At 46.7% G+C, this 57,671-nt stretch carries 54 protein-coding genes, 1 rRNA gene, 1 other RNA gene and 1 riboswitch (1 of these 57 running past the window's edge); of the genes, 21 read left to right on the forward strand and 35 right to left on the reverse strand.

The window, feature by feature from the left end; all coding sequences use genetic code 11:
• The 15 genes from AC3WU2_RS27730 to rpoE all read right to left on the reverse strand — a co-directional run.
• Positions 1 to 59, reverse strand: a 16S ribosomal RNA gene (locus tag AC3WU2_RS27730); the annotation flags it as partial.
• A 300-nt stretch (positions 60 to 359) separates the two neighbouring features.
• Complete coding sequence (locus AC3WU2_RS27735) at positions 360 to 629, reverse strand: pro-sigmaK processing inhibitor BofA family protein (RefSeq protein WP_492458158.1); 270 nt, start codon at positions 627 to 629, stop codon at positions 360 to 362.
• A gap of 6 nt (positions 630 to 635) precedes the next feature.
• Positions 636 to 893: a DUF2508 family protein gene (locus AC3WU2_RS27740; RefSeq protein WP_492458159.1), complete on the reverse strand. Its 258-nt coding sequence runs from the start codon at positions 891 to 893 to the stop codon at positions 636 to 638.
• 171 nt (positions 894 to 1,064) lie between these two features.
• Positions 1,065 to 1,664, reverse strand: coding sequence for a recombination mediator RecR (gene recR / locus AC3WU2_RS27745; protein ID WP_018759372.1), 600 nt, complete (start codon positions 1,662 to 1,664; stop codon positions 1,065 to 1,067).
• A gap of 112 nt (positions 1,665 to 1,776) precedes the next feature.
• Entirely contained in the window at positions 1,777 to 2,088 is a 312-nt protein-coding gene (locus AC3WU2_RS27750; RefSeq protein WP_492458160.1) for a YbaB/EbfC family nucleoid-associated protein, read from the reverse strand.
• A 44-nt stretch (positions 2,089 to 2,132) separates the two neighbouring features.
• A complete protein-coding gene (dnaX, locus tag AC3WU2_RS27755) occupies positions 2,133 to 3,911 on the reverse strand; it encodes a DNA polymerase III subunit gamma/tau (RefSeq protein ID WP_492458161.1) in 1,779 nt (592 codons plus the stop codon).
• A 179-nt stretch (positions 3,912 to 4,090) separates the two neighbouring features.
• Complete coding sequence (locus AC3WU2_RS27760) at positions 4,091 to 5,539, reverse strand: ATP-binding protein (RefSeq protein WP_492458162.1); 1,449 nt, start codon at positions 5,537 to 5,539, stop codon at positions 4,091 to 4,093.
• 150 nt (positions 5,540 to 5,689) lie between these two features.
• Positions 5,690 to 5,957, reverse strand: an RNA gene (ffs, locus tag AC3WU2_RS27765) — signal recognition particle sRNA large type.
• A gap of 132 nt (positions 5,958 to 6,089) precedes the next feature.
• The gene (gene rpmE / locus AC3WU2_RS27770) at positions 6,090 to 6,287 is read right to left on the reverse strand and encodes a 50S ribosomal protein L31 (protein WP_018759368.1); all 198 of its coding nucleotides are present in this window, start codon (positions 6,285 to 6,287) and stop codon (positions 6,090 to 6,092) included.
• Positions 6,288 to 6,417: 130 nt separating this feature from the next.
• Positions 6,418 to 7,686 (reverse strand): radical SAM family protein, encoded by a 1,269-nt coding sequence (locus AC3WU2_RS27775; RefSeq protein ID WP_379351544.1) that lies wholly within the window; start codon positions 7,684 to 7,686, stop codon positions 6,418 to 6,420.
• A gap of 31 nt (positions 7,687 to 7,717) precedes the next feature.
• Positions 7,718 to 9,067 carry a transcription termination factor Rho gene (gene rho, locus AC3WU2_RS27780; protein WP_379351543.1) on the reverse strand — a complete coding sequence of 450 codons (1,350 nt, stop codon included), beginning with the start codon at positions 9,065 to 9,067 and terminating at the stop codon, positions 7,718 to 7,720.
• A gap of 191 nt (positions 9,068 to 9,258) precedes the next feature.
• Positions 9,259 to 10,524, reverse strand: coding sequence for a UDP-N-acetylglucosamine 1-carboxyvinyltransferase (gene murA, locus AC3WU2_RS27785; protein WP_379351542.1), 1,266 nt, complete (start codon positions 10,522 to 10,524; stop codon positions 9,259 to 9,261).
• Between the two features lie 296 nt (positions 10,525 to 10,820).
• Positions 10,821 to 11,198 carry a response regulator gene (locus AC3WU2_RS27790; RefSeq protein ID WP_026264159.1) on the reverse strand — a complete coding sequence of 126 codons (378 nt, stop codon included), beginning with the start codon at positions 11,196 to 11,198 and terminating at the stop codon, positions 10,821 to 10,823.
• 130 nt (positions 11,199 to 11,328) lie between these two features.
• Positions 11,329 to 12,930, reverse strand: a complete 1,602-nt coding sequence (gene pyrG, locus AC3WU2_RS27795) for a CTP synthase (protein ID WP_492458163.1) — start codon at positions 12,928 to 12,930, stop codon at positions 11,329 to 11,331.
• A gap of 402 nt (positions 12,931 to 13,332) precedes the next feature.
• Complete coding sequence (gene rpoE / locus AC3WU2_RS27800; protein WP_379351540.1) at positions 13,333 to 13,896, reverse strand: DNA-directed RNA polymerase subunit delta; 564 nt, start codon at positions 13,894 to 13,896, stop codon at positions 13,333 to 13,335.
• 1,034 nt (positions 13,897 to 14,930) lie between these two features.
• Here rpoE and AC3WU2_RS27805 point away from each other — a divergent pair.
• Entirely contained in the window at positions 14,931 to 16,070 is a 1,140-nt protein-coding gene (locus tag AC3WU2_RS27805) for a S8 family peptidase (protein ID WP_492458164.1), read from the forward strand.
• Positions 16,071 to 16,178: 108 nt separating this feature from the next.
• Here the strand turns inward: AC3WU2_RS27805 and argS are convergent, their stop codons facing one another.
• The 5 genes from argS to speE form a co-directional block, all read right to left on the reverse strand.
• Positions 16,179 to 17,864, reverse strand: a complete 1,686-nt coding sequence (gene argS, locus AC3WU2_RS27810; RefSeq protein ID WP_492458165.1) for an arginine--tRNA ligase — start codon at positions 17,862 to 17,864, stop codon at positions 16,179 to 16,181.
• Positions 17,851 to 18,297 (reverse strand): YwiB family protein, encoded by a 447-nt coding sequence (locus AC3WU2_RS27815; RefSeq protein ID WP_492458166.1) that lies wholly within the window; start codon positions 18,295 to 18,297, stop codon positions 17,851 to 17,853. Before AC3WU2_RS27815 ends, argS begins: the two co-directional genes overlap by 14 nt.
• A gap of 132 nt (positions 18,298 to 18,429) precedes the next feature.
• On the reverse strand, positions 18,430 to 19,656 hold the full coding sequence (locus AC3WU2_RS27820; protein WP_492458167.1) for a GGDEF domain-containing protein: 1,227 nt from the start codon (positions 19,654 to 19,656) through the stop codon (positions 18,430 to 18,432).
• A 103-nt stretch (positions 19,657 to 19,759) separates the two neighbouring features.
• Positions 19,760 to 20,629: an agmatinase gene (gene speB / locus AC3WU2_RS27825; RefSeq protein ID WP_492458168.1), complete on the reverse strand. Its 870-nt coding sequence runs from the start codon at positions 20,627 to 20,629 to the stop codon at positions 19,760 to 19,762.
• Positions 20,630 to 20,645: 16 nt separating this feature from the next.
• Entirely contained in the window at positions 20,646 to 21,473 is an 828-nt protein-coding gene (speE, locus tag AC3WU2_RS27830) for a polyamine aminopropyltransferase (RefSeq protein ID WP_492458169.1), read from the reverse strand.
• 317 nt (positions 21,474 to 21,790) lie between these two features.
• Between speE and AC3WU2_RS27835 the strand changes: the two genes are divergently transcribed.
• Positions 21,791 to 23,881 (forward strand): transglycosylase domain-containing protein, encoded by a 2,091-nt coding sequence (locus AC3WU2_RS27835; protein ID WP_492458208.1) that lies wholly within the window; start codon positions 21,791 to 21,793, stop codon positions 23,879 to 23,881.
• Between the two features lie 107 nt (positions 23,882 to 23,988).
• Here AC3WU2_RS27835 and AC3WU2_RS27840 read toward each other — a convergent pair whose 3' ends face one another.
• Positions 23,989 to 24,489, reverse strand: coding sequence for a YwhD family protein (locus tag AC3WU2_RS27840; RefSeq protein ID WP_492458170.1), 501 nt, complete (start codon positions 24,487 to 24,489; stop codon positions 23,989 to 23,991).
• Positions 24,490 to 24,591: 102 nt separating this feature from the next.
• On the opposite strand from AC3WU2_RS27840, the gene AC3WU2_RS27845 reads away from it, so the two are divergent.
• The 5 genes from AC3WU2_RS27845 (at position 24,592) to gdhA (ending at position 31,123) form a co-directional block, all read left to right on the forward strand.
• Positions 24,592 to 26,580 (forward strand): M1 family metallopeptidase, encoded by a 1,989-nt coding sequence (locus AC3WU2_RS27845; RefSeq protein ID WP_492458171.1) that lies wholly within the window; start codon positions 24,592 to 24,594, stop codon positions 26,578 to 26,580.
• Positions 26,581 to 26,592: 12 nt separating this feature from the next.
• Positions 26,593 to 27,396 carry a carbamoyl transferase gene (locus tag AC3WU2_RS27850; protein WP_379351532.1) on the forward strand — a complete coding sequence of 268 codons (804 nt, stop codon included), beginning with the start codon at positions 26,593 to 26,595 and terminating at the stop codon, positions 27,394 to 27,396.
• A gap of 332 nt (positions 27,397 to 27,728) precedes the next feature.
• A riboswitch (cyclic di-AMP (ydaO/yuaA leader) is annotated at positions 27,729 to 27,865 on the forward strand.
• A gap of 5 nt (positions 27,866 to 27,870) precedes the next feature.
• A complete protein-coding gene (locus tag AC3WU2_RS27855; protein WP_018759351.1) occupies positions 27,871 to 28,371 on the forward strand; it encodes a C40 family peptidase in 501 nt (166 codons plus the stop codon).
• A gap of 147 nt (positions 28,372 to 28,518) precedes the next feature.
• On the forward strand, positions 28,519 to 29,496 hold the full coding sequence (locus tag AC3WU2_RS27860) for a diaminopimelate dehydrogenase (protein WP_018759350.1): 978 nt from the start codon (positions 28,519 to 28,521) through the stop codon (positions 29,494 to 29,496).
• A gap of 253 nt (positions 29,497 to 29,749) precedes the next feature.
• Positions 29,750 to 31,123 carry an NADP-specific glutamate dehydrogenase gene (gene gdhA, locus AC3WU2_RS27865; protein WP_492458209.1) on the forward strand — a complete coding sequence of 458 codons (1,374 nt, stop codon included), beginning with the start codon at positions 29,750 to 29,752 and terminating at the stop codon, positions 31,121 to 31,123.
• A gap of 75 nt (positions 31,124 to 31,198) precedes the next feature.
• On the opposite strand, the gene AC3WU2_RS27870 is transcribed toward gdhA, so the two are convergent.
• Positions 31,199 to 32,893, reverse strand: a complete 1,695-nt coding sequence (locus AC3WU2_RS27870; protein ID WP_492458172.1) for a PucR family transcriptional regulator — start codon at positions 32,891 to 32,893, stop codon at positions 31,199 to 31,201.
• Between the two features lie 155 nt (positions 32,894 to 33,048).
• Between AC3WU2_RS27870 and AC3WU2_RS27875 the strand changes: the two genes are divergently transcribed.
• The 6 genes from AC3WU2_RS27875 to arcC all read left to right on the forward strand — a co-directional run bounded on the left by AC3WU2_RS27875 (position 33,049) and on the right by arcC (position 40,114).
• Complete coding sequence (locus tag AC3WU2_RS27875) at positions 33,049 to 33,657, forward strand: ankyrin repeat domain-containing protein (RefSeq protein WP_492458173.1); 609 nt, start codon at positions 33,049 to 33,051, stop codon at positions 33,655 to 33,657.
• Positions 33,658 to 33,738: 81 nt separating this feature from the next.
• Positions 33,739 to 34,680, forward strand: a complete 942-nt coding sequence (locus AC3WU2_RS27880; protein WP_492458174.1) for an oxamate carbamoyltransferase subunit AllH family protein — start codon at positions 33,739 to 33,741, stop codon at positions 34,678 to 34,680.
• Positions 34,626 to 36,170: an acyl-CoA synthetase FdrA gene (gene fdrA / locus AC3WU2_RS27885; protein ID WP_492458175.1), complete on the forward strand. Its 1,545-nt coding sequence runs from the start codon at positions 34,626 to 34,628 to the stop codon at positions 36,168 to 36,170. Before AC3WU2_RS27880 ends, fdrA begins: the two co-directional genes overlap by 55 nt.
• A 6-nt stretch (positions 36,171 to 36,176) precedes the next feature.
• Entirely contained in the window at positions 36,177 to 37,601 is a 1,425-nt protein-coding gene (locus AC3WU2_RS27890; protein ID WP_492458176.1) for a YlbE family protein, read from the forward strand.
• Between the two features lie 64 nt (positions 37,602 to 37,665).
• The gene (locus tag AC3WU2_RS27895; RefSeq protein WP_492458177.1) at positions 37,666 to 39,144 is read left to right on the forward strand and encodes a cytosine permease; all 1,479 of its coding nucleotides are present in this window, start codon (positions 37,666 to 37,668) and stop codon (positions 39,142 to 39,144) included.
• Positions 39,145 to 39,163: 19 nt separating this feature from the next.
• On the forward strand, positions 39,164 to 40,114 hold the full coding sequence (gene arcC, locus AC3WU2_RS27900) for a carbamate kinase (protein WP_492458178.1): 951 nt from the start codon (positions 39,164 to 39,166) through the stop codon (positions 40,112 to 40,114).
• 71 nt (positions 40,115 to 40,185) lie between these two features.
• Here the strand turns inward: arcC and murI are convergent, their stop codons facing one another.
• Entirely contained in the window at positions 40,186 to 40,980 is a 795-nt protein-coding gene (murI, locus tag AC3WU2_RS27905; RefSeq protein ID WP_492458179.1) for a glutamate racemase, read from the reverse strand.
• A gap of 170 nt (positions 40,981 to 41,150) precedes the next feature.
• Between murI and AC3WU2_RS27910 the strand changes: the two genes are divergently transcribed.
• From AC3WU2_RS27910 to AC3WU2_RS27920, 3 genes are all read left to right on the forward strand, one after another.
• The gene (locus AC3WU2_RS27910) at positions 41,151 to 41,915 is read left to right on the forward strand and encodes an exodeoxyribonuclease III (RefSeq protein ID WP_492458210.1); all 765 of its coding nucleotides are present in this window, start codon (positions 41,151 to 41,153) and stop codon (positions 41,913 to 41,915) included.
• Between the two features lie 13 nt (positions 41,916 to 41,928).
• A complete protein-coding gene (locus AC3WU2_RS27915) occupies positions 41,929 to 42,567 on the forward strand; it encodes a DUF2306 domain-containing protein (protein ID WP_492458180.1) in 639 nt (212 codons plus the stop codon).
• A 237-nt stretch (positions 42,568 to 42,804) separates the two neighbouring features.
• Positions 42,805 to 44,328: a flavocytochrome c gene (locus tag AC3WU2_RS27920; RefSeq protein WP_492458181.1), complete on the forward strand. Its 1,524-nt coding sequence runs from the start codon at positions 42,805 to 42,807 to the stop codon at positions 44,326 to 44,328.
• Positions 44,329 to 44,383: 55 nt separating this feature from the next.
• Here AC3WU2_RS27920 and AC3WU2_RS27925 read toward each other — a convergent pair whose 3' ends face one another.
• Positions 44,384 to 44,977 carry a sugar O-acetyltransferase gene (locus AC3WU2_RS27925; RefSeq protein WP_492458182.1) on the reverse strand — a complete coding sequence of 198 codons (594 nt, stop codon included), beginning with the start codon at positions 44,975 to 44,977 and terminating at the stop codon, positions 44,384 to 44,386.
• Positions 44,978 to 45,278: 301 nt separating this feature from the next.
• Here AC3WU2_RS27925 and AC3WU2_RS27930 point away from each other — a divergent pair, with 301 nt between their 5' ends.
• A complete protein-coding gene (locus AC3WU2_RS27930) occupies positions 45,279 to 46,448 on the forward strand; it encodes a GNAT family N-acetyltransferase (protein WP_492458183.1) in 1,170 nt (389 codons plus the stop codon).
• A gap of 125 nt (positions 46,449 to 46,573) precedes the next feature.
• Here the strand turns inward: AC3WU2_RS27930 and AC3WU2_RS27935 are convergent, their stop codons facing one another.
• The 10 genes from AC3WU2_RS27935 to AC3WU2_RS27980 all read right to left on the reverse strand — a co-directional run bounded on the left by AC3WU2_RS27935 (position 46,574) and on the right by AC3WU2_RS27980 (position 54,511).
• A complete protein-coding gene (locus AC3WU2_RS27935) occupies positions 46,574 to 47,338 on the reverse strand; it encodes an HAD-IIB family hydrolase (protein WP_492458184.1) in 765 nt (254 codons plus the stop codon).
• A gap of 112 nt (positions 47,339 to 47,450) precedes the next feature.
• Positions 47,451 to 47,888 (reverse strand): VOC family protein, encoded by a 438-nt coding sequence (locus AC3WU2_RS27940; protein ID WP_492458185.1) that lies wholly within the window; start codon positions 47,886 to 47,888, stop codon positions 47,451 to 47,453.
• A gap of 192 nt (positions 47,889 to 48,080) precedes the next feature.
• Positions 48,081 to 49,049: an iron-hydroxamate ABC transporter substrate-binding protein gene (locus tag AC3WU2_RS27945; RefSeq protein ID WP_492458186.1), complete on the reverse strand. Its 969-nt coding sequence runs from the start codon at positions 49,047 to 49,049 to the stop codon at positions 48,081 to 48,083.
• Between the two features lie 276 nt (positions 49,050 to 49,325).
• Positions 49,326 to 49,757 (reverse strand): hypothetical protein, encoded by a 432-nt coding sequence (locus tag AC3WU2_RS27950; protein ID WP_492458187.1) that lies wholly within the window; start codon positions 49,755 to 49,757, stop codon positions 49,326 to 49,328.
• 28 nt (positions 49,758 to 49,785) lie between these two features.
• Positions 49,786 to 50,259, reverse strand: coding sequence for a DinB family protein (locus AC3WU2_RS27955; protein ID WP_492458188.1), 474 nt, complete (start codon positions 50,257 to 50,259; stop codon positions 49,786 to 49,788).
• 188 nt (positions 50,260 to 50,447) lie between these two features.
• Positions 50,448 to 51,839: a hypothetical protein gene (locus AC3WU2_RS27960; RefSeq protein WP_492458189.1), complete on the reverse strand. Its 1,392-nt coding sequence runs from the start codon at positions 51,837 to 51,839 to the stop codon at positions 50,448 to 50,450.
• Positions 51,840 to 52,084: 245 nt separating this feature from the next.
• Entirely contained in the window at positions 52,085 to 52,669 is a 585-nt protein-coding gene (locus AC3WU2_RS27965) for a histidine phosphatase family protein (protein ID WP_492458190.1), read from the reverse strand.
• A 39-nt stretch (positions 52,670 to 52,708) separates the two neighbouring features.
• Positions 52,709 to 53,092, reverse strand: a complete 384-nt coding sequence (locus AC3WU2_RS27970) for a nuclear transport factor 2 family protein (RefSeq protein ID WP_492458191.1) — start codon at positions 53,090 to 53,092, stop codon at positions 52,709 to 52,711.
• Positions 53,093 to 53,155: 63 nt separating this feature from the next.
• Positions 53,156 to 53,611: a GNAT family N-acetyltransferase gene (locus AC3WU2_RS27975; protein ID WP_492458192.1), complete on the reverse strand. Its 456-nt coding sequence runs from the start codon at positions 53,609 to 53,611 to the stop codon at positions 53,156 to 53,158.
• Between the two features lie 21 nt (positions 53,612 to 53,632).
• Positions 53,633 to 54,511, reverse strand: a complete 879-nt coding sequence (locus AC3WU2_RS27980; protein WP_492458193.1) for a sulfurtransferase — start codon at positions 54,509 to 54,511, stop codon at positions 53,633 to 53,635.
• A 61-nt stretch (positions 54,512 to 54,572) separates the two neighbouring features.
• Here AC3WU2_RS27980 and AC3WU2_RS27985 point away from each other — a divergent pair, with 61 nt between their 5' ends.
• Both AC3WU2_RS27985 and AC3WU2_RS27990 read left to right on the forward strand, forming a co-directional pair.
• Entirely contained in the window at positions 54,573 to 55,079 is a 507-nt protein-coding gene (locus tag AC3WU2_RS27985; protein WP_492458194.1) for a GNAT family N-acetyltransferase, read from the forward strand.
• A gap of 115 nt (positions 55,080 to 55,194) precedes the next feature.
• Complete coding sequence (locus tag AC3WU2_RS27990; protein WP_018759319.1) at positions 55,195 to 55,557, forward strand: c-type cytochrome; 363 nt, start codon at positions 55,195 to 55,197, stop codon at positions 55,555 to 55,557.
• Between the two features lie 81 nt (positions 55,558 to 55,638).
• On the opposite strand, the gene AC3WU2_RS27995 is transcribed toward AC3WU2_RS27990, so the two are convergent.
• Positions 55,639 to 55,932, reverse strand: coding sequence for a hypothetical protein (locus AC3WU2_RS27995; protein WP_314590759.1), 294 nt, complete (start codon positions 55,930 to 55,932; stop codon positions 55,639 to 55,641).
• Between the two features lie 181 nt (positions 55,933 to 56,113).
• Between AC3WU2_RS27995 and motA the strand changes: the two genes are divergently transcribed.
• Both motA and motB read left to right on the forward strand, forming a co-directional pair.
• The gene (gene motA, locus AC3WU2_RS28000) at positions 56,114 to 56,914 is read left to right on the forward strand and encodes a flagellar motor stator protein MotA (protein ID WP_492458195.1); all 801 of its coding nucleotides are present in this window, start codon (positions 56,114 to 56,116) and stop codon (positions 56,912 to 56,914) included.
• Positions 56,898 to 57,671, forward strand: the 5' portion of a protein-coding gene (motB, locus tag AC3WU2_RS28005; protein ID WP_492458196.1) for a flagellar motor protein MotB. 36 nt of this gene lie beyond the right edge of the window; the window shows 774 of its 810 coding nt (coding positions 1–774); the start codon lies at positions 56,898 to 56,900; its stop codon lies beyond the right edge, outside the window. The genes motA and motB overlap by 17 nt, the downstream gene beginning before the upstream one ends.

A 57,671-nucleotide genomic window follows, 5' to 3' on the forward strand; every position in this document is an offset into this window, starting at 1 on the left:
TGCATGTATTAGGCACGCCGCCAGCGTTCGTCCTGAGCCAGGATCAAACTCTCCAATAAAGTGTTTGACTTGCTCATAAACTTGCTAGCGAGATCATTACTGATCTCATTTATCGCTTTAATTCACTCGTTGTTCAGTTTTCAAAGATCAATCATTTCCGAAAGTTCTCTATCGAAAACTCTCATTTCTTGTCGCCCGTTGTCTCAGCGGCGACTTTTATAATATATCACATCGCCGTTCTTTTAGTCAAGCACTTTTTTTGAAGTTTTTTGTCGCACTCTTCAGCGCTTCTTCAATTTTGTGCTCCGTTCGGAGCGGCGAGATTTAATTTATCATAGAATGCTTAGGGAAGTCAATAACTATATCACTGTTAATTTTATACAAACCAATAAAAGTACGCCTGGGATACCCAACAGCACTGCTGTAGCCATCGTTGTAGGATTAAGCGGAATATGAAGACCTGAGATGAGTCCACTATAGTTGACAGTATAAATCGCTACCGCCGCAATGATAATCTGGCCAGCAAATATACTAAGCCAGCGCCACGTTAGGCGATACTTCAATAAGGTGTATGCAAGAAGCAACAAAGAAACTCCGAGTAGGATTGCCAATATGACCTTCATCATCATCCCTCCCTAAGCGTTCAACATCAATACACTCAATTGAATACGTTTGGCCTTCTTGATCAGCATGTCATATCGCTTCTCTGTCGCTTCTAGCAAGTAAATCGCATAATCAATTTCATCGACTTCTGTCGCCTCTTGGAACAATGCATGAGCGTTCTCCCACTCACGTTTAGCGATACAGATCTCTCTGTACAATAGCATTTTCTCAGACACCGTCTGTTCCAATAACACTCTTGCATCCCGATTCCACCATTTCCACCAAGCCATACCAAGCCCCTCCTTGTCCATTTTACGAATAACAACCAGCACGATAATGGTGTCTACAGCACCTTTACCGTTTGCCGCTATCCCATTCATATCAACGGAAGGACAAACTTAGAACCTAAAAAAACAAAAAAAGCCCTATGAAATAGAGCTCAACATTTCAAATCATATGAATTAATTAATCTCTCTGCGCCCTTCAAGCGCTTTGGACAAGGTGACTTCATCTGCATATTCCAAATCCCCGCCCACCGGCAGACCGTGAGCAATACGCGTTACGCGGATACCGAATGGCTTAACCAATCTCGATAAGTACATCGCCGTGGCTTCCCCTTCGATATTCGGATTCGTCGCGAGGATCAACTCCTGCACGCGTTCATCACTTAATCGTCTTAATAGCTCCGCAACTCGGATTTCATCCGGGCCGATTCCTTCCATTGGCGATATGGCGCCATGGAGAACGTGATAGTACCCTTGAAATTCCTTCGTCCGTTCCATTGCAACGAGATCTCTCGATTCCTGGACTACACAAATCGCAGAGTTATCCCGGCTCTTATCCTGACAAATTCGACACGGGTCTACATCTGTTATGTTGCAGCATACCGAACAATAATGCAGATTGCGCTTCACATTAACCAGCGCCTTCGCAAAGTCGATCACATCATCTTCCTTCATTCGCAGCACGTGAAAAGCAAGTCTTGCTGCCGTCTTCGGTCCAATACCCGGCAAGTGGGTAAAAGCATCGATTAATTTAGCTATCGGTTCAGGATAATACACTGGCCGTGTCCCCTTCTAAACTCCTCAAAAACAGAAACAGCTGCATCATCCTTCAAGGAGAGCAGCGTTCCTGCGAGAATTATTATGATCGATTTATCTATTCACGAGATAATTAGAACAAGCCAGGAATTTTCATACCGCCTGTAAATTTACCCATATCATCATTCGCCATATCTTCCGCTTTCGTCAAAGCATCATTCACCGCTGTCATTACAAGATCTTGAAGCATTTCGATATCTTCTGGATCTACCACTTCCGGTTTGATCGCGATGGACAAAATTTTCTTATGACCATTCACTTCGACAGTAACTGCGCCGCCGCCAGAAGTACCTTGAATCATTTTGCCGCCCAATTCTTCTTGAGCCTTCAACATTTGTTCCTGCATTTTCTTCACTTGCTTCATCATTTGGTTCATATTGTTCATCGTTCTCAATCCCCTTTAGCTTATAGTGGTATTTCCATAATTATTTACTCTTCCTTAATCACAACAAGATCTTCACCAAACATCTCGATCGCCTGGTCTACCCATGGTTCTGAAGAATTCTTCTCAACTGCAGTCGGTGCACCTGCTCCATCTTCATGAACGAGCTGCAATTCACCTGCAGTCTCTGCTTGATCGGTGACAACCGAATTCCAGTCCTTAAGCATCATCGTAATCAGCTTATATGATGCACCAAGCACTTCCTTCATCACACGTTCAATGACTTCCCGGTTCGCCTGTCTTTCCGTCGTCTCCCGATGAATCGTATTCTTAAAACCTACGAGTACAGCATCTTCGGTTGCCGAGATAGGTTCTCCATCCATGAACCATGCATGAATCGTGACTTTCTCTTCCTTGACACGTTGCAGCACGCGACCCCATTGAGACCGAATCTGGACGAATGAAGTCGTGTCCTTCCCCGCAATGTAGAGATCCATCTTCGGTGGAATCTTAGCGACGATCGATGTCCGATTTGCCGCAGCTGCTCCACGTCCCGAGTTAGCTCGCCCTGAGGAAGAACCTTCTGTATTCGCCGGTGCGGACCCTGCGCCTGATTGCATCAGCTGCTCTACTCGTTTCTCTAGTGTCGCAACTTGCTGCTCTAGTTGTTTGATTAACGCTACATCCGCCGTACTCATGGACGTAACAGTCGAGGATTTCACACCACCCGCAGGTGCTCCATCATGCATTGTGCAGATTTTAAGCATTGCCACTTCGAATAACGTCTGCGGATTCGTGGCATATTTCATTTCCACTTGATATTGATTCAAGATCTCGATGGTTCGGAATAACTGTTCCGCTTCAAAAGCTTCCGCAGTTATTCGAATCCGCTCTGAGTCCATCAAGCGTTCGGTCATACCATCAGCATGAGGGACCATCTTGACCATCAATAAATCGCGGAAATAGTAAATGAGATTCTCTACACATTTGTCAGCGCTCTTCCCATCTTGCATAAACCCCTCAATCGCCGTCAAGATATACGAGATATCATGTCGTTGAATAGCTTCTGCCAGATCAGCAAATTGTTCCGAAGGAATACCACCTGTAATATCCATCACTTGTTTGTAGGTGATCTGTCCATCCGTAAAAGATGCGGCTTGGTCGAGCAAACTTAGCGCGTCTCGCATCCCACCATCAGATAGTCTTGCAATGTAGGATAGAGCATCTTCCTCTGCAGAGACTCCTTCACGCTCACATATCTTCTGCAAATGTTCGACTTGTTCCTGCAAAGATACACGACGGAAATCAAATCGTTGGCAACGTGAAAGAATCGTCGCCGGCAGTCGATGCGGCTCTGTCGTCGCAAGAATAAACATGACATGCGCTGGAGGTTCTTCAAGTGTCTTGAGCAACGCGTTAAACGCTTCTGTTGTTAGCATATGGACTTCGTCGATAATATAAACCTTGCACCTTACTTCGGTCGGGGCATACTTGACCTTCTCTCGCAGGTCTCGAATTTCATCCACCCCGCGATTCGATGCAGCATCGATCTCAACCACGTCCATGACAGAACCTGCCGTAATCCGGATACAGGCATCACAAGTATTACAAGGCTCCACACTGGGTCCATGTTCACAGTTTATCGCCTTCGCCAAAATTTTGGCCGTGCTCGTCTTGCCTGTTCCGCGAGGGCCACTGAACAAATAGGCATGGGAATACCGCTGTTCGCGCAGCGCGTTCTGAAGTGTCTGAATAATATGTTTCTGTCCCACCATGTCTTGGAACGACTGCGGTCGCCAAGCACGATATAACGCTATATGAGCCATCGCAGTTACCTCTTTCAACATGTCGCTGTACATAAGCTATATTACCACAACATTATGGATGTTTTCGAATACTTCGTCCTCAAGAAGAGGGTTGATCACATTATACTACATCAACTTCCGCAAAAAAATAGCCCTTCTACTTGGAAAGGGCACCTTTTCATACTAAGCTTCTAATTTTCTCATACTGTCTCACCATGATAAGGAATGGAGACCGTAAAAGTCGTTCCAAATCCTTTCGAGGATACACGAATTACGCCACCTATATCATGGATGATCCGTTGACAAATGGATAGCCCGAGCCCGGTGCCTTCTTGCTTCGTCGTAAAAAACGGATCAAAAATTTTGTCGATCATAAATACCGGAATACCTGGACCTGTATCATGAATCTCGATACAAATACGTTGTGCCGAATCCGTCCGAACGGAAATCGATAATATTCCGCCATCCACCATTGCTTCAATACCATTCTTACATATATTGAGAAACACTTGCTTCAATAGCTCACGGTCGGCAACAATCTTCGGAACCGGACCTGTATCATCGAATACGACAGCAACATCGTACAGAATCGCTTCATTACTTACGATTGGCAGCATTTCATTAATGATGGTATATACATCCACAATATCATACGATACATGCTTGGGTTTGCTAAGCAATAAGAATTCACTAACCAAATCATTGATTCGGTTCAATTCATTTAGCATGATCTCTGTGTAACCGTGCTCCTTCTCTAATCCCTTATCCTGCATCGTTTTCTTGAACATCTGCAGAAATCCCTTAATCGAAGTAAGCGGATTCCGAATCTCATGCGCCGTTCCCGCAGCAATCTGTCCGATCATCGCGAGGCGATCGCTCCGATTCACTTGCTCTTCCAAGGATCTAAGATTCGATACGTCTTTGAAAATAACATAGGCTCCAACAATGTCGCCTTCCTCATCCCTCAGCACGTTCGAGTCCATGAGCAGTTCATACCGGTCCTGGTTATTCATCCAAGACATCGCGTGATTGCGTACGATAACCCCGTCTAAGATGGCACGTTGAACCAGCTGATGTTCCAATGGCATACCATAAAAAATATCCTGCATCGGTCTATTCATGACATCTTCACTCTGAATCCCAAGAATTCGGCAAGCCATGTCACTAATTTCTACTAAATTGAAATTACGGTCCATAATGATGACACCCAGGTTCACATCACGTATAAATGCACCTGAGAACTGTTGCAATAGGCTTAATTCACGCATATTCCGTGTATGGCTCATGATAATCGAATACATTGGTTCTCCGTCCAAGTGGATGGATAAAATCGTCGTATCTGCCTTGATCACATCGCCATTCTTCGCTTCGGCATGGATCCTGAAATACGATTGATTCTTATGCATCTGTTCATGAAAGCGAGTCATAAGCTCCCCGAGTGAATAGGATTCAACAAAAAATGTCTGCACCGACTGACCCAACACATCTTCAAGGTCATAGCCCAGCACCTTGGCAAAAAGCGCATTACAGCACCTTACCACACCGCCCTGATCCACGAGAAGAGCTAACATATGAGGGAGTCTGTCCACGTAATACTTATAGGTTTCCCTAGTAAAGTCTAACCCCGGCGCAATGAACTCTGACATCATACATTCACCCCGATACCTCAACATGACATATTAACCCTATGTTTGTTATATTCGGTTCGAATCACACTTTTCCTTCTTTTGTCAAAAATAAGCATAAAAAAACACCATTCGTAACTTCCGTTACGCTGGTGTTCTATTCGTAAGGTTGTACCGTGCACCTGTCTCTGATCGTTGCGATCCGAGTGGCACCCTTACATAACAACTCGGGTCAGGCCACCCTCCGGCACATAGAACTTCCTACTTATGGCTGCTTCCTTCCGGACCTGACCAGGTTCATAGACATCCATTGCGGAGGACCCGACCGTCAACATCGCATGTAAAGACCAAACCTCACATCGACAAGACCTCGGACAGGAATTCAACCTCGCTATAGCGGATTGCGAGTTACAGGGCACCGCTGCCTCCCCATCTAGCACGGTAAAACCAAGTATAGCTTATATCTGTACAAAGCGCAACCTTTGCGAATATTTAACAAATGTTGACGCGTCAATGACGACAAAAAAACTCCCTGCACTCATGAAAGAGCCAGGGAGATTCTTGATAAGACAAATTAGATGCCGTATTTCTTTTTGAATTTATCGACACGACCACCAGCATCCACAAATTTCTGCTTGCCAGTGAAGTGCGGGTGACAGTTGGAACAAATCTCAACGCGAAGGTTTGGCTTCACGGATCCTGTTTCAAATACATTGCCGCATGCGCAAGTAACTGTGGTGATGTGATACGTCGGCTGAATCGCTTGTTTCATCGAATTCACCTCTTTCCGCCCTGGGCTCTTTGCGACCCCAGAGTATATTGACACAATAGATGCATTATAGCATGTTGTCACATGGACTGCAATACAAAAAGAACCGGCTTCATCGTCCTTATATTGGGGCTTAGTTCATGACCTGTTTGCGTCGATATTGCACAGGAGGAACATGCGTATAAGAGCCAATGACAACGTCCGGAAGCTCCGCTTGATAGATCTCAAGCATCTGCTTCATTCCGAGAATTTCACCTTGCGCCGGCGGAATTAATTCCAAATAACTCTCTGGGTCGATGTTCAAATTTCGCATCTGAATGAGACGCAAATTCGTACGACGAGCGAATTCGATCATCGCTTCGACTTCTTCTTCCCGATCCGTCACGCCTGGGAATATCAAATAGTTAATCGATGTATATACCCCTTGGTCCGAGGCGTACTTCAAGGATTTCTCGACATTCTTCAATGTATAGCCGCGCGGTTTGTAATAAGCATTATAATGATCATCAAGCGCACTAATCGTACTCACGCGCATGAGATCTAGACCCGCATCGACAATGGCACGAATATGGTCCGTTAATCCGGCATTCGTATTGATATTAATATAGCCCATCTGCGTCTTCTCTCTAACTTCCCGAATGGCTTCGACAATAATTTTGGCTTGTGTCGAAGGTTCACCTTCGCATCCTTGCCCAAAGCTAATGATGGATTCAGGCGTTGTGAGATGTGTCAGCATCACTTGCGATACTTCTTCTACGGTCGGTTTGAAGTTCATCCGTGTCTGCGGTGCTGGGAATCCACTGTCATCAGGCTGTTCAGAGATACAACCATAACATCCTGCATTACAGGAGAAGGATACAGGCACGCCACCTTCCCACCGATTCAAGAACGTATTCGAAGAGGTTAGGCACTCATAGCCTAACGCACAATTGGATAAATGCTGATACAACCGATTCTCAGGAAACTGCTTCGTTAAACGGTCAACCTGAATTTTCAGCTCATCGCGGTCACAGTTCATCGGGTTCCATTGCTCGGGATCATCCGACTTGTGCGCCGTAACGTAGAATGCACCATCTTTCCAGACGACCGCGGAGTAACCGAATAGCGGAAGCTTCTCGTCTTTGTTCGTCTTCACGTAGCTTGGAATACATAGGCGTGTAAATCCTTGTGGCAATAGCGCGCCCACGGCATTCACATTATCCTGCATTGCGACCATCTCACCCGTATCCGGATCAAGACCGATCGGACGTGTGAAAGGTAAGCTAACAAGCGTCGCACCATCTGGCAGCGGAATTAATTCATCCTCTAATATCTCAACGATCATATCCGCACTACGCGCCAATGCGTGTAATTCCGGGTGATCATATACATTGCCTTGCTCATCTGCGTACACCAAATACATCGTGCTGCACTCCTATCTCATTCAAACGAAATTACATCGATCTCCCACTACCACTACCTACCGAAGATGATGCAGTCGATGCGGTCCGTGCAGTTCGACGAGGTGCCGATGAACTGGACGAGCTGCTGCTCGAGGTTGCATTCAAATCCAAGGTAGCGAAGAATTCTTCATTGGTCTTCGTTTTACCGATTTTTCTCAAGAAATTATCTACAAATTCCATCGATTCGTTCATATTCTTACGGATGGCCCATACTTTGTCGAGCGCATCCTTCGTCATGAGCATTTCCTCACGGCGCGTGCCTGAACGGCGAATATCAATCGCAGGGAAAATACGTCTCTCCGCCAATTTACGATCTAGATGGAGCTCCATATTGCCTGTACTCTTAAATTCTTCATAAATGATATCATCCATACGTGAACCTGTCTCCACGAGTGCTGTAGCAATAATGGTCAAGCTTCCGCCTTCTTCCACATTTCGAGCAGATCCGAAGAAGCGCTTCGGCTTGTGGAACGCAGCCGGATCAATACCACCGCTGAGCGTACGGCCTGATGGCGGCACGACAAGGTTATACGCACGTGCAAGACGTGTGATGCTATCCATGAGAATGACGACATTCTTCTTATGCTCAACAAGTCGCAATGCGCGCTCTAATACAAGTTCCGACACTTTAATATGATTCTCAGGCAATTCATCGAATGTCGAAGCGACCACTTCACCTTTTACCGAACGCTGCATATCCGTAACTTCCTCTGGACGCTCATCAATCAATAGAACAAACAGTTCGATCTCGGGATAATTGGTAGAAATACTGTTGGCGATTTCTTTGAGGAGAAGAGTTTTACCTACTTTGGGAGGAGCTACGATCAAGCCACGTTGTCCAAGTCCTACAGGTGCCAAAATATCCATAATTCGAGTCGAGAGATGCGCTGGGGATGATTCAAGAACAACCTTCTCTTGCGGATAAAGTGGGGTTAACGCTGGGAAATGAAGCCTTTCTGCTGCCGTATCTGGACTCTCACCATTGACCGCATTGACTTGAAGAAGACCGAAATAACGTTCATTCTCCTTCGGAGGTCTACATTTACCGGAGACTAAATCGCCTGTCCTTAAGTCAAACTTGCGGATTTGCGAGGCAGAGATATATATGTCCTCCGCACTTGGCAAATAGTTAATCGGACGAAGGAAACCGAACCCTTCCGGCAAGATTTCCAATACGCCCTGCATAAACATCAGTCCGCTCTTCTCTGCCTGCGCTCTTAAAATTGCAAAAATAAGTTCTTTCTTCTTCATTTGCCCGTAATAAGGAATCTGGTACTGCTTCGCTAACTTATATAACTCCGTTAGCTTCATTTCTTCCAAATCAGAAATTTGAAGATCCATTCAATTAACCACCTATTCCATTAATAAGTCCGATATTAAAGTAGACAAGAAGAAACGACTTCGTCGTCCGTATAGGACGGCAAGCGTATCTTCGGAAATATAAGAACAATTTATCCGTGAAACTTATAAATTCTTATATTTCTAGCAAAAACAAAAATCTATCTTAGTAGTATTCCCGAGAAAATACCTGCTTATTCAGCAGGAACGAGTGTCTCACGCCATACCTCAGCGCCTAGATCACGAAGATTCTCTACGAGATTGTCATAACCCCGATCGATGTATTCCACGCCTGTAATCTCCGTAACACCTTCTTCTACGGTTAACGCAGCGATCACGAGGGATGCGCCGGCACGTAGATCGGTTGCTGTTACTTTGGCAGCATTCAACTTGCTTCCCTCAGTAATAGCTGAACGTCCCTCGACACGAATTTTCGCGCCCATACGAAGCAATTCCGGAACATTCTTAAATCGATTGCTATATACGTAATCGGTCAACATGCTAACGCCATTCGCCTGTGTAAGCAAGCTCATCATCGGAGACTGCAGATCAGTCGCAAGCCCCGGATACACGAGTGCCTTCACGTCAATATTGGTGTAATTTGGTCCGCCAATGACGCGAATGGACTCATCCATCTCCTCAATGCCAACACCCATCTCTTGCAGCTTGGCTGTGAGAGCTTCCATATGCTTCGGAATTACATTATCAATTAGCACATTGCCGCGTGTTGCTGCTGCTGCGATCATATATGTCCCTGCTTGAATGCGATCAGGAATAATCGAATGTCTGCATCCATGCATCGTTGCGACGCCTTCAATTCGAATCGTCTCCGTACCCGCACCTTTGATCTTCGCACCCATTGCATTGAGCAATGTCGCTACATCTATAATTTCAGGCTCTTTGGCCGCATTTTCAATCACGGTTGTACCTTTGGCCCGAGAAGCTGCCAGCATAATATTAATGGTTGCTCCTACACTCACCACGTCCAGATAAATCTTCGCGCCGCGCAGTTCTTTGGCATACACATGAATGGAGCCATAATCATTCGTCACGGTAGCGCCTAGCGCCTCAAAACCTTTAATATGCTGATCAATCGGACGCGGCTCAAAATTACATCCACCTGGCATGCCGATCGTTGCTTCACCAAACCGCCCTAACATCGCACCCATTAGATAATAGGAAGCGCGTAATTTCTTAACTGGACCATTCGGCATAGGGATAGATTTCAATTCCGATGGGTCAATAGCCATTTGATTGCCTGAAAGTCTAACCTCCGCACCAAGCCCTTCTAGAATTTCCGCATACGTTGCTACATCGCTGATCAGTGGCAAATTATCTAGAACAACTTCAGTCTCACCTAAAATTGCAGCAGGAATAAGCGCGACTGCACTATTCTTAGCCCCGCTAATTTGTACTGTACCGTGCAGCGGACGTCCGCCGCAAATCATTAACTTCTCCATAGAGTCAGAAATCCTCCTATGTATGTTCCAATTCATAGAAATGAGAGAAAAAAAGCTATAAACAAGAAGAAACGACTTCATCGTCCAAACAGGAGGATTAGCGTTTCTGCGAAATTTATAAGGAAGTGCACCGAAAAGCGATGTTTTTTCCACACGTATCTATTTCAGAGCATATTTCATAAATGGTTGTTATCACAATAATAATTGATATTCTATACCCGAGTATTATACCACAAACAGGAACGAAATAGTAAACATGCTTCCTCTCCAAATAAAAACAGGACCAAGAGGTCCTGTTAAGCATGTATTCCGTCACGAAGCTGCATATTTACTGCGATACGGATCTCATCAATATCGAACGGTTTGGTGAAATGCATCAGTGCTCCGAGATCTGTCGCCTCTTTAACCATGTCTAATTCACCATAAGCAGTCATCATGATCACTTTAAGAAACGGTTTGATCTGCTTAATATGTTTCAAGATTTCAAGGCCGTCCATCCCCGGAATCTTCATATCAAGTAATACCATATCCGGCTCTTCTTTGCTAACAATTTCTAGTGCGAGTTTCCCGTTCGCCGCCTGAAAGGTCTGATATCCTTCGCTACCGAATACCTCCATGAGCAATACGCGGATCCCATTCTGATCATCAACAATTAATACCTTCTTCTTCTCCAAACGATTCCCTCCCAAGAGCAACCAGGCGAATATATGGATCATGGATACAGTCCTCTGAACTTGATACCCGTAAATATATTCGCGGAATTTACTCGAATTCCTTCCTGCTCTTGGAAAAAACGTAAAAATATTAGCGTTGTACTTTTAGCGCTGCCTTCACGAACTCACGGAACAACGGCTGAGGACGGTTCGGACGCGAGATAAACTCCGGATGGAATTGTACGGCAAGGAACCATGGGTGTCCAGGCAATTCAACGATTTCAACCAGACGTCCATCCGGTGAAGTACCTGAAATAACAAGACCTGTACGCTCAATGATTTCACGGTATTCATTGTTGAACTCATACCGGTGACGGTGTCTCTCATAGACAAGCTCATCATTATAACACTGCTGTGCAAGTGTGTTATCTTGCAATTTACATGGGTATAATCCAAGACGCATTGTGCCGCCCATTTCTTCAATATCTTTCTGTTCTGGAAGCAAGTCAATGACCGGATAATCCGTAGTTGGATTGATCTCTGAGCTATTCGCTCCTTGCAATCCTGCCAAGTTACGAGCAACTTCAATGACAGCTACCTGCATACCGAGGCAAATACCGAAGAACGGAATTTGTTGTTCGCGTGCATAACGGATCGCTGAGATTTTACCCTCGATTCCACGATCGCCAAATCCGCCTGGTACCAAAATCCCTTGAACGCCGCTCAGGTATTCATCCACATTGCTCTCTGTCAATTCTTCTGCATTCACCCAACGGATTTTCACGTCGGAGTTCGCATCAAAACCAGCATGAGACAAGGATTCTACAATACTGAGGTACGCATCATGAAGTGCAACATATTTACCTACAATAGCAATTTCAACGTTATGCTGAAGCTGCTTCACACGCTCAACCAACTTCTCCCAATCGGTCATATCCGGAGGCGTTGTTGTTAATTTCAAATGATTCACAACGATATCGTCCAGACCTTCATTACGGAGGTTAAGAGGTACTTCATACAATGTCGAAGCATCTCGGCACTCTACAACTGCATTCGCATCGATATCGCAGAACAATGCAATTTTACGTTTCGTATCTTCGGAAAGTTCATACTCCGTACGGCATACGATCACGTTCGGTTGAATCCCGATACTGCGTAGTTCTTTGACGCTATGTTGTGTTGGCTTGGTTTTAATTTCACCAGCAGCCTTAATATATGGAATCAACGTACAATGGATATACATCACGTTATCGCGGCCAATGTCGCTCTTGATTTGACGAATCGCTTCAAGGAACGGCAAGCTCTCGATATCCCCTACTGTACCGCCGATTTCTGTAATAACCACGTCAGATCCAGCTTCACGTCCAGCACGGAATACGCGGTCCTTAATTTCATTCGTAATGTGTGGAATCACTTGAACCGTTCCGCCTAAGTATTCACCACGACGCTCTTTGGAAATAACGGAAGAGTACACTTTACCTGTCGTTACATTGCTGTTCTTCGACAAGTTAATATCGATAAAACGTTCATAGTGCCCAAGGTCAAGATCCGTCTCTGCGCCGTCATCGGTTACGAACACTTCACCATGTTGATAAGGGCTCATCGTCCCTGGGTCCACGTTGATGTACGGATCAAATTTCTGAATTGTTACTTTTAACCCTCTGTTCTTAAGCAATCTGCCAAGAGATGCTGCGGTAATCCCTTTTCCTAAAGAAGATACAACCCCGCCCGTCACGAAAATATATTTTGTCACAATCCATACCCTCCTAAACATTTAAAACAGAGCCTAAGCTCTGTCCGACACTGCTACAAAAAAAAAGAAAAATCCACTGCGAATCGTTAGTATTAGACTAACCTAATTCACCAAAAAACTTGATAAAAAAAACAAAAAAGTGACTCCCGTAGCCACGGGGCACTTTTCATTCAAAGGTATATAAATTGCAAAATAAATCTTAAGCCCGAAAAATAGTTTACTCTGTCCCAAGTCCCATGTCAAGTGACGTCACAGACTTTCTAAGATGTGGATCTCTTGTCCAAAATCCCCCGTACTAGGTCGTCAAATGCGGAGCAATTCGGATGGGTGACAAAAGAAGAGGCCCGCTGTAACGCGAGCCCGCCCTTCTAACGAGACAAAACAATTTTTACGGCTAGTCCGTTATTTATCTTCTTCTTCTTCGAAGTCGTCAAATTCATCTTCTTCTTCACTGTCTTCCTCGGACTCGTCTTCACCAACAAGTTCCTCGTCATCCATGACAGCTTCATCATCAACTTCGGCTTCTTCTTCTTCATCACCGTACATTTCATCTTGCTCTTCATCAATGTTGTCGAAGTCCTCTTCGTCCGCAGTGTATGAATCTTCTTCATCTGCAAACAATTCTTCGTCATCCATCATGTCATCGTCATCATCATTGATGATACGCGGACGTTTGGAATTCGTCACTGGATCTTCTGAACGCTCAACTGGGTACCAACGCTTCAAGCCCCATAAGTTCGTTCCTACGCATGCGAACCGACCGTCGATGTTAATCTCCGTATACAGTTGTGCGACTACATCTTTGATCTCGTCTTCCGATAGACCTCTTAATTTGGCAACTTCATTCATCAGATCCCGGTAATAAAATGGGTTGTTCGCAGCTTTTAAGATTTCAAAAGCAAGATCCACCATCGGAATCTCGTGCACTTTCTCAGGATCAATTTTTAATTGAAACGGGGTGCTCATTGAAGGACACTTCCTCTCTCACAATGTTCACAACATATAAACATTCTTCTATAACATATCCATATCAAACATAAGTAAAACCTATTTAGGGTAAAAATGCAAGCTTGGCGAGAAAAGCGAAAGATTAAAAGATATGGAAGAAGAGAAACCGAGGAGAAAGAGAGAAAGATCTCTTATGATGAACGAGGGCTGCTGGACTGGGGGTATCGGCTTTCGTCGCTGTTGTAATCAGAAAACCTAGATTGGATAGGAGGGGATGTTTTCTGATTACAAAGGCGAACGCTTCGCTCTCGATCCGATACCCCTCATTCCATTCGCTACGTTCATCAGAGGGAAGCGCCCCCTCGCCTTCGCTTGTGGGGGAGCGCAGGGAGATGCTCATGCACTCCTTATGCATGAGCACGGTGGGCTCTGGATGAACTGTCGCCATCCAGGTTCCGGGGGAGAAGCTTGCAAGAAGCGGTGCAATACAAGAAGGTCCTCCCTTTTAGATGGGGGGACCTTCTTGCGGTAAAGATATGTATTTGTTGGAGTTGTAGTACTGTCGAGTATGGATCGGCCAGATCCATCGCGCAGTTTTGTTTTTAGGGGTTAAGGTTGTAAAAGTTAAATCAAAGGTAAAAAAATGAGCTTTCAGCACCGAGAAGGTTGGGCGAAGGCGAAAAACAAGGAGCGGAGTGTAGGCGAAACCTACATGAGCACAGAAGTTTTGAGCGTGAGCACAAGATTCGACGTCGAATAAGCATCCTGTGAAGCATCGTGATCAAAGTTCAATTTTTTACTCTCCTCTAGTGAGGAATGCGAAGGGGGGGTGCCCTTCGCAGTGACTGTATCCGCCTGAAGAAAACCAGGTTTCTTCACAGGCCTTGTATCTCATAAAGAACCCTGTTAGGCTCTCCCTTCATACTATGTCCTCGGGACCGCTTTGACACGAAAGATGGCCTATTTCTTATAAAAAAGGCATGTTACCCAGTCCCTCTTTTCTAGCCAATCATACAATACTGCAACATGGTTAGTCAGGAGGGGACTCCAAATTGGACTACTCAACATTTCTACAATTGCTGCATGACGAAATTGCTCGGGGGGGCGGCTCCCAGAAGAAACAAATCATCCGCTTTGTCCATACCCGCGACTTCAGAAGATGCCTGACACTTCTCAAGAAAATGAAATCCTCTCTTGCCATGCTGAGCGCGGTTCAACCGTCAAGAATTATTCATGCGATGATCTGTCCAGCTATTTCAGAATCGAAGCTGAGTATGTTCAAAAACGACATCTTCATCGAAAAAGATGCGCGAGTCATGAAGGTCCACGCGACCGCACACAAAAGCGTGCAATGGGATCATGGAATCCCTTGGGGAGTCCAGCAGATCCGTGCCCCGCAGACATGGTCTACCTCAACGGGGCACCGCATCAGAATCGGTGTCATTGATACCGGCGTCGATTATCGGCACCCGGATCTTCGTCATTCTCTCATGCGCGGCATTAACCTGCTCAACCGCAACATGCTGCCGTACGATGATAATGGGCATGGTACCCATATTGCTGGGACGATCGCTGCCGCTAACCAATTGAAAGGGATCATTGGGGTGGCGCCTCGGGCATTAATTCATCCCGTAAAAGCCTTCGATCACAACGGCTCAGCCTATGTATCCGATATTATCCTCGGGATTGATTGGTGTGTTCGAAATCGCATGCATGTCATCAACATGAGCTTCGGCATGAAGTCCAGCAGTAAAGCGCTGCTGAATGCGGTCGTCAATGCCTATAATGCAGGCGTCGTCATCGTCGCCTCTTCTGGCAATGACTCCAAGCGCAAATCGGTCGATTACCCTGCCCGGTATCCGCAGACGATCGCCGTTGGCGCCACGAATCGACTGCACCGAGTCGCCAAATTCAGCAATCGCGGACCATATATTGATATTTATGCGCCTGGCGACAAGATCATCTCTTCGTGGCTTCGCGGCAATTACAACGAGATGAGCGGCACCTCGATGGCGACCTCGCATGTCAGCGGCGCGATTGCGCTCTTACTCGCGCAAAAGCCAGGCCTCTCGCCGAGCGAGATCAAGGCGCTGCTGCGCCGCTCGGCGACGACCATCCGCGGGCTCCGTTCGCCAAAACCCGCGCCCGGCGAAGTCGACGCGCTGCGCCTGCTACGCGAGGCGGAGCGCTAGACGCCAAGCAGCCCCACCGCATGCGAAAGCTCGCGGTGGGGCTGCTCGTGCTGCTACGCACACGCGGCCACAGGCCGTGCGCGTTAGCCGCGCCTTGAGCGCATGTGCCTACATGCGCTCTGGCGCAGATACGCCAACGAGGCGCAGCGCGTTGGCGATAACCGTGCGCACCGCGCCCAGCAATGCGAGGCGCACTTGCGTAACCGACGCGTCTTCAATGATGACGCGTTCAGCTTTGTAATAACTGTGGAACAGCGAAGCTAGTTCATACACGTAACGAATAATCCGGTGCGGCGCATAACCTTGCGCTGCCACCGCGATTTCTTCCGGAAGCTCGCCCATTTTACGCAGCAAATCATATTCATGCTCTGCAGTAAGCTTCGTGAGGTCTACTTCGGATAAAGGCAGAATGACAACACCTTGCTCTTCCGCTTGACGGAAAATGCTGCAAACACGTGCATAAGCGTATTGTACGTAGAATACCGGGTTCTCGTTCGAGGTCGAAATGGCGAGATCCATATCGAAATCAAGATGGGAGTCCATCGAACGCATCGTGAAGAAGTAACGGATCGCATCTACGCCGACTTCATCCATCAAATCTTCCATCGTAACAGCTTTACCTGTACGCTTAGACATCTTCACCTTCTCGCCGTTCTGGAACAAACTCACCATCTGAGCAATCAATACAGTCAGCTTCGCGGGATCGTTGCCGAGTGCTTCCATCGCTGCTTTAACACGCGGAATATAACCGTGGTGATCAGCACCCCAGATATTGATCATTTGATCGTAGCCACGCGCATACTTATTCCGGTGATACGCGATATCCGGTGTCAAATACGTATACGTGCCGTCGTTCTTCACCAAGACGCGGTCCTTATCATCGCCGTAAGGCGTTGTACGAAGCCATGTCGCGCCCTCTTCTTCGAACACTTGGCCTTTTTCTTTCAATTCATCCAGAGACTCAATTACAGCGCCCGTCTCATAGAGCGATGTCTCACTAAACCATTCGTCAAAGTGAACTTTGAAACGGCCTAGATCGCGTTTAATCTTATTCAATTCTTTCTCAAGTCCATAAGTGCGGAAAAATTTCGTACGCTCTTCATCCGTTAATGACAGCAAGCTGTCGCCTTTCTCCGCAACCAATTCCTTGGCAAATCCTTTAATGTCTTCGCCGTAGTAGCCGTCTTCAGGCATCTCAGCGTCAACACCAAGCTCCTGCTTGTAACGAACTTCAATCGATTTACAGAGATTTACCACTTGGTTCCCTGCATCATTAATATAGTACTCGCGCGTGACATTATAGCCAGCAAAATCAAGCACATTACATAATGCATCACCCACGGCTGCGCCGCGCGCATGACCTAGGTGCAAGCTGCCTGTTGGGTTCGCACTCACGAACTCGATTTGGACCTTCTTACCCGCTCCTGCGTTGACACGACCAAAGCCGTCACCTTTTGCCGCAACTTCAGCAATAACCGGATACAAATAACTTTTGTTCAGACGGAAGTTAATAAATCCTGGTCCTGCAATCTCAGCACTCTCGATAGATGCTGTGCTCTTATCCAGGTTCGCGATAATCGCTTCAGCGATTTGACGCGGGTTCTTCTTCGCAATTTTCGTTAATTGCATCGCTGCATTCGTCGCAAGATCCCCATGGGACTTGTCCTTCGGAACTTCGATCACGAAAGCTGGCAGCTCTTCTCTAGTCACAAGACCCGCTGCAATAACTGCTTCACCGACCGCATTCTTCACGGCATTATTTAATTGCTCCAATACACTTTCATTCTGACTCATGATCCAGATCCTCCTGTATCGTTAAACTCACTTTGAATTGTCCTGTACTCTCTTCATGCGCGAACAGCTCATAATCCCACTCCACCGTTCCTGCAACGTCCTGCATGTCGATCTGCAGCCGTGAGGTCCATTGCGATAATTGCAATTGAACGAATGGCGAGCGATAGAACCCAGGCAATCTGCATCCCATCTGAAAAGATTGCTCCGACTGCACGGCGCCATGACGAATCAGCTTAATCGTATCGCTACCAAGCTTCAGGGTTGTCATCGTCTTCGCAGCCTCTCCTGTAAGCGGCGTATCCGTCAAGTTCTCCTCGTAGCGAATATAGATATGGCTATCCTTATCAATCCGCTCACCTCGGAACTCTTGAATGGTCTGCCCTTGCTCTTGATCGCTCACGATGCGTATTCGCACCCGATGTTTCTTCGGCATTACCACGCTCTCCTGTCACCATTAATTCTATCTCACTACTATACCCAGTTCGTCCTATGAATTCAAACAGTTCCTTGCTTCACAGACAAAAAACCGCCGAAAGGCTCAGTGCCTACCAGCGGCTCAAATGATTCAATTCCATCCCAAACGCCGAGAGTGTCCTGCCGAATCCCCCGCTTGATACACCGATACCCGATTTCGTCCAGCCGTCTTCGCAGCATAGAGCGCCTGATCCGCTTCATCCATCACTTCATGCATATCATTCACGGTATGCACACGATCTCGATTGCAGCCAGCGAGTCCGAAGGACACGGTAATGAATGCACTCTGCTGCGTTAGCAGAGAGAAGAGATGACCAGCCACGGCTTCCCGGATTTGATTCGCGAGCTTTTCCGACTCCTCAATGCCGCTCGATAGAATCAGGCAGAATTCCTCGCCTCCCATACGCGCGAGAATATCTTTTTTGGGACAATACTCTGACAGCAGCTTCGAGAATTGCCTCAGCACCTCGTCACCTGCCGCATGACCATAAGTATCATTGATGGATTTGAAATAGTCGATATCTGCAATCATGACGGTGTAGTCTCGATTCGTATCCTGCATGCGCTTCACAAGTCGCGTGATTTTCAGATGCAGCGATCGTAAGTTGTCTAATTTGGTCAGAAAATCTTGCATCGCATTACGTTGAAAGTACACGTACATCTCTAGAGATTGAATCACATAATACATAATGAAGTACACCACAACGGCAACAACGAGCATCGATCCAATATACAGGATCAAATCTCCCAGATCCATGCCTTTCAAGATAAAGTATCCGGATTGCAAGAGAATAGTGGTCGTACTAATCAACGCCCATCTCCAATGACGCTCCAAATCCAGTCGCAATCCAATCCACGTGATTGCAAATGCGAGCAGATCAATGCAGCTGAGCTCCTCAGCCGTTTGAACGCTCGGATCCACAAGCCATCGCATCGCCGTGATACACGTTAGCGTAATGATCCCCGATACGACGCCTCCTCCATAGAGAGAGATAAAAATAAAGTACGTCCGAAGTCCAATCGTCAAGGCATCGATAAAATGAAAATCGTCGATATTCGTAATCGTAAGAACACTTAGGAGCACCGTGATACTGGCCAGAATCCCACCAATCAAACCAAATAACACACGATATCGTTTGGGTGAACGTGCGATATAAACCAGCGATAATTTTTTGAAGAACAGACTATATGTCAGAATAAATGCTGCGAGCAGCGAAATAAAATTAAGCACAATACTTGCTGAGTTCACAAGAATGAATTTCCTAACTGGATCAATATCCACGATTGGAAAATCGAATACGTACACTACACTTTTCACTCTCCTCTAAGATGTGATCCTAGTATACCGTATGGAGAATGATGGTGTAACAAAAGAAAGCCAGGAAATAGTTGTAAATTCACTATCCCTGGCTTATTCTTCTTTATTTCACGAAACCAAGCAGCATCTCACGGATAACTTTGGCTGCTACGATCTGTGTCTGTTCTGTTGGATCGTAAGCCGGTGCTACTTCCACCAAATCACAACCTACCACATTCACGTTCGAGCGCGCGATCGTATGAACCGCATCCAGCAACTCTTTGGATGTGATCCCGCCTGCTTCCGCTGTACCTGTTCCTGGCGCAGCTGAAGGATCAAGCACATCGATATCAATCGTTACGTATACCGGACGTCCTGCAAGCTCTGGCAGCACTTTTTTGAGCGGCTCAAGCACTTCGAACGGGTGGAAATTGATGTTCTCACGTGCATATTGGAACTCCTCACGGGAACCGGAACGAATACCAAATTGGTAGATATTCTTGCCGCCCATCAGACCTGCTGCTTTGCGAAGCGGCGTCGAGTGCGACAATGGCTCTCCTTCATACGATTCCCGAAGGTCAGCATGTGCATCAAAGTGAATGATCGCAAGATCCGGATACTTCTTGTAGACCTCTTGAAAAATCGGCCAAGAAACTAAGTGCTCTCCGCCTAAGCCGATCGGGAATTTATCATCAGCCAGCAGCTTGCCAACAAATTCGCCGATAATATCTAAGCTACGCGCTGCATTGCCGAAAGGTAAGAGCAGGTCGCCAGCATCAAAATACGTCATATCTGTAATGCTCTTATCGAGATAAGGGCTATATTCTTCTAATCCAATCGATACTTCACGAATACGAGGCGGGCCAAAGCGCGAACCAGGACGGAAACTTACTGTGAAGTCCATTGGCATGCCATAGATGACCGCCTTGGAGTTCTCATAATCGTCCGAGCTGCAAATAAAGACATTACCGGAGTAAGCTTGATCTAAACGCATCGTTCTTGTCTCCTCCTTATTTGCACAGGTCTTCTACAAATTTCGGCAATGCAAATGCCGCTTTGTGTAAGCGAGGGCTGTAGTATTTCGTGTCGATTTCTGGAATTTGTGTCTCGTCCACTTCAAGCGGATCGTATTTCTTACTGCCCATTGTAAACGTCCAAAGACCGCTTGGGTATGTTGGAACGTTCGCAGCAAATACGCGAACAATTGGGAAAATTTCTTTGACATCTTTGTTGACCTTCTGGATCAAATCAGCCTTGAACCAAGGGTTGTCCGTCTGTGCAACGAAGATTCCGTCTTCTCTAAGCGCTTCGAAGATCCCTTGATAGAACCCACGCTCGAACAATGGTGCTGCAGGGCCAACAGGCTCCGTGGAGTCAACCATTACTACATCATATCTATCCTTCGCTTCATGGATATGCATGAAACCGTCGCCTACGATAACTTCTACGCGAGGATTGTCCAGTTCTCCGGCGATCTCCGGCAAATATTTCTTCGAGTACTCAATTACTTTACCGTCGATCTCAACCAAAACAGCTTTCTCCACTTGCGGGTGCTTCAATACTTCACGAATAACGCCACCATCTCCGCCGCCAACAACTAGCACATGCTTCGGATTCGGGTGCGTGTACAACGCCGGATGAGCGACCATCTCATGATAGACAAACTCGTCTTTAATCGTTGTCATGACCATGCCGTCCAAGACAAGCATACGTCCGAATTCTTCCGTATCGATCATCGCGAGGTCTTGAAAATCCGTTTTTTCTGTTACAAACGTTTCTTTCACTTTAGCTGTAATCCCGAAGGATTCCGTTTGTTTCTCCGTGTACCACAATTCCATCGTAGTTAGCCTTCTTTCTTCTCGTAGATTAATCGTTTAGGGACGATTACGTATCACGCTCTTTCCCATGTTTTTTTGAAATATAAGAAATTGGTCTTATATTTCTCGAAGAAACGCTGATCATCCGCTTAAGATGTCGAGGTCACTTCTTCTAGGACAAGATGTATTATAATAAAACTTTCCAAAAAAGCAACAGTATAAGTTGTCAGAATCTAAAATTTAATATTTCGGACACGAATGAATATGACTTTCTAACTTTTTCCATACTAAGGGATAGGTGGAATTCACCCAGATTGGAACAAGAAAGGATGGAAGGGATGTCGCGTCATCAGGCGAGAAAATCAGAGTCCCATGCGGCCCATGCCAAATCAAAACCTTCGCGAAGGGTGCGTCTATTGAAGCGTCTCGGAGCGGCAGCGTTATTCCTGTTCCTACTCCTCCTCATCGGTACAGGTGGCTTACTTATCTATCTGCGCGCCGATTCCCTGCCTGTCTCCTCGATGGGAATAGCCTCCAAGTTCGTGGATCGCGAAGGGCAAATCATTGGTTATTTTCAACCGCAATCCGGTATTTCGAGACGTCCTGTAGGACTCACTAATATTGCACCTGACCTGATCCATGCCACGTTATCTGTCGAAGATCGTCACTTCTACAATCATATTGGATTCGACATCAAAGGGATGGCTCGTGCAGCGCTTGTCAATATAGAGCATTTGGAGACGAAACAAGGCGCTAGCACGCTAACCCAGCAATTAGCTCGCAATCTGTACTTGAGTCATGAACGCACATGGACACGCAAAGCGAAGGAAGCCATGTATACCATTCAGCTGGAAATGAACTTAAGTAAAAATGAGATCTTGAACCAATATTTGAACAATATCTATTATGGACACGGCGCCTACGGGATTGAACCCGCCGCAGAACTATACTACGATAAGCCGGCCAAATCACTGACGCTCGCGGAGAGCGCGATGCTCGCGGGTATACCGAAGGGACCTAAGTATTATTCCCCATTTCGCGATATGAAAAATGCCAAAGATCGGCAGCGAACAGTCCTCCTCGCGATGGTCGAATGTGGATACATTACGAAGCAGCAAGCGGACACTGCTTATCATGAAATCTTGAAATTCAAGCCGCTCGAGACGCCGCAAGAAGGAGAGATCGCTCCTTACTTCCGAGACTATATTCGCAATGTTGTGACGGATAGGCTCGGGTTCGACGAGTCTCTGCTAGCCGAAGGCGGCATTACCGTCTATACGACACTCGATTTGCAAGCGCAGCAGGCAGCTGAACAAGCCATCGCGAAACAAATCCCCGAAGGTTCGGATTTACAAGCAGCGCTCGTCTCCATTGATCCGCGCAGCGGCTATGTCAAAGCGATGGTCGGCGGGACACACTATAAAACCAATCAGTTTAACCGTGTATTCGCGAAGACGAGACAGCCCGGATCTGCCTTCAAGCCCATTATGTATCTAGCTGCGCTTGAGAGTAACCAAATGACCAGCATGTCCCGGTTCAAGAGCGAACCGACCTTGTTCCATTATGATGAAAACCGGAAAACGTACGAGCCCAGTAACTATGGAGGCAAATATTTCGGTGAGATTGATATGCGCCGAGCTATTGCCGTTTCAGATAATATCTATGCCGTGAATACGATTATGAAGATTGATCCGCTCAATGTGGTCGAAATGGCCCGGAAGATGGGCATTGACAGCCTACTAAAGCCCCTACCGTCACTTGCACTAGGCACATTCCCGATCAGTCCATTCGAGATGGCCTCCGCCTATGCTGTCATTAGCAATCAAGGCGAGCGGGTTGAGCCCATTGCCGTCTTACGGATTGCCGATGCCAAAGGGAACTCAATCTATGAAGCCCCGACCCCGCAGCATACGCAGGTGACGGATGCCGCGCATACCTATGTCTTAACTAACCTGCTCGAGAGCGTCTTCGATACCGGCGGAACCGGCAACCGGGTCTCATCGCTCATGAAGCGTCCTGTCGCCGGTAAGACAGGAACGACCGATAACGACGCTTGGCTGGTCGGCTATACACCGGAGCTCTCGACCGCTGTCTGGGTCGGTTATGATCGAGGGAAAATGATCCATGCCGTTGATGCCCACAAGGCAGCCCCTATCTTCGCGCAATTCACCGAAGAAGCGCTGCGCAATGTGCCGCCGAAGATATTTCCGATTCCCGAAGGCGTCGTCAATGTCTATATTGATCCGCAGACAGGTCAGCTCGCGACAACCGCATGTCCGGACAAGCGGCTCGAAGCCTTCGTCGTCGGTACCGAGCCAACCGAATCCTGCAGCGTACACCACGGAGAAGAGACCAAACAAGAAGGAACAGAATCTTCGCCGCAGCACCGCTCCTGGTGGCAAGATGTCAAACGTTGGTGGACGGGTTAACAAAGCGGGGACTCGGCTTCGAAGTGATTCAGACACTTTGCGGGGCCCCGAAAAAAAAGAGACAGCCATCCATCTCGGATCGCTGTCTCTTCTTCTATAATATAGCCCTATACTAATGCTTCCTTCACGCTATCGCTGGTACGCTCCCACCATTCTGGATTGTGCTGCATCAGAAGCTCACGAAGAAGCTTCTTCTCTTCTGCATCCAATCCTTCCAGCATCACACGGCGTTTCAACGCATAATCCAGCTTGTTCACATGCTCCGCAAGAATTTTCCATCCGCGCTTGATCTCCGGATCAACAGCCATTTCACAAGCCGTCATACCGCCGTAGAACGGACCTTCTTCATTACGGTCAACCGCAACCCAGACAATCCAGCATTTCCGGCCATTCGGCACATCTTCCCGATTCGTGAGGAACTTAATCCCGCGTTCTACCTTACTCTTCGCGTGCATCGCACCAATATCAATATAAGCTTCTCCTTGATCGATAATGACCGGGGAGACGTTATTCAAATCGATTGAACCTGCGCCAAATCCCTTATGTTCCTTCTTGCTAACAACATTCAGGGCTAGCTGTTTCTTCGGTTTTTGCTCTTCAGAACTCATCCGCATTATACCTCCAAGTGATTTAATTTTATTTTAGCTAATATTATTGAAATTGCAAACATATACATGCTGTACATGCTTGTCAACGGGAGGTAAACGTGTATGACCCCAAGTCAAACGAAACGTATTCTAACGATCTCGCTCATCGTTTGTCTGCTCGGCTATGCGATCTGGTTCAGCAGAAACCAGGCAGATCATCTGACCGCCATGTCGAAGCTTCCAGAACAGCGCACGGCCGCAAGCGAACCGGCAGAGCCGAAGCAGACCATCGAGGAGCCTACCTCGAAAGTGTATAGCAAACGCATTGTTGAATATCACATGAATGTGAAGCTTGAAGATTCTCCGATCGGCAAAACGCTGCAAGGCAGCCAATCCGTCACGTGGACCAACCCCGGCAAAAACATCGTGAATGAGCTGTATTTCCACCTCTACCCGAATGCATTTGCGTCCAAGCAGTCCACCTTTATCCAAGAATCTGGAGGCAAATTACGCGGAGATGTTATGAAGGAAGGCAGCTACGGGTCCATGGAAATCACCGACATGCAGACCGAAGAAGGTATGTCGCTCATGAAACGAATGCAATATGTGCAGCCCGATGACAACAATCCGAATGATCGCACCTTAATGAAGGTTCGGCTCTCTCAACCGGTCAAGCCCGGCCAGTCCATCACGCTCAATATGAAGTTCAATGTAAAAATGCCGGGCGTCTTCGCACGTATGGGTGTCGCAGGCAACTTCGTCATGGCGGGACAATGGTTCCCGAAGCTCGCTGTCTACGAACCCGCAGGCATGCGAGGACGGACCACTGAAGGATGGAATATCCATCAATATCACGGGAACTCCGAATTCTATTCTGATTTCGGAACTTACAACGTTCGCATCCAGGTCCCTGAAGCGTATAAAGTTGCCGCCTCAGGCTTCCCAACCAAAAGCGCAGCCCAACAAGACGGCTACAAAACTTATCAATATTATGCTGAGGATGTGCACGACTTCGCATGGGCCGCATCACCGGATTTCATCTATGCGGAGCAGCCATTCTCTGCGCCGAACGTTCCTGGCGTACGAATCAAGCTATACCTTGATCCAGCGCATAAGGATCTGCAAGAGCGGTACTTCCATGCTGCCAAGGTGGCGCTCGCCCGTTACAGTGAATGGTACGGAGAATATCCGTATTCTACGCTATCGATCGTCGTACCACCCAAAGAAGGGAACGGCGCGGGCGGGATGGAGTACCCAACCCTCATTACGGCTTTTGGCGCGATGGATGACAACCCCGGATATGATCTAGAGCGTACCGTTGTGCATGAAATCGGACATCAATATTTCTACGGCATGCTCGCGAGCAATGAATTTGAAGAAGCTTGGCTGGATGAAGGATTCACCTCCTATGCAGAGGACCGCGTCATGGAGACGGAATACGGGATCGTCGCGAATTTGCCGATTGAATCGAGCTACATGACTGACCCAGCTCCTCTGTCTCTCTTTGCATGGAAGTACAAAGACTCCAATCAGTACGCCGAAAATGTGTACACACGTGGCAAGCTGGTGCTTATCGCCCTAGAGAAGCAAGTGGGAGCCAAGACGATGGCCAAAATTATGAAGACATATACGAAGAAATGGGCATTCCGTCATCCAACCACCTCAGATTTCCAGCATGTCGTCGAACAAGTCACGAAGAAGGATTGGACCGATTTCTTCAATCAATATGTCTATAAAGGGTTCATGACGGACTATGCTGTAGAGAGTATTACCGCTAAGAAGGTAGATAATAACGGAACATCCGCGTATGAATCCAAAGTCATTCTTCGTAAAAAAGGCGGTGATTATCCGCAGGTTCCTGTCGTATTCATGTTCAAAGACGGCACTTCCGTCAAGCGAACTTGGGACGGCGCATCAGCAACGATTCAATATACACTCACCCATAAGACACCGCTGGACTGGGTCATGATTGACCCGCAAGACACCATGGTGCTCGAGAATAAACGCATCAATAACTATATGAAGGCCCAAATTGATGAGGCCGTCAAAACACGAATCAATTTCAGCACAGCGAAACTGATCGAGAGTATCTTGAACGCACTCGGATGGTGAGGTGAACCCGGAATGAATTATATTAAAGAAAGCTTTAGCATCGTCAAACATCATTTTTATATCGTCATTATTCTATTCTTGTACCAGCTGATCTGGGGCTTCTTCCTCTATCGATTTATCGACGCCATCGTGGTTCCTATTCTGGAACACTACCCGGATCCCCACCCCACCGAGACGAGTATGCAGATGTTCCTGATTGAGAGTCAGTTCCAACTTATGAAGACGGACATCCTCGATTATTACCTCTGGATGCTCGCAGGGCTGTTCTTGATTCGCATGTTAATTACCCCATTCATCAACGCAGGACTCTACTATTCTATTCATCACCAAGACGATAAAGGACTCCTGTTCTTCAAAGGCATTAAATACGCTTGGAAGCCGGTCTGCTTATTCTATTGGCTGGAGAACCTGCTGATCCTTGCTCCTGCATACTGGGTAGTTCCATACTTCTATCAGGAATGGAAGCTCTACGATCTAGAGCACCTGGGGATATCCTTCCTCCCGATCATCTTCGGATGGATTGTATTCGCTTGGATCATTCACCAGTTGTTCTTATTTATGCAATTTGGACAGGTGAGCAAGGCCGGGGTATTCCAAGGGCTGCTCCTCTCCCTCAAAAATCTGCCGATGATCCTGGGGATCACCCTTCTATTACTTGCACTGCTGTTATTGATAAGCGGAATTTTCACAGCGGCCGCATGGATCTGGACAGGACTCCTTGCCATTATTCTTCATCAGACCTATCATCTCGTCCGCTCCATCGTCAAGGTATGGGGTATTGCAGCACAATATAAATTGTGGCAGAGCAAATGCTAATTCAACCCGACAAAGTGATGCTATTGCTTCGAAGCTGGTTCAGGTACTTTGCAGGGGCCCCGAAAAAGAAATAAAATAAATCTAAGCGAGCGCCCGCCCTGGAAGCTCTCAGAATGCCGATACTCGTCCAAATATCATAGGGAAGTAACGAATAAACCCGAATTTCGCCTAGCGAAGCTCGGGTTATTCGCTGTTTTTCGCAAAAAAATGGGATAAAAACGTAAAAAGGGTTTGTCAAAGCGCAGACCGTCTGGTAGAATAACAATTAGTTAAGATTTTGTAATAAGTTTGTAATCAATTTTGTCATTATTGTTATTTGTATCCGGTGCACCAAATCATTGAAGCCGAGTTCCTGCGCACCAGGAAACGGGGGAACCATCTTTGGGTGAATTGATCTTGCAAGTAAGGGATCATAGGGAGCCTTCAACCGAACCCTTAGCTAACCTCGTAGGCGTTGGAAGGAGTTTTACCCTTTTGAAAAAGTTATTCAGCTCTATGATCGTCACACTTGCATTAACGATGGCAGTCTCAGTTGGTAGCGCTTTCGCTGCTGATTCCAAACTTGACAAAGAAGTTAAGGATGTTCTTGGTACTCGCTATCAGAGCGGTGGCACATCGACAAGTGGATTTGATTGCTCTGGATTTACGATGTATATCTTCAAGCAATTCGACGTCAAACTTCCACACCAATCAGGATCCCAGTACAAGATGGGGACGAAAGTTGCAAAATCTGATCTTCAAACCGGAGATCTCGTATTCTTCAATACAAACGGTAAAGGCATCTCGCATGTCGGCATCTACGTAGGCGAGAACAAATTTGCACATGCATCCAGCAAAAAAGGGATTACAATTTCTAGCTTAAGCGATTCGTATTATGTGAAACGTTATGTTGGTGCAACAAGAGTGACGAATTCGGACATTTTTGATGACACCAATGACAATGACGGAAATCAAGATCACGATGATGTAGAATAATAAGAAGTAGCCCGCGAAGTCCATCCATTGGACAACATTCGTGGGTTTCTTTTTTAGATTTATAGTTTACATTTAATGTAATATATCTATATACTTTAAAGGGTGGACAAGCAGATTATTGGAATACCCTAGAGGAGGACTTTATCAATGCAAAAGATTAAAGTAGGTATTGTTGGTTACGGTAACTTGGGGAAAGGCGTGGAGAAAGCCATTCGTCAGAACCAAGACTTGGAGCTCGTAGCGGTATTCACTCGCAGACAGCCAGATCAAATCGCAACAGAAGGTATCAAATTCGAGCACATTTCCGCTACAGAGCAATATAAAGGCATCATTGACGTGATGATTCTGTGCGGAGGTTCGGCGACGGATCTTCCAGAACAGACACCTGTCATCGCCAGAATGTTCAACACAATCGACAGCTTCGACACGCATGCGAAAATTCCCGAATTTTTCAACACGGTGGATGCAGCTGCGAAAGAAGGCGGCAACCTCAGCGTTATTTCGACAGGCTGGGATCCGGGATTATTCTCCCTTAATCGACTTCTTGCTGAGTCTATCCTTCCAGAAGGCAAAGATTACACGTTCTGGGGCAAAGGCGTTAGCCAAGGCCACTCGGATGCGATTCGTCGCGTACCAGGCGTAAAAGCTGGCGTACAATACACCGTACCTGTTCAAGAAGTGATCGACCGCATTCGTTCAGGTGAAACGCCTGAGCTTGCTACACGTGAGAAGCATTTGCGTGAGTGCTATGTTGTCGCTGAAGAAGGCGCGAACCAAGATCAAATTCGCGAGACGATCGTGAATATGCCGAACTATTTCTCTGATTATGACACAACGGTAACATTCATCTCCGAGGAGCAGCTTCAGGCTGAGCACCAGGGCATGCCGCATGGCGGATTCGTTATTCGCAGTGGTGTAACTGGTGAGAATACGAAGCAAATTATTGAGTTTGGACTCAAGCTTGAGAGCAACCCTGAGTTCACGGCAAGCGTACTTGTAGCTTACGCTAGAGCGGCTCATCGCCTTAGCCAAGAGGGTGCAACTGGCGCGAAAACAGTATTCGATATTCCACTTGGATATTTGTCTCCGAAATCGGCTGAAGAGCTTCGCCGCGAATTGCTATAGTAGATATATTTGCGCAAACCTGGTCATCTTAACGATGATCAGGTTTTTTGTTTTTTGCGGAAGCGATTACATGGTTTATGTAATAGCAATGTAAACGTTTTTACCGTTTATCGCTTTAGTGCGATAGCGCTATTTAATCGCTTTGTAAAATAATTTCTATTGGAGAAATGACGTCATTTTGTATAGTATAAAATGCAAATCATCGTACACAAAGTGTAAAGCAAAATTTTAATAAAGGAGTGTTTGAACAGTGATCACGGCCATCCCAGAACAAAATCAAACGGCAGCAAAAGAATATGTACAATCGGTTTATGAATTGGTAATCAAACGCAACCCATACGAGAGCGAGTTCCACCAAGCGGTAAAAGAAATCCTCGATTCCCTCGTGCCTGTATTCGCGAAGCATCCTAAATACAAGGAGCATGGCATTCTTGAGCGCATCGTTGAGCCTGAGCGGATGGTATCGTTCCGTGTGCCTTGGGTCGACGACAACGGCAAAGTTCAAGTCAACCGTGGATTCCGCGTGCAATTCAACAGCGCGATCGGACCTTACAAAGGGGGACTTCGCTTCCACCCTTCCGTTAACGCCAGCATCATCAAGTTCCTCGGATTCGAGCAAATCTTGAAGAACTCCCTGACCGGACAACCTATTGGCGGCGGTAAAGGCGGATCCGACTTCGATCCGAAGGGCAAATCCGACAACGAAATTATGCGCTTCACGCAAAGCTTCATGACCGAATTATCGAAATATATCGGACCGGACGTTGACGTTCCTGCGGGAGACATCGGCGTCGGCGGAAGAGAAATCGGCTATATGTTCGGGCAATACAAGCGCTTGCGCGGCGGTTACGAAGCTGGCGTATTGACAGGCAAAGGCATTATCTACGGCGGAAGCTTGGCGAGAACAGAAGCAACAGGTTACGGCTGCGTATACTTCGCGAACGAAATGTTGACAGCGAAAGGCCTAGGCTTCGAAGGCAGCACCGTTGTTGTCTCTGGTTCAGGTAATGTGTCGATTTATGCGATTGAGAAAGCTCACCAGCTTGGTGCGAAAGTTGTCGCATGCAGCGATTCGAACGGCTATGTGTACGATCCGAACGGGATCAACCTTGAAACAGTTAAGCGTCTCAAAGAAGTAGAACGCAAACGGATTAAAGAATATGTAGCAGAGCATCCAGGCGCTGTGTACACCGAAGGATGCGACGGCATCTGGTCCATCCCTTGTGATATCGCACTTCCTTGTGCAACGCAAAACGAAATCAACGAAGAATCAGCGAAATTGCTGGTTGCGAACGGCGTGAAAGCAATCAGTGAAGGCGCGAATATGCCTTCGACGCTTGAAGCGATCGACGTATTCTTGAACAATCAAGTATTGTTCGGACCTGCGAAAGCTGCCAATGCAGGCGGCGTTGCAGTATCCGCCCTCGAAATGGCACAGAACGGCATGCGCTTGCAGTGGACATTCGAAGAAGTCGATGAGAAGCTTCACAGCATCATGAAGAACATCTATGCGAACAGCGTTCGTGCAGCTGATGAGTACGGTTATTCCGGTAACTTGGTTGTCGGCGCGAACATCGCCGGATTCCTTCGTGTAGCTGATGCGATGATCGCACAAGGCGTCGTATAGTATCCAAGATCATTGAACGAATAAACATAGAACAAGAGCCGGGTGTATCGCAAAAGCGAGGGCCCGGCTCCTTCTTTATGCTTTATTCAATAACCTGAAGATCTTGAGCGCCAATTGGATCTGCAGCAGCTCCTCTGAATTTTTCAAATCCGTACCGAGCATTTCCTTGATCTTATCGATACGATAGATGAAGGTGTTGCGGTGAATGAACATCGCTTTGGCTGCTTCACTGACATTGTGATTGTGAATGAAGTAGTTCTCCAGCGTAATCATAAAGCTTGTCCCGTACGTATTATCATGTTCGTAAAGCTTGCCGAGCCGTTTCAGGAAGAAGTCTTCGAGCTCCATCTCTTTGATATTGGAGTCTAAGAAATGATAGACCGAGTAGTCCTCGAAATGCGACACTTCGCCATGACTGCCGAATTTCTGCATCAGCCGAATCGCTTCATGGGCCTCTGAGAAGCTTTTGTGCAGCGAACTGATCGACTTATACTGTCTACCAATGCCAATCGTAAATGTCGTCTTCTTAATCTGCTTCTGCAGCTTCTCATGCAGCTCAATGGCATAATTCTTCGTCTCCGAGACCGTCACGTTCGGCCGGAATTCATTCTGACCGACCATAATAATAATCCGTTGATTTCGGTAGAAACAGGTTATTTCCCCATTCGCTCCACTTGAATCCTCATAGACCAATTCCACGCATTTTTTCGCCAGATTATCCATTTCATATTTACGGACGACCATATCTTCGAACCGTTCCGGATCCATGGGTTCCATGTTGATCACAATGCAGTAATACATATAATTCGAATTCAAGCCATGCAAATCACACAACGTCTGGATGGTATCCGTCGAGGTCAGCTTCCCGGTCAATAAGTCGTCGAAGAAGTCTTGGCGAATTTGCAGCTTCACTTCTTCAATTTCCTTCGCCTTGATGCGTTCGAGCGCCATAATGGTCGAGGATTGCTCCAGGACGATATAGTCGAATTCCGTCAGCTCGCGGACCGTCTGCCAGACGACAATATAGCCATAGATGTAATGATCAACAGCAACCGGCAGAATACGACATTTGATCTCCTGCCCCTTCGTATGGTAGATCCGCTTGACCGACTTCTTCATTTCACTCATATTACTCGGAATGGAATCACGGAAATCCCGGGTGAAGACAGGCCGGTTCGGTATCAGATGCAGGCTTCCCTCGAGCGGAATTGGGTTCTCCTCCAGCTCCGTATAGTGCAGCAAATTCCAATCCCGATCGAGGAAAATAATCGGATTATGAATCGTTTCTGACAGCTCCATTGAAATCCGCTCAATTCCCCCGCCTTCAAGCGCAATTCGGAACAAAATATTATGCATATCCAGCGTTCTTCGATTCAATAAATCGTATCTTCCCGATGCCTTCTCATTAATGATCGCAATCACCTTGGACAACGGATAAGTGAATGGGAGCTCTAGTAAGGGCAAGCCGTATTTGTTCGCATGATCAATCATATTCTGCGGAAGCTTATCGAAATAACGCTTCATTTTGACACACAACCCCGCGCAATTGATTTCCGCAAGCTCACGAATAATCCGATTCTGAAGCTCTTCATTTCCTTTGAAAATATAACCCGTAGATAAAAGTAATTCGTTCGAGGACAACCAGTCAAATGCATCTGGATTCTCCATAATATTGACAATCGATATCACATTATTGATTCCCTGCTCTCCAGCAACGACCTTAATGCCTTCGATTGATTTGATATGGAGTAAATCTTTTACTGTAAGCATTTTCCTCACCCCTTTATTTTTACCAGTTCGATTGTATTATTGTGCACCCTGCACAATGGACTTCGACTTTTTTTAGTGTTGTTAACCAATGCCCAATTCATGTAACCGCACTACAATAATTCTGCAACACCAATTCACGATGTGGAGGTTCTCGGATGTCAGACAACAACTTGGTACAACAGTTTCTTGAAGCAGCAAGTCAGGGCGATGTCGCAACTTTGAAGAAATGCTTAGAGCAAGGTATCGACATCAACGTAAGAAACAAGCAAAAAAGAACGGCAATTCTGATCGCTGCAATAAATGATCATTTGGATGCCGTATCCTTCCTCGTCGAAGCTGGAGCGAATGTGGATTTGCAAGATGAAACTTGCTTCAACCCATTCTTATTCGGCTGCATTAACGGGAAGCTCGAGCTCGTCAAGTTGATGATCAAAGCGAATACGAACATCGAATTATTGACTCGCTTCGGCGGCGTCGGCATTACCCCTGCAAGTGAGAAAGGCCATGTTGAAGTTGTTCGTGAGCTCCTAAAGACAACAGACATCAATGTGAATCATACGAACATTTGCGGTTGGACGCCTCTCATCGAAGCAATCATCTTGAATGATGGCGGAGAGAAGCAACAAACCATCATTAAGCTATTGATCGAACATGGCGCAAATGTGCACATGGTGGATAAGTACGGTGTAACACCACTTGAGCTTGCAAGAAAGAAAGGTTTCGGCGAAATCGAGCAAATCTTGTTAGCAGCAGGAGCAAAGTAAACCATTGCCGTGCGATGAACCATCCAGCCTGCGCATTGACCGCGGTCCATCTTAGAAATACAAGAAGGGAAGTGCTAGCAAATGCGCATTCATCATGCACGCTCTGGTGATCTGGTTTGGATCAATCAACTACAGCACACGTCATTTCATGGTTATGTGCATAGTGTATTCGACAAAACGATAAATGTCGAATGCAGCGAAAATGGCGAATTATATACCTTGGCATGCCAGCACTTGGATAATGCACCGAATACAATGCTAATCGACATGGATCGATTCAGCGAACTTGCGATAAAAGTCAACGACATGGTATATGCTGACCAGCGAATTGTACACATTGGAGATCAATTGTCGATCGTGATGGATCAAGTTACGACGTGGGAATGTCAGCTTCCTTTTTTCCCGAATGACATCGAATCTGTTATCAATCATCTAGCATTTACGAAAGAAATCATCGAACAACGCGGGAAATGCGGTGGCATGAAGCCCGATTTAACGACGAGCAGCATATTTGAACAAGAAACATCCAGGTTGCTATGCGAACGTTCCCTGATGCTTCAGGAAGCACTACTTCAACATCGCGTCTCGGATGCACTTCGCCATGCGGCTGGGCTCATCGGCCTTGGGCCTGGGCTAACCCCTTCGGGAGATGACTTTCTCGTCGGCCTGCTCTCTACCTTCAACATGGAGAACAGCCCTGGCCGCATCTATCAAGGATTCGGCGAGAAAATCGTCGACGTCGCAAGAACATTGACCAATGAGATTAGTTATACAGCACTCAAGCAAGCATCCAAGGGTCGAGTGAGGGAATCTATCACCCGTTTGCTTCATTCCATTACATGCGGTAAACAAGAAGAGTTGATTCTCTCTTTAGATAAGGTATTAAATATCGGATCTTCATCAGGCACGGACATTGTCTACGGGATTGTCTGTGGATTGGAGATCAACATAAAAGCAGGAGGTATAGTATGTCCACAAAAGTTGTCATTAAACAAAGCACGTATTTCGATTCTGTGTCCTTGATGTCTCTATCCACCAAAGCGAACCAAATTGAAGGTGTGGAGCAAGCGGTTATCGCGATGGGAACGGAAATGAATAAAGAAGTTCTTCGCAATGTTGGACTCTTAACACCTGAACTGGAAGAGACCAAAACAAGCGACCTGATGATTGTCGTGAAAGCGGCAACTGATGAGCTTTGTGAAAGCGCATTCCTGCAAATCGAAGAGCTATTCAAGAACAAAGGCGCAGCAAAAGGAACAAGCGACATCAAATATCCAACAATCGATTCAGCAGCGAAAAGCATACCAGACGCAAACCTAGCTGTGATCTCCGTGAACGGTGCATATGCAGCGAGAGAAGCTAGGAAAGCGTTAGATAACGACCTACACGTTATGCTCTTCAGCGACAACGTAAGTATCGAAGATGAGATCGCATTGAAACAATATGCACATGAAAAAGGCTTGCTCGTCATGGGGCCAGACTGCGGAACGGCCATCATCGGTAATGTCGCGCTCTGCTTTGGCAACTCCGTTCGACACGGCAACATCGGGATCGTCGGCGCATCCGGTACAGGCAGCCAAGAAGTTAGCGTTCGTATCCATGACTTCGGCGGCGGCATTACACAGTTGATCGGTACAGGCGGTCGTGACCTGAGCGAGCAAGTTGGCGGCATTATGATGCTTGATGGCATGAAAGCGCTTGATGAAGATGAGGCAACCAAAGTGATCGTCTTGATCTCCAAACCACCAGCACCAAGTGTTGAGAAAAAAGTGCTCGACCAAATCAAGCTGTGCAAGAAGCCCGTCGTGGTCTACTTCATCGGCGGAACGGAAGAATCGGTTGTTGCTGCAGGCGGACATTTCGCGAAGACCTCTAAGGAAGCAGCTCTTAAAGCCGTCGTACTCGCTGGCGCAGACGAGAGCACCATCAACAAGCGCGCGCTTAACATTCCGCTCGTGGAAGAAGTTCGTGCGAAATTAACGCCAGAGCAAAAATATATTCGCGGATTGTTCTGCGGCGGTACATTATGTGATGAAGCGATGTACATCGCTATGGAAAAATTCGATAACGTATACAGCAACATTCAGAAGAACCCTGACTACAAGCTGAAGGATCTGCATATGAGCAAAGAGCATACGTTCCTGGATCTTGGTGACGATGACTTCACGAACGGCAAACCGCACCCGATGATCGACCCTTCGACACGGATCGCGCGTTTCTTGCAAGAAGCGAAGGATCCAGAGGTTGGCGTGATCGTGATGGACTTCATTCTCGGCTTCGGCTCTCATGAAGATCCAGTTGGCGTCATGCTTCCTGCGATTATCGAAGCGAAGGAACTGGCTGCGAGGGAAGGCAGACATCTTGAAATCCTCGGCTACGTTCTCGGTACAGATCTCGACAGTCCGAAAATTGAAGACCAAGTGAACAAGTTGATGGAAGCAGGCGTTACGATCGCAAGCAGCAGCACGAATGCAGGTCTGCTATCCAGAGAATTTGTCGTGAAAGGGGCTTAATGAATCATGAGTAAAATAAATGAACTTTTTAATAGCAAATTGAATGTCATCAACGTGGGTATCGAATTTTTCAAAGATGATATCTTGAAGCAAAATGCGACAGCGACACACCTTGAGTGGAAACCACCGGGTGGCGGCAAGCCAGAATTGATCACAGCACTCGATAAACTCGAAGATCCAGCATTGCTCGAGAAAATCGAAGCAGCGAACAAATTGGCAGTTGAGCGTATCGTGAACTCCCAGCCGATCTTGATCTGCTTCGACCAAGCGATCAACTGCGTGCCTGGTATGACAAAAACAACGATTCTTCACTCGGGACCTCCGATTACGTGGGATCGCATGAACGGTGCCATGAGAGGCGCGGTAACGGGCGCGATCGTATTCGAAGGCCTAGCGAAGGATCTGGAAGAAGCCGCAAAAGTCGCTGCATCCGGCAAAATTACATTTGCACCTTGTCACGAACACAACTGTGTAGGCTCCATGGCCGGCGTAACGTCCGCATCCATGTTCATGCACATCGTTGAGAATAAAACGTACGGCAACATCGCTTACACGAACCTCAGTGAGCAAATGTCCAAAATCCTGCGTATGGGTGCGAACGATGAGTCGGTTATCGCTCGCCTGAACTGGATGCGCGATGTACTTGGGCCGATGCTTCGCGATGCAATGAAATTGTCGAATGGTATCGATCTTCGTCTCATGCTGGCACAAGCGCTTCACATGGGCGACGAGTGTCATAACCGGAATAATGCTGGTACAAGCTTGCTCATTCAAGCGCTGACACCATTCATTCTAGAGACGAATTTCACAACAGAACAGAAACGTGAAGTCTTCGATTTCGTTGCGAGCAGCGATTACTTCTCCGGACCAACGTGGATGGCCCTCTGCAAATGCGCACTGGATGCAGCTCATGGTATTGAGAACAGTACAATTGTTACGACTATGGCGCGTAACGGGGTTGAGTTCGGTATCCGTGTCAGCGGTATGCCAGGCAACACGTGGTTCACGGGCCCTGCACAGAAGGTTATTGGACCGATGTTCGCGGGCTACAAGCCAGAAGATTCGGGCCTAGATATCGGCGATAGCGCGATTACAGAGACGTACGGAATCGGTGGATTCGCGATGGCAGCTGCGCCAGCGATTGTCGCTCTTGTCGGCGGTACGGTAGAAGAAGCGCTTGGCTTCTCGACGAAAATGAAGGAAATTACGACAACAGAGAACCCGAACGTGACGATTCCTCTGCTTAACTTCAGCGGGATTGCAACAGGTATCGATGTACGAAATGTCATTCAGACGGGTATTCTTCCAGTCATCAACACAGCGATTGCACATAAGGAGCCAGGTATTGGCATGATTGGTGCGGGAATTACGTACCCACCAACGGAAGCGTTCGAGAAAGCATTGCTCGCTTTAAGTGACAAAATCAGCTAAACCCTTATCTTGTAACAAGCTGCAGTAGATCTTTGTCAACTTAATAAGAGATAGGAGAATTTCGATGGAACAGGTCAACAATCGTAGTATCGAAGAGTTCAAATCTTACGGATATGCAGAGGATATTCTTCCGAAATCCCCTGAGAAGCGTGATTGGAGCACTTTCAACTACATTACAGTTTGGATGGGCGCTGTGCATAACTTGATGTCGTATATGACCGTTGCGGGATTTTTCGTACTCGGTTTGTCTGTACCGCAAGTGCTATGGGCGGTCATGACAGCGGCAATTATCGTATCGATCGGTTATGTGTTGAATGGCTACGCAGGATCGAAATACGGCATTGGATATTCGATGTTACTACGAAGCTCCTTTGGCGTGAAAGGTTCGATTATTCCTGCATTATGCCGCGGGCTAATAGCGGGGGTCGTATTCTTCGGAACAAAGACGATTATTGGGGCTCAATCCTTTAACGTTATTTTCACGAAAATCTTCCCAGGCTATATGGACATGGTTCCCGGTTTTAACTTCCTAGGACTCGATTTCCCGACGATGGTATCCTACATCGTGCTGTGGGTCATCACCGTTGGATTATTCCTAGGCGGCATGAAAATTCTTAGTATGTTCAGTAAATGGTCTTCACCCATCATTTATATCTTCATCGTAGGCGCTGCAATCTGGGCCATCAGCGTGGCTGGCGGATTCGGACCGATCTTTGATTACACACCAGCGAATCCGACTTCAAGCCCGCTTGTCTTTATCGCTTGTGTCAGTGCACTCGTATCGAACTGGGGCGGTCCAATCGTGAACATCTCGGATCTTACGCAGCGTGCGAAGACAGACAAAGCACCAATGATCGGCTTACCGCTCGGTATGATCGCTTCGTATATCCTATTCGGTATCACTTGCGTAGCTCTACTCGTAGGTACACAAATCGCATTTGGCATCGAAGGATTCAATATCGTTGCAGCCATCGACCAAATCGGTAATCCGTTTATCGTCATTGTGCTGTTGCTTACCTTAAATATTGCATCGACAAGCTATGTTGTATTCGGTAACTTGCTTCCTTCCGGCTTGCAAATGACAGCGCTTCTACCAAAGGTGTTCAATGTGAAGACGGCGGCGATTCTGACTGCCATTATCGGAACAGCGATCTTGCCTTGGAAGCTCGTAAATGGCACACAAGCGTTGTATCTATTCTATAGCTTCATCGGTTCCATGTATGGTCCTATTACGGGCATCATGCTCACGAGCTTCTTCCTAGAACGGAAGAGAACGCTGAACCTATCCGCGATCTATTTGAAGCAAGGCGATAACGGCGAGCATAAGAGCGGCTATAATGTCATAGCTTGTACTGTATTCATCATCAGCTTCCTGATCGTATTGTCCGGCGCATTCTTCAAAGACGTCGCTGTCCTTGCGGCCATCAGCAAATCCGCATTCCTGAGCGGACTGATTATCTCAGGTGTGCTCTATGCTATATTCTATCGATTCAACAACCACACGACTGTCCAAGAACGTGAGACAGGAGTGAAAGCATCTTAATTTCTTAGGAGGAATCCCCATGAGTAAACTCGTCATTGTAGCCATCGGTGGCAATTCATTAGTACGTGATAACGGCCGCGATTCGATTCAAGATCAATATGAAGCCGTTCGTGAGACCGTCGTCAATATCGCAGATATGGTTCAGGAAGGTTATAAGGTTGTCGTTACCCACGGTAACGGCCCCCAAGTTGGATTTGCCATGCAACGTGTCGAGATTGCCAGCGAAGTGAGCGGCATGCCGACGATTCCACTGGTGAACTGTGTCGCAGATACTCAAGGGGGAATCGGCTACCAAATTCAACAAGCACTAACGAACGAATTCGCGAGACGCGGTATTAACAAAAAAGTGGCGAGCGTCATTACCCAAGTGGAAGTCAGCAAGGATGATCCGAACTTCCAGAACCCGACGAAGCCTGTCGGCTCCTTCTTCACACTAGAGCAAGCTGAGGCGATGAAGAAAGATCACTCGGACTGGGTGATGATCGAAGATTCGGGACGCGGCTATCGTCGTGTCGTCCCTTCACCGAAGCCCATCGATATCGTTGAGAAGGATGCGATCAAATCTCTGATCGATGCAGATTACGTGGTTATCGCTGTAGGCGGTGGCGGTATTCCCGTCATTCGGACAGGCGACAACACGTATGACGGGGTTGATGCGGTGATCGACAAGGACTTCGCGACAAGTCTACTCGCAGAGCAAGTGAATGCGGAGACCTTAATTATTACAACAGGTGTATCCCGCGTATGCATCAACTTCGGCAAACCGAATCAGAAGGCGCTGGAGAAGATTACGGTCGAAGAGACGAAGCAATATGTCGCTGAGAACCACTTCGCTCCAGGCAGTATGCTGCCGAAGATCGAAGCAAGCCTTAGCTTCTTAGAGAAGAATGGGTCTCGTGTTATTATTACGAATCCAGAGAGCCTAAAAGACGCTATTCATGAACATGCAGGAACGCATATTGTAAAATAATTGAAACGAATAATAGGCCGGAAGTTCACGCTCGTGAACTTCCGGCCTTATTCATAGATCTACGCAATGGTCTACACTACACTCTGGGTTACATATCCGTCCTCGCGGATTAGTGCGAGTGCAGTCTCCATTTTATCCAAATAGACAGGGTCATTGCCCGAACACATAAACCGTACGCTGCCACTTCCACTGCCTGCAGGAATACCATATCGGTTCAATAGGGCAGACAGCCGCTTAATTGTGCCCGCATTGCCGTCGATCATCTCGATATGCGATGGCAGGATGTCGTGGAGAATTCCTTTGTAATACGGATAATGGGTACAGCCAAGGACAATCATTCCATAATCATCTAAGTTATAAGCCGCAAGCTGCGACCGGAAATAATCACGCATCGTCTCACGATCGAACTGCATGGCCTCACAATATTCGACAAGTTCTGGCAGCGGAAGAGAATCGACAATTCCCCCTTCGTCCACACGATGTACAAGCGCATAATATTTAGGCTGCTGCAAGGTTAATGGTGTTGCGAAGACGAGCACCCGCTTCCCTGTCGCACGATTCATCTCTACTGCAGGCTTTACCGCAGGCTCCATACCAATGATCGGGAATGAATACCGCTCACGAAGCTCGTTAATCGCAATACTGGTCGCAGTATTACAAGCGATGACCAGCGCATCGATGCCCACATGCACCATCTGTTCTACGCCCTCTAGAATGAATGATCTTACATCATCCTTCGATTTCGTTCCGTAAGGGACATGCAGGGTATCTGCCATGAAGAGATAATTCTCTGTCGGCAGCCGGCGCAGCGATTCAGCTAATACTGTAAGGCCGCCGATCCCCGAATCGAAAAACCCGATTGTCATGTGTCATCAATTCCTATCGTAAAGATTTATAGTTATGTGGTAGAAATCATAGCTAATTCTAGAATATCGCGGGTTGCCGATGATCGCAAGTTGATTCTTCGAACGGAAGTCCCTTCTATGGTACACTAGAGAAAATAAACTACCGTCAATAAGCAAGGAGATTTGTCATGATCAAGTTCGTATCCTGGAATGTAAACGGCCTCCGTGCCTGCGTGAACAAAGGGTTCTATGATTACTTCAAAGACATGGATGCAGATATATTCTGTGTGCAAGAAACGAAGCTGCAGGAAGGGCAGATTGAATTAGAACTGGGCGAAGAATATATGCAGTTCTGGAATTACGCGGAGAAGAAAGGCTATTCGGGGACAGCGGTATTCACTCGGCTGAAGCCGTTGTCTGTCCGGTATGGAATCGAGGAAGACTACGAACCCGAAGGTCGCGTAATTACGCTCGAATTCGATACCTTCTACCTCGTAACAGTCTATACCCCCAATGCGAAACGTGATTTATCACGTCTGGATTACCGAATGGAATGGGAAGATCGATTCAGAGGTTATCTGCAAGAATTGGACAACCATAAGCCCGTCATTGTATGCGGAGATTTGAACGTCGCCCATCAGGAAATTGACCTGAAGCATCCGAAGCCTAACTTAGGCAACGCTGGCTTCACACTCGAAGAACGGGGCAAAATGACGACGTTGCTCGGCTCTGGATTCACGGATACGTTCCGCCACCTCTTCCCGGATCAGACAGACATCTATTCCTGGTGGTCTTACATGCCGAAGGTACGGGAGCGGAACGTGGGCTGGCGGATAGACTATTTCCTCGTCTCTTCACAGTTGAATGACTCCATTAAAGACGCTAAGATCGATTGTCACATCATGGGCAGTGATCATTGTCCGGTCATCTTGGAGCTGGATCTAGACCAATCATGAAGGTTCCGCACTTATGAATACGTTACGAAATAGACGGTTATATATAGGGATGATCGGTATTGCTGTCGTGTACATCCTCTATGTCACCTTCATGAACTTCATTCATGATCCGCAGGCTACTGCGTTTCTCGGTCATAAAGCGGGCCTTAAACGCTCGGTGAACACCGACATTTGGCTGCCTGTCATGATGGTTCATATTATTTTTGCCTGTGTGGCCATGCTTGCTGGGGCTGTGAACTTCTCGAGCCTGGTTCTGACGCGGTATCGTTCTTTCCACCGGGTAAACGGTTATCTCTATGTCATAGCCGTCTGTATCGTGGATATCACTTCAGGCTACATGGCTCCATTCGCCACAGGCGGGAAAATCAATAGCATGGCTTTTAACTTCATCAATCTCATCTGGCTACTCATGACGATTGCAGCAGTTGTGTTCATTAAGCGTAAGCAAGTGATGAAGCACCGGAAGTGGATGATTCGAAGCTATGTCTTCTGTTATACGAATCTATTCATTCATCTGCTCACCTATCTTGCGAGCAAAGGCGCTGGACTGCCATACGTGACGAGTTATACGATCGGTGTCTACGGCGCGATCGTGGTCAATTTTCTGCTCGCTGAATGGATCATTCGCCGCGTCTTGCCAAGAATCGAGTAAAAGGGGACGGCTAACCTCCGTCCTCTCACACCCCCGCACAACCTATTTCCATGACATGACCCTAGGCAAAAATCCACAGACTTGTGAAATAAATCACAATATTTGATCTGATTATATATTAGAATTGAAGCGGACTAACAGAGGATACAATCAGATCAAGGAAGTATCGGATTGATGTGACTCTTTATGTTTATCGAAATCTATAAAAGATAGAAAAAGAAAAGTGGAGGGTACATCATGAAAAAGAAAGTATCAGCAATGCTTGTTCTCATTCTCTCCTTCATGCTCATCATCACAGGATGCGGTAAAGGAAGCCAGAATCAGAGTCAGGACAGTGTGAAAAAAGAAGAGGCAAAAGAAACAGAAGCCGTGTCAGGAGCTACTCAGGGTGGTTATACACCAATCGATCAGCTTAAAGATAAATATGACATCATCATTGTCGGTGCAGGTGGTGCGGGGATGTCTGCTGCACTTGAGGCAAAAGAAAAGGGCTTGAACCCGGTTATTTTCGAAAAAATGCCAATTGCCGGGGGAAATACAATGAAATCATCTTCGGGCATGAATGCTTCCGAGACCAAGTTCCAAAAAGAACAAGGCATTCAAGACAGCAATGATTTATTTTATGAAGAGACTCTAAAAGGCGGTCATAACACCAACGACAAAGACATGCTTCGTTTTTTCGTTGACAATTCCGCAAGTGCGATCGATTGGCTCGACTCCATCGGCATTCGTCTGAACAATATTACGATTACAGGCGGTATGAACGAGAAACGCACTCACCGTCCGGAAGACGGCTCAGCTGTAGGGCAATATCTTGTCAGTGGCTTGATGAAGAATATCCAAGAGAAAGAAATCCCACTGTTCGTCAAAGCGGATGTGAAGGAAATTACGGAAAAGGAAGGCAAAGTGAACGGCGTCAAAGTCGTGATCGATGGAAATGAAGAGAAGGCCATTGCAGCAGATGCTGTTGTTGTGACAACCGGCGGTTTTGGCGCTAATATGGATATGATTTCCGAAGTTCGATCTGACTTAAAAGGTCTCGTGACTACCAACCAAATAGGTAGTACCGGTGACGGCATTAAGATGATTGAAAAACTCGGCGGTACAACAGTGGATATGGATCAAATCCAAGTTCACCCTACGGTACAGCAAGAGAAATCCTATCTCATCGGTGAAGCTGTCCGCGGTGAAGGTGCTATCCTCGTATCCAGTGAGGGCAAACGCTTCACAAATGAACTGGACACTCGTGACAATGTCACCGCTGCAATCAATAAGCTTCCTGAAAAGTCAGCTTATCTCGTATTTGATTCCGGTGTAAAATCCCGTGCAAAAGCAATCCAGCAGTATGAGAAAATGGGATTTGTCCTTCAAGGCGAATCGATCGAAGCTTTAGCCAAAGCATTGAACGTTCCTGCTGATCAGCTGAAAGCCACGGTGGATACATGGAACAGCGCAGTTAAAAATAAAAAGGATGCCGAATTCGGTAGAACGACAGGAATGGATAACGACTTGTCCGGCGCACCATACTACGCGATTAAAATCGCTCCTGGGATTCACTACACCATGGGCGGCGTGAAAATCAACACAAATACGGAAGTGCTGAATAAAGACAGCAAGCCTATTCCAGGTCTGTATGCAGCAGGCGAGCTAACAGGCGGCTTGCACGGTCAGAACCGGATCGGCGGTAACTCCGTAGCGGAGATCATTATTTTCGGCCGCCAAGCGGGTATCAAGTCGGCTGAATTCGTACAAGCACAATAAAGCTGAACGTATAGCAAAAGAAGACCCTCTGAAATGAGGGTCTTCTTTTGCTATATTAGTCCCGGTAGTGAGGATACTTATTCTTGTCCTCTTCCGTAATTGGCCGAATCACTCGACATGGATTGCCCGCAGCAATCACACCCGGTGGGATATCCTTCGTCACGACGCTCCCCGCACCAATCACGCTATTGTCTCCAATGGTTACACCCGGCAGGACACTTACCCCGCCGCCAAACCATACATTGTTGCCAACCGTAATCGGAAACGCAATCTCTAACCCTTCGTTCCGCTGCTCGACATCGAGCGGATGCCCTGCCGTATAGAAGCCGCAATTGGGCGCGATGAACACATTGTCACCAAAAGTGATTGTGGCACAGTCCAGCATGATGCAATTGTGATTCGCATAGAAATTGTTGCCGATCTCGATATTATAGCCATAATCACAATAAAAAGGCTGTTCGATGTGGAACGTCTCTGCCGTCTTGCCGAACAGCTTCCTAAGGACGGCCACCCGCTCCTCTATCTTCTGAGGATGCAGTAAATTATGTTCGTAACATAGCCCCTTCGCATACGTACGCTCATCGATGAGCTCCTGATCGTAGTTCGCATTATAGAGGTAGCCTTGGGCTGCTTTTTCTTTCTCTGTCATGGGGTCCACTCCTTCTCTCCTATTCGTACTACACTCTATTATTTCTTCAGCATAGACACATATCCTCGTGACTCAAGGAAATAAATATAATTGCACGTCATAAATGATATTGCCAAAATTGGTTGGTTTACCCATAATGGAGTGGGGCATCTCATATTGTGCAGCTTAGAACAACGCCCACGATGAATGTTAAAGGAGTGATGGTGTTTTGAAAACGATCCAACAAATCAACAAGCCAATGAGAGGTTTCGGCATATAACGAATAAACCCTCTCATCGACTTATGGGAGGCAACCAGCAATATGTATTCAGAACAAATGAACCATGGAAAAGAATGTACTCGTGAAGGATTCACGAAGGTCGCAGCGCTATTCGAAGATTTACGGCATCATATATCGATCTATGGCGTTATTCAAGGAACGCTATCCGGTCGGGTATTTATGTCCCATGATGGCGCATCCGCGTTATTAACGAGCCCTCAAGGCATATTCCTTGGAGGGAGCCCTGACAATCACCTATTCTTCGAAGAGGTGAATCTTCTTCTTCGGGAAGAACTGCTGCCAAATCGGGCAGCCAAAGGCAAGCTGGACTACGTTCTGTTCTATCCATCAGATGCACTATGGGCAGAGACCCTCCGTGTCGTAACGAAAGACTTGCTCCCCTTGCGCAGTGGACGGATGACGCTCTCACATGATTTACAAGGGTTAGCCGATACGCTAGCGGATCAAATCTACGTTGTCGATCGTGACTTACTCGAGCAGCAAGGGTTAATGGGGTTAGACGGTGTTATTGATGAAATACAAGGAGGCTGGCCTTCCATTGAAGCCTTCCTCGCGTCAGGCTTCGGATGTGTAGCCATTCATGATACAGAGCAAGGACCCGCTATTATCAGCTGGTGTCTAACTGATTGGGTCATTGGCGATATGTGCGAATTCGGTATTGAGACCGACGGGAATTATCGAGGACTTGGATGGGCGCACAAGACCGCAGCGGGTGCATTACTGCTTGCGAAACAACATGGACTCACAAGAGTCGGATGGCAGTGTTGGTCGAACAACATCGGATCACAACGAACAGCCCAGTCTGTCGGGTTCAAGCTGTTAGCGGATTTCCCCGTTCTCTTCGGGTGGAATAAGCCGCTGAATAACCTTCTCGTGAACGGCAACCATTATATGCGTGGCGATATGAAGTATGGCGTTGCCCAAGACTATGCCCGCGCAGCCTGGAGCTACGCTGAGGCGCTGGATCAAGGCTGGGACTGGGGCGGAGATACCGCTCTATATTGGAATGCAGCATGCATGTTCTATCGAACCGGTAATCAAGAACGTGCCAAGCAGTACTACAAGCAGGCCATCGATTTAGGGTGGCAAGGCATCCACCAACCTCATTATCACGATCATATCTATCGTGAAGCAGATAGCGAGGAAATCGCTCAGTCGCTTACGGAAGCCTGCAAGATGACAACCACATAACATTGATTATCGGATATCACTGACCGGACAGATAATCGATGCGAGTGGGGGTTCCCGGTTATAATGCCCTCCTAGGAAAAAAGCCACCGGAATCTAAATCCGGTGGCTTTGATGTGTATATATCACTACTCTGCTTCCAATGCAGCAAGATATTCTAGCTTCTCCACGATCTTGTCTTCCACATCGTCTCCCAAGGCGATAGATTCGGATGCATGATTTTCAAGTTCATCATGATGGCCGATCATAACCGAATGCGACGCATGCATGAACATCGAAATATCATTCGCATCATTTCCGAACGCAATATATTGGCCCTGCTCAATACCAATTTTGCTAAGTGCCCCCCATTTATGGATGTTATTCGGGCTCATATCCAGCACATTCTCACTCTTATGACGATGGACGACGACATCAAGGTCTGACAAACGCTCCGCTAATTCTTCCATCCGATTGGCTGTCAATATTAATACTTTGACGATCGATGGATGCTGATCGATGTCGACCATCTTCGCTAGCTTGGCTGGATCCACGTTGTTCAGAATCGGGTGGTCGTACGGGCCTGTATAGGAATAATTCCATTCCCCATCAATCAAATAGGTGGCTTCGAACTCTTGGATCAATGAAGTGATCGTGTTGATCTGATCCTCCGAAAACGCATGGGCATGCGTTAATTGACCCTGCTGAGAGACGAGCGATCCGTTGCCTCCAATCATGGTATGCGTATGGAACCGATCATGTAAAACCGGTAGCATATCGCGAATGGGCCTTGCGGAGGCAAATATCACCTGGTGGCCCTTCGATTGCAGCGCTTCTAGCGCGCTTAGTATTTTTTCAGTTACCGGCTTCCCTTTGAAACAAATTGTACCGTCTAAGTCAAAGACAAACTTCATTTGACCTCACTCCTATGAATCTATTTCTATCTTTCCATCCTACCATAAATTTCTTAAAGCGAAAGACCGCCCATCATGTCACTGATGGACGGCCTTGACTAACTTATATCGGCTATGATGACACGCCCGCTTCAACTGCAACCGGCTGCTGCCACGCCTGAAATTTATTCCCATCCGGATCTTTAAAGTTCAACTGCAGCCCGCATCCGCCTTCATCACGCATCTCTGGCTCTATCCACACACCCGATTCACGCAGGGATGACTCTAATGCATGAATATCATCCGTCTCGAAACAGATCGGAAACATCTCGAACGGGGAACCCCCTTCTGCCCAGCCTGTTGTCATGAAGTGCAGCGGATGTCCTCCCGGGCTTGGCAGCAGGAACAACCATTGCCCGCTACCCATAATCATAATAGCTCCTTTTCCTGGCTCTACCGGTGCCCGTAACGTCAACCCTAAGACTTGCTCATACCATGCAGCGGATGCAGTAACGTCTGTCACCGGCAGATAAGCGCATTCTATACGTTTTAACAATGCCTTCTTTTCCATAACCAATCTTCCTCCTTCATGATCATTACCAGGGGCATATCCATGTTGAAGTTCGCTTGTTGCATCATCTCTATCTATTTTAATAGTATTAAATGGAAAAATATACCACAAAAAAACAACCCCCTTATATTCAAATAGAAAAAGAACACCTGAGAGTTAGTTCTCAGATGCTCTTCATAGCTAATTCAATACTTATTCACCAAGGAAGCTCTTAATGAAGAATTCCAACTGATATTCCATGCTCAGTGGATCGTTAAAGTAGAATGCCTTTGCATTCGCCTCATAGACACGATTGTTCTTCACCGCAGGAATGTTCTTGTACGTCTCCGTATTCTGGAACGAGTTGTCTTCCTCCACATTCTTACTGAAAATGACGTAATCGCCAAAGTAATCCTTCAACACTTCTTGCGACACAGCAAAGTAGCCGTCTTTCTTCGTCGCTTCGCTGACTTTCTCAGGCTTCTTGAGCCCAAATCCTCCTTGATACAGGATTTCTGTACCACGGCCAAAGTTGTCACCATAGACGTAGAGCTGCTTATTGAAGGTCTCAATGACAGAAACGGTCGCATTCTCACCGATCTTCGCTTTGATCTTTTCCCCAGCTTCTTGTACCTTCACTTTGAAGCTATCTACCCACGCTTGCGCTTCTTTTTCTTTATTCAACAATTTCCCGATTTCGAGCTGCTGCGTCAAATAATCGACTTTACCGTATGTATAAGTAACCGTTGGAGCGATTTGCTTAAATTTATCGACGTTCTTAATATCTGACAGCCCAATAATAAGATCTGGATTCAACTCGATGATCTTCTCTACGCTCTCGTCTGACACCGCCTCAACATTCTTTAACTGTTCTTCGAATCTTGGGTTTTCCTTGGACATTTCATCCACGCCGACCACAGGCACCCCAAGCGCCATGACGTTGCCCGTTAAGAATCGCGTAATAACAACGACGCGTTGCGGATTCTTCGGAACCTCAACAGGACCATTTTCGGATTGGTAAGTAAATGTACCTGATTCTTCGGAAGCCGTCGATGTCGACGAATCTGTCTTCGTATCCGAAGACGTACTGCTTGCATTGTTCGCAGTGTCTGCTGTCTTGCTGCCGCAAGCGCTAAGTAGAAGGACCAAAACCAAAGTTAACGAAATGAACAACTTTTTCATAGAATGACTCCCCTTTTGTCTATCATGCTTATTCCATTGATTTATTAATGAGAATGATTATCATCATCATTTAACCATTCTAAAGGGTGGCGGTGTAGCTGTCAATACATATTATAGAAATTGTTCGTGCACAAAAAACCGTGTCCACCCGGGGGAAGGAGAACACGGCTTATTTCATCGCTCTTCACTAAATATTCGTTGAAATATCCACCTCACTCAAGTCGAATGAGGATCCTTATATAAAGTCGGCAATATACGATGAGCCATCCGAAGAGGTCAATTTTGTCTTCCGAACGCACGATTACGCCAATAGTAAACCGCCTCGAAAATCGCAAACACGCCGACGACTGCGGTGACCAAAATAACTGCCCAGACGCCAAACACGGTCATCATCATCGTAATGCCCTGATCCTCCAGCAGTAACACAGCGCCTACGACCCAAAGGAGGTCGAGCACGGTAACAACAAGTACAGCCCCAGGTGAGACAATCCTTCTGGAGACGACCCACACGAGAAATGCAACGAACACGAGCAGGAAAATCCCGGTTTCGGTTAGTGCGATTCTATTGTCTAATCCTGTCCAGTCACCGACATACCCGGGAAATAAAAGCAGCAGCAGACCACATACTCCGGACGAAACAGCATTCGTCAGCAGTACCTTGCGAATCAAAGCTTCACCCGCTGGGATTAAGGATTCATTGAATTTCATAGTTAACACCTCTTTCGTTCGTGAATACTTAATTACCAACTTGAAGGGCTTTAACAAGCGATGATATAACCCCTAAATGCACAGCTTCGTGGATGAACGCGAAGTTAAACACCTCGCCTGCTGTGGCGAACTTCAGCGGCCCCATTTCAAACGGTACGTCCAATGGTATAATGAGCGACTCGGGGTTAACGCGGGACAGATCATCAAGCTGTAAGGACAAATATTGAATGAGCTCCTCTTTCGACGGTGGTGCAGCGGTCCAATCTGCCGGTTTTGTTCCGGACATGAATAGGCCGACATAACTTTCCGGAAGCTTCGTATTTAATGCAGGGCCTGCGGAGAGGAACCAATTCAGCATCGTGGCGATATGACCAACATTCCAACGAATTGTATTGTTAAATCCTGCGGGTGTCATATCATAGATTTCTTCCGGAATTGCTTGAATGGATCCGATCACCAATTGATGTGCCGTTATTGCGGTTTGGATGCTTGCTTGAGACATTGTACATTCCTCCTAATGGTTTGGTTCTCTTGCTTACACCACCGACTTTAGATCACAAACCACTGCCAGAACCATGCTTTTCACTGCCATTTGGTGCCAACATGGCGTTTTTTCTTCGTTTAGCAGCAAAAATGGCGGCTGCTTCCCATGTATTCCCCGGGAAACAACCGCCATTTCTATAGGTCTATTCATTGTGCTCTACTAAGGATATTTTTCTCCTTCAAACTCGTTGCAATCAGACGTGATCCAGCATTCTGCCAATTGTAGCAGGTTCGTTCAGGCACATAGGTACGGAACCACTCCAACGCATCTTTGGAAGTCTGGTCCAACTGATCGTCCGAATACCGTACACTGTATGGCTTGATTCCAATGACATAGGGGAAGAACAATGCATTGTAGAATTTCCATTCATCTGTTGTGCCGAATGGTTCATCCCGATTGGGCTTCATTTGCATAATACTGTGGATCAACAAAGACTTCAGCTCATTCGCCCGTTCCAACACACCATCCGCTGCTCCGCGCATTCGAAGCCTCTCGTCCATCAATTTCAATTGTGTGAGCGGGCTCGACGCCAATCGTTCCAGGTTGCCTAAGTTACTGAGCGCCCGCCGAATGAGGCGGTAGAGCTCCTCATCATCCATTTCATCCGGCTTCGATTCTTCATTGATTCGCACTTGAACACTTTCGACCAACCGCAGCTTGGATCGCTCTGATCGAAGCTTGGGAAACGTCATGAGCGCAAAGTTGTCGAGCATTGCCCGAATCGGATACACCAACACCTGAAATGCAATGGATATCATCATACTGACCATCAGTAATGACAGTGTCTTAGCATTGAGCCCCGTCTCCGTCCCGAGCCAAATAACAAGTGCCACTTGCCCAGAAAAAATAAGCGTAAAAAAAATGGAATAATCGAGCGATCGGAACAAATCGGGCAGCCATGCCTCGCCTTGCTCTCTGATTTCCTTAATCAATATATATCCGCCAAATAACAGCATTCCAGCACCGTTTGCGACGAGCATACCTTGACTCCATCCACCATATAAGTAAAAGAGCGTCGCAGCTGTCATGCAGATAAAGGTCAGAAGCGGCAAATAAATGAAGGCATAGAAGACAATCGGTCGCTTCGGCCGCTTGGACACCGACCCCCATATAGAGAACAGCAGCAACAGAATAAGCAGCACACACAGAACGGTTGTATAAGAAATACGATAGCGCTCCAGATTGTTAACGACAGACAGCCAGATCCCGCTTCCCAGCGCTAACGACGTTAGCCCATACTTCCATAACGACCATACTAGATTCCGTTGATGTGCCTGCACAGCGAACATCGATAAAACGGCGCCTTGCCACAATACGAGAGGTAAGTAGCCGCTGATGTCCCGCACCTTGCCTAGCACCAATACCATATTGGGCTGGGCTGCTGCACTGTAGGGGAGCAAGACAGCTGCTCCATATCCGAGTGAGCACACCAATACACCAAGTCCAGTCAGTAATAGCCGGACGTTTTTGATATCCCGATTGATCAGATATAAGCCAAACCAAAACATAAGTCCAAAATAGATGAGCTGTATAACCATCAGGCGGAAGGTTCTCCTTTTCAATAGAATGGGGGGTAAATTCTCAATTCATATGTATTATTGGATATTTTAACCATATCACAAATAGCCTTAAAAAAATGCATAGTTGCAGCATTTTGTTCGTGATTCAATCTGAGCTTCGTGATGAATATGATAACCTGACTCTATGGAAATGGAAATAGAACAGCCTGGAACCATGAGTTCCAGGCTGTAATTTGCTGATCTCTGCTATTAAATTCACTTCCTTAATTTTGTAGTTGAACCTTCCATAATCTCTGAATTTCCACGAGTTCGTCTTTATCAAATTCCATCCTGTAGATATCTGGTTTAGAGGTCTTCCACAGAAACTCCAAGTCGTATTGACGGTCATAATATCCCATCATTAATGTCATAACAACCCCATGCGTTCCTATTACAACCTTCTGCCCCTGATATTCCTTCAAAATTCGTTTCAGAGCTAGGATGGCACGGTTCTGGCAAGTCATGATGGATTCCCCGTCAGGTGTCGAATATTCTGGGTCCGAGAACAGCTTCTCAACAAGAGGATACAGCTCCTTATCAGGCATAATCTTATCGTCACTTACAAACACCGTTTCTCTAAGCTCTTCAAGAACGTTGACTTCTTTATCCGAAGATTGAGCTAGTTCCTCGATCGTCAATGTAGCTCTTCGATAGGGGCTTGATACAAAATGATCTATTCCTTCATCTCTCAATAATTCGGTTATGATGTGGGCATCTAATTTACCCTTGTCCGTTAGACCGCGTGTTCTCTCGTTTCCTTCTATTTTGGGTGATTCTCCGTGTCTAACCATGTAAATAAAGGTTCTCATACTATCCTCCGCCTGAATTATCATTTTATATCACGGTACTCAACTGTAATCTTCGATCAAAGATATTTTACCCTCACGCGTCTCAAATACGGACTTACCTTTCAGCTGCAGCTTATCTCCAGCCTTCAACCCGTTAGGCAAATCCACGGCAAGAATGCCTTCATAATCAATTTGCACTTCAATTTGGTTATCTGCAGCACTATAGCTGGCAATGCTCTGACGACGACTCGAGAATATCTGAGAGGATTGTTCTGCTAGCATTTTGAACTCTTCTACCCCTCTGGTTTCCGTATTCAATTCACCATTAGCAAAATTCCTGAAGACGATATCTTGATGCAAGAGCTGAACCATACCTGCAACATCAAACACATTGTAAGCCTCAATATAATGTTCAATAAGTTCTCTTTTCTCTTTGCTCGTCATCCTCATACTCCTCCCATATGATAAATACTTATATCATCGTCTTGGTGATGGTTCGCATAGCGCTTATAATTCCTTTGTCATAAAAACACTATAGGGATCTTCGATATAATCAGCAAATGGAGAGCAGTAATGGAATCCCGCACGCTCATATAAGTTCCTTGCAGCTTTAAAGGATTCCATTGAGCCCGTCTCCAGACTGAGTCTCTTATAATGACGCTGCTCAGCTACGGCAATGATATGTTCAAGGATTTGACTAGCAACGCCTTTTCTTAAATGCGAGGAAGAGGTGCGCATAGATTTGATCTCCCCATGTGTTTCATCGAGCTCTTTAAGTGCCCCACAGCCAAGCAATTCATCTTGTTCCCATGCACTCCAGAACGTAATTTCAGGTTTTTTCAACCCCTCTAGATTGAGCGCATGGACGCTTTCCGGCGGTGAGTTCTCAAACATGCCGCTCAGATGCTCCATAATTAATGCTTTTACTTTATCTCCGGTCAGGTCATCCACTCGAATCTCCACAACGATCACTCCAAATCTCAATTACTTATGTTTTTCCTTTACTTCTTCCCCCGTTGCAATCGGATTGTCACTGTAAGAAATCCAATCGCTCCAGCTTCCTGCATATAACCTTACATTCTGATATCCCGCTTCATGCAGCGCGATCACGTTCGGACACGCCGAGACACCCGATCCGCAATAGACGATAATACGCTCTGCCTGATCTGCGCCAAGCTCCGCGAACCGAGCTTTCTGCTCCTCTGCTGAACGCCACGTCCCCTGCTCATTCAAGGCTTCTTTCCAGAACGCATTCACCGCACCCGGAATATGACCCGCAACAGGATCAATCGGTTCGATCTCGCCGCGATACCGCGGTGCTTCTCGTGAGTCAATCAGGAGGACGTCCGGCTTCGTCATTTCTTGCCGTAACTCGTCGATATGAATGACGAAGCGATTGTCGATCTGCGGCACATAGGTTGCAGAACTTGTCGGATCTGGTTTCTCGATGGTTGTCGGATATTCCCGAGCTACCCAAGCGCTGTATCCTCCGTCCATGATAGAAGTGCCGCCTGCATGCCCTGTGTAGTGTAAAATCCACCATAGACGACTAGCCATCATGCCGCCTTGATCATCATAGGCCACGACATGCTTCGAACCATCGATTCCGATACTGCTAAATTTGGCTGCGAGTGCATCCAGATGAGGGAGAGGATGTCTCCCGCCATGTTCGCCAACCGGAGATGACAGGTCCCGATCCAAATCCAAATAATAAGCACCAGGCAAATGACCCGCTTCATATTGCCGCTGCCCCAAATCCGGTGCAGCTCCGCCCATCATGAACCGGCAATCAACCAAAATCACGTTCGAATCCGCTAGATGCTTATGTACCCATTCCATCGATACAATGTTGCCTTGTCTCATGTTCTACCGCCTCCTTTTTGCTATAATATAACAATATCGATTTGGATAGAGGAGGTCAACGATGAACGCATTCCAAGACAACTTGCCAGCCATGCATATCGTCCCAATGACGACAACACATGCAGCAGCCGTCTGCAGCTGGGAATTCGAACCGCCATACAATATCTACGGATTCCTACCATGGGAACAGATGCAGAAGATTGGAATCGAATTCGGAGACCCGCAGCTTCGTGATGAACAATACCGTGCGATTGAATCCCCGGACGGCGAGTTGATCGGATTCGCGCAATTTTTCCCCATGGCCAATGTCACCCGGTTAGGCATCTGTATGCGGCCCGATTTATGCGGACAAGGATTAGGAAGCCGATTTATGGATACCATTGTACAAGAAGCGATTCGTCGTGCACCGCTAGATGAGATTGATCTTGAAGTTCATAGCTGGAATAAGCGTGCAATCCGCACCTATCAGAAGGCAAGTTTTGTAATTACCGATACCTATGACAGACGTACCCCAACAGGTATCGCTGAATTCCATTGCATGGTTCTGCAAGGACATTCATCACGATAAAGCGGCTTAATGGGCATTAGTCACAAAATTGTCATTTACACCTTTTGGAATATAGTGTTACGATGGTGTATAGCTGTGGTAAATTTAAGAAGTAGCATGCAAAGGGGGCGAACATATGCAAAAGTGGATTATGAGCACATTGTTTTTCGGGGCTTGTACCTTAGCCATTGTATTGATGTTTACGTTGAACGCTGGTCCTAAAGGCGAACAAAAGCAAGAAGCGAAGATGCCTGAAGTAACTCTTGATGCAGCAGCAGCGGAAGCAACTGTGAAGAAGGCGAACTGTATTTCTTGCCACGGTAACTCCCTTGAAGGCGGCGTCGGACCGAATTTGCAAAAAATCGGAGCGCAATTGGACGAACAAAAGCTTTACAAGATTATCACTAAAGGGAAAGGCAGCATGATGCCTTCTTTTAAAGACAAGCTAAAAGAAGAAGAAATCGCGAATGTAGCTAAATGGCTCGCTGCGAAAAAATAAGAACTGCAATAAATAGAAGAAACACGCCCTGCCTCTCACCCGAGTGAGAAGTAAGACGTGTTTTTTTGTGTTCCCTGGTCGTTACGTTAGACGGATCATGGCGACAATATTCTCTCCAATGCTCACATCGATCAAATGATAATTCGAATCGTAGGTCACCTCAGCGCTACCAACCTGGATGATCTTATCTTCACCAAGCCCATAGAACACATCATCCGCCAATGCCTCGAGAACTTCCTTCCGTTCTCCTTCCCCGAGCCTCTCCCATTCCTCTGCGGTCATCTCAAAAAACTCGTAGCAATCCGGAATCTGAGCGACAGCCGCCATTAGATCCACCAAAATATCTGCATATTCTCTGCCGTGTTTAACTCCCATGAACCTCACTCCATTCCTAACGTTGTCCTGTCCCAGCACAATTCCTTCTTTATTATACCTAAATTTTTTGGCTAAAGCTGACGATAAATAGTATATTACAACTCTTTACCGCCCAATTTGGCGACTAGCGTCGAAAACTAAGGATGGTACCTATTTTATTTCTCATGGATGAGGTGTGCACGTGGAAAAATCAACATTAGCCGGTATTATTTTAGGTCTCTCTGCGATTTTAGTCGGGATGTATTTAAAAGGCGCTCCCTTGGAGTCGCTCTACAACCCAGCTGCCTTTATGATTATTTTTGTCGGTACAGCAGCATCGATATGTATGGCCTTTCCAATGTCCGAGCTGAAGAAGATACCTAGACTGTTTGGCCTCGTGTTCAAGCAGCAGCAATTGATCGACCGTACAGAATTGATCCGTCTCTTCACAGAATGGGCAAGCATTACGCGTCGTGAAGGTCTGCTTGCGCTAGAGGCGAAGGTCGAAGAGATCGACGATGATTTCATGCGCAACGGCATGCGAATGATCATCGACGGGAACGAACAAGATTTCGTACGCGACGTCTTAATGGAGAACATTAATGCAACCGAGACGCGTCACCGTTCGGGAGCACTGATCTTTCAACAAGCGGGGATGTACGCACCGACGCTCGGGGTACTCGGGGCCGTTGTCGGTCTAATCGCTGCTTTATCGGACATGTCCTCGATGGAGCATCTAACCAAAGCGATCGCAGCCGCGTTTATCGCAACACTATTAGGTATTTTTACCGGATATGTGATCTGGCATCCCCTAGCGAACAAATTAAAGCGTCTATCTGAGCGTGAAATCCAAGTGCGGTTAATGATGGTTGAAGGTCTACTATCCATCCAATCTGGTGTATCTACGATCGCGATCGGCCAGAAGCTAGCTGTATTCCTAACTCCTGCAGAACGCGTGAAAATGGAGGAAAAGGAGGAAGCCGGCGGTGAGCAAAAAGAGTAGAAAGGCCCATCACGATGAACATATTGATGAATCCTGGCTCATTCCTTATGCCGATATTCTAACCCTATTGCTCGCGCTGTTTATCGTTCTCTACTCGATGAGTGCTGTCGATGCGAAGAAATTCGAAGAGATGAGCCAAGCCTTCAGTGCCGCTTTTAGTGGCAGTACGGGCATCTTAGATCAGACCTCCGTCATCAAGTCAGGACCTGCGAACGGCAAGAAAGATAAAGAGGACAAGAACACAGGGAATATTGATATCAAAGATAAAGATAAGATGGCGGCTATGAAGCAAGAAGAAGAGAACATGGCCAAAATCAAAAAGAAGCTGGATCAATATATTCAAGAGAATAATTTGACGTCACAGCTCAGTACCAAGCTCAATCAGTCACAGCTCATGATAACGATTAGCGATACAGCACTCTTCTCTTCAGGAAGCGCGGCCGTCAAGCCGGAATCTCGTAATCTAGCCGTGACCATGGCGGACATGCTAGAGCAATTCCCAGGCTATGAGATCATTATCGCGGGGCATACGGATAATCAACCGATCTCCAATTCAGAGTTTGAGTCCAACTGGGAGCTCAGCTCCACCCGGGCTTCGAAATTCATGAAGATTCTATTGCAGAATCCGAATCTAGATCCGAAATTGTTCAGTGTCATCGGTCAAGGAGAATATCACCCTGTGGCGAGCAACGCGACAGTCGAAGGACGGGCACAGAACCGCCGGGTTGAAATCTCGATCATGCGGAAGTTCGTGAAC

Source organism: Paenibacillus sp. EB106-05-06-XG162 (assembly GCF_058791655.1).

Excerpts from the sequence above, each read along its gene's own strand:
- AC3WU2_RS27840 (WP_492458170.1), bottom strand. The coding sequence starts at position 24,489 with ATGAGTTCTGAAGAGCAAAAACCGAAGAAACAGCTAGCCCTGAATGTT.
- AC3WU2_RS27940 (WP_492458185.1), bottom strand. The coding sequence starts at position 47,888 with ATGGAAAAGAAGGCATTGTTAAAACGTATAGAATGCGCTTATCTGCCG.
- AC3WU2_RS27815 (WP_492458166.1), bottom strand. The coding sequence starts at position 18,297 with ATGCCGAAGAAACATCGGGTGCGAATACGCATCGTGAGCGATCAAGAG.
- AC3WU2_RS27935 (WP_492458184.1), bottom strand. The coding sequence starts at position 47,338 with ATGAAGTTTGTCTTTGACTTAGACGGTACAATTTGTTTCAAAGGGAAG.
- AC3WU2_RS27875 (WP_492458173.1), top strand. The coding sequence starts at position 33,049 with ATGTCAGACAACAACTTGGTACAACAGTTTCTTGAAGCAGCAAGTCAG.
- AC3WU2_RS27835 (WP_492458208.1), top strand. The coding sequence starts at position 21,791 with ATGTCGCGTCATCAGGCGAGAAAATCAGAGTCCCATGCGGCCCATGCC.
- AC3WU2_RS27945 (WP_492458186.1), bottom strand. The coding sequence starts at position 49,049 with ATGAAAAAGTTGTTCATTTCGTTAACTTTGGTTTTGGTCCTTCTACTT.
- AC3WU2_RS27925 (WP_492458182.1), bottom strand. The coding sequence starts at position 44,977 with ATGACAGAGAAAGAAAAAGCAGCCCAAGGCTACCTCTATAATGCGAAC.
- AC3WU2_RS27970 (WP_492458191.1), bottom strand. The coding sequence starts at position 53,092 with ATGACGAGCAAAGAGAAAAGAGAACTTATTGAACATTATATTGAGGCT.
- AC3WU2_RS27995 (WP_314590759.1), bottom strand. The coding sequence starts at position 55,932 with ATGGGAGTTAAACACGGCAGAGAATATGCAGATATTTTGGTGGATCTA.
- AC3WU2_RS27890 (WP_492458176.1), top strand. The coding sequence starts at position 36,177 with ATGAGTAAAATAAATGAACTTTTTAATAGCAAATTGAATGTCATCAAC.
- AC3WU2_RS27740 (WP_492458159.1), bottom strand. The coding sequence starts at position 893 with ATGGCTTGGTGGAAATGGTGGAATCGGGATGCAAGAGTGTTATTGGAA.
- AC3WU2_RS27950 (WP_492458187.1), bottom strand. The coding sequence starts at position 49,757 with ATGAAATTCAATGAATCCTTAATCCCAGCGGGTGAAGCTTTGATTCGC.
- AC3WU2_RS27955 (WP_492458188.1), bottom strand. The coding sequence starts at position 50,259 with ATGTCTCAAGCAAGCATCCAAACCGCAATAACGGCACATCAATTGGTG.
- rpoE (WP_379351540.1), bottom strand. The coding sequence starts at position 13,896 with ATGAGCACCCCGTTTCAATTAAAAATTGATCCTGAGAAAGTGCACGAG.
- AC3WU2_RS27985 (WP_492458194.1), top strand. The coding sequence starts at position 54,573 with ATGAACGCATTCCAAGACAACTTGCCAGCCATGCATATCGTCCCAATG.
- arcC (WP_492458178.1), top strand. The coding sequence starts at position 39,164 with ATGAGTAAACTCGTCATTGTAGCCATCGGTGGCAATTCATTAGTACGT.
- AC3WU2_RS27870 (WP_492458172.1), bottom strand. The coding sequence starts at position 32,893 with ATGCTTACAGTAAAAGATTTACTCCATATCAAATCAATCGAAGGCATT.
- AC3WU2_RS27860 (WP_018759350.1), top strand. The coding sequence starts at position 28,519 with ATGCAAAAGATTAAAGTAGGTATTGTTGGTTACGGTAACTTGGGGAAA.
- dnaX (WP_492458161.1), bottom strand. The coding sequence starts at position 3,911 with ATGGCTCATATAGCGTTATATCGTGCTTGGCGACCGCAGTCGTTCCAA.
- AC3WU2_RS27965 (WP_492458190.1), bottom strand. The coding sequence starts at position 52,669 with ATGAGAACCTTTATTTACATGGTTAGACACGGAGAATCACCCAAAATA.
- AC3WU2_RS27990 (WP_018759319.1), top strand. The coding sequence starts at position 55,195 with ATGCAAAAGTGGATTATGAGCACATTGTTTTTCGGGGCTTGTACCTTA.
- AC3WU2_RS27980 (WP_492458193.1), bottom strand. The coding sequence starts at position 54,511 with ATGAGACAAGGCAACATTGTATCGATGGAATGGGTACATAAGCATCTA.
- AC3WU2_RS27930 (WP_492458183.1), top strand. The coding sequence starts at position 45,279 with ATGTATTCAGAACAAATGAACCATGGAAAAGAATGTACTCGTGAAGGA.
- AC3WU2_RS27735 (WP_492458158.1), bottom strand. The coding sequence starts at position 629 with ATGATGATGAAGGTCATATTGGCAATCCTACTCGGAGTTTCTTTGTTG.
- rho (WP_379351543.1), bottom strand. The coding sequence starts at position 9,067 with ATGGATCTTCAAATTTCTGATTTGGAAGAAATGAAGCTAACGGAGTTA.
- AC3WU2_RS27750 (WP_492458160.1), bottom strand. The coding sequence starts at position 2,088 with ATGAACAATATGAACCAAATGATGAAGCAAGTGAAGAAAATGCAGGAA.
- AC3WU2_RS27920 (WP_492458181.1), top strand. The coding sequence starts at position 42,805 with ATGAAAAAGAAAGTATCAGCAATGCTTGTTCTCATTCTCTCCTTCATG.
- AC3WU2_RS27775 (WP_379351544.1), bottom strand. The coding sequence starts at position 7,686 with ATGTATTTGGTGTACGCAGATGAGCAAGGCAATGTATATGATCACCCG.
- speB (WP_492458168.1), bottom strand. The coding sequence starts at position 20,629 with ATGCGTTTAGATCAAGCTTACTCCGGTAATGTCTTTATTTGCAGCTCG.
- fdrA (WP_492458175.1), top strand. The coding sequence starts at position 34,626 with ATGTCCACAAAAGTTGTCATTAAACAAAGCACGTATTTCGATTCTGTG.
- murA (WP_379351542.1), bottom strand. The coding sequence starts at position 10,524 with ATGGAGAAGTTAATGATTTGCGGCGGACGTCCGCTGCACGGTACAGTA.
- speE (WP_492458169.1), bottom strand. The coding sequence starts at position 21,473 with ATGGAATTGTGGTACACGGAGAAACAAACGGAATCCTTCGGGATTACA.
- AC3WU2_RS27845 (WP_492458171.1), top strand. The coding sequence starts at position 24,592 with ATGACCCCAAGTCAAACGAAACGTATTCTAACGATCTCGCTCATCGTT.
- murI (WP_492458179.1), bottom strand. The coding sequence starts at position 40,980 with ATGACAATCGGGTTTTTCGATTCGGGGATCGGCGGCCTTACAGTATTA.
- AC3WU2_RS27880 (WP_492458174.1), top strand. The coding sequence starts at position 33,739 with ATGCGCATTCATCATGCACGCTCTGGTGATCTGGTTTGGATCAATCAA.
- argS (WP_492458165.1), bottom strand. The coding sequence starts at position 17,864 with ATGAGTCAGAATGAAAGTGTATTGGAGCAATTAAATAATGCCGTGAAG.
- AC3WU2_RS27895 (WP_492458177.1), top strand. The coding sequence starts at position 37,666 with ATGGAACAGGTCAACAATCGTAGTATCGAAGAGTTCAAATCTTACGGA.
- AC3WU2_RS27850 (WP_379351532.1), top strand. The coding sequence starts at position 26,593 with ATGAATTATATTAAAGAAAGCTTTAGCATCGTCAAACATCATTTTTAT.
- AC3WU2_RS27960 (WP_492458189.1), bottom strand. The coding sequence starts at position 51,839 with ATGGTTATACAGCTCATCTATTTTGGACTTATGTTTTGGTTTGGCTTA.
- rpmE (WP_018759368.1), bottom strand. The coding sequence starts at position 6,287 with ATGAAACAAGCGATTCAGCCGACGTATCACATCACCACAGTTACTTGC.
- AC3WU2_RS27915 (WP_492458180.1), top strand. The coding sequence starts at position 41,929 with ATGAATACGTTACGAAATAGACGGTTATATATAGGGATGATCGGTATT.
- AC3WU2_RS27760 (WP_492458162.1), bottom strand. The coding sequence starts at position 5,539 with ATGATGTCAGAGTTCATTGCGCCGGGGTTAGACTTTACTAGGGAAACC.